The following is a 56,388-nucleotide window of genomic DNA, read 5'->3' on the forward strand; positions in this document are numbered from 1 at the left end:
ACCAGGCAGTAGGTGGGATGAGCAGGACCAGCCGGGAGAACCGGTCGGGCGCCCGTACGGCCGCGTGCAGCACGGTGCCGCACCCCATCGATGCGCCCATGGCGTCGACAGGCTCCGTAACGCCGAGATGATCGAGCAGGCCCAGCAGATCATCCGCCAGCGAGGAATAGGTGTAGTCGGTGTCCACGGGCCCCCCGGTGGAACGGCCGTGCGCCCGGGCGTCATAGCGAACCAGGCGCCGCCCCCCGTCCAGTACCGGCAACCAGTCGAACAGGCCCATGCGGTCCTCGACGGCCTGGCTGACAAGGCCGCCGTGCGCGTAGACGGCGAGAGGGCCCTCACCGGCATCGTCGTAGACCAGCTCGGCCCCGCGATGGCAGAAGCGGCCTTCCATGACCGGGTGCCTTCCCACCGTTGTCATAGCCGCGCGCCTCTCCGTGGCACCCCCTTCGCACATCCTATGACTGCGGCATCGGGGCGGTCCGGCGGCGCGAGCCGTCGCGGAGTCCGGGGGCTGCAACGCCGTGTGCGGGCTGCAACGCCGTGTGCGGACCCTTCGCCCCGATCTGGCACAGCGCGCGATACGGTCGTCCCGTGGAGCTCGACACATTCACCGATCTGCTCGACTACCCGATGTACGTCGTGACGGCCGCGGCGGCAGGCGAGCGGGCGGGGTGCCTGGTGGGATTCGCCTCCCAGTGCTCCATTCACCCACCCCGGTTGGTGGTGTGGCTGTCCACGGCGAACCACACCTACCGCGTGGCACGACACGCGTCGCATCTGGGCGTGCACCTGCTGCGCCGTGACGACAAGGCACTGGCGGAGTTGTTCGGCAGTGAGACCGGTGACGGTGTCGACAAGTTCGAGCGCGTCGCATGGCAGCCACAGCACGAGGGGACGCCGGTGCTGACCGAAGCCTGTGCCTGGTTCGTGGGCCGGGTCGTGGACCGCTTCGAAGGGGGAGACCACGTGGGTTTCCGCCTAGCGCCGGTGGCCGAGTCCCCGCACACGCCCGGCCGTCCGCGGCTGCTCACCTTCACCGACGTCCGCGACCTGACACCGGGCCATCCCGCCTGACCGGAGCGGCAGCCCGGCAAGGGAGCCACCACCTGGCCTGGCGCCCTCGGGGCCGATCGGTCAGGCGGGCTGGTCGCTGTATCCGCAGATCCAGGCCAGAACGTCGTGTACTCCGCGAATGTAATCTCGGGCGGCGGTCTGGATGGTGGGGTCCTCAAGCTGGACCACTGCGGCGTCCACTTCCGCGGTCAGCATCGACAGCCCGGGGATGTCCTGGGCGTTGTCCGTACCGGTGACCGGTGAGCGGTCGGTGCGGCACATGGCCCATTCGTAGGCGGCGGCCACCCCTGCAGAAAACTCCGGTGACCCGCCGCGGTCCGCGTGGTCTTTGAGCGCCCGGTCGATGTCGGCGTAGGTCCGGACCCCGACCAGCGGGGCTTCCTCCTGCGGAGTGTTCCGGGGGCTGGTCATGTCGGTCGCCTTTCCTCTGTCGGTCGTTGCTGACGCCCGCCGTCCGGACGCTCTTGCCGTTCCCACCCCGACTCGCTGAGCGGCCCGATGTCCATCGCACCCTCCGCCTCTCTCCGCCATGCTGCCCTTTTCGTAGTAGTTCGCACCTTCCCGCTCACACGGAGGCTACTCACATCGCCACGTCGGACCGCATCTGAATACGCCGTTAGGACCCGGCTACCCGGGGATCCACCACTGATCTGCGGAAAACGCGGCAGCGGGCCGGTCGATTTCCGCTCAAGCTCCGCCGTGCTGGAGGGAGTTCAGGAGCGCCAGTTCGTCCTCGGAGAGGCGCAGGGCGCCGGCGGCCACGTTCGCGGCCAGGTGATCCGGGTTGCCGGTACCGGGGATGGCCAGCACATGCGGCCCACGGTGCAGGGTCCATGCCAGCCGGACCTGCGCCGCGCTCGCCCCATGTGCGCGCGCGACGGCAAGCACCTCGTCGCTCTCGACGCCACTCGCCCCCGCCTCGCGCCCGGCACCGGCGACCGCGTAGAACGGCACGAACGCCACACCTTGCTCTCCGCACATACGCAGGAGCTCGTCCTGCTCGGGCCGCGCGCCGATGCCGTACGGGTTCTGTACGCATACCACTGGTGCGATCGCCCGGGCCTCGGCCAGGTGTTCCGGGCGGACGTTGGAGATGCCCAGGTGGCGGATGAGCCCGGCGTCGCGCAGTTGGGCCAGTGCGCCGAAACGCTCCGCGATCGAGTCGGTCCCCACGATGCGCAGGTTCACCACGTCGAGGTGGTCACGGCCGAGCTGGCGCAGGTTCTCCTCGACCTGGCCGCGCAGCTGTTGCGGGGTGGCGTGGGGCAGCCACTCGCCCGACGGGGCACGGCCGGGCCCGACCTTGGTGGTGATGACGAGATCGTCCGGGTAGGGGGCCAGCGCTCGGTTGATCAACTCGTTGGCGGAACGCAGCGGCGAGAAGTAGAACGAGGCGGTGTCGATGTGGTTCACGCCGAGGTCAACGGCGCGGCGCAGCACGCTAATCGCCCGGCCGCGATCGCTGGGAGTGGCGCCGGCCGCGAAGGCCTCACCGTTCTGCGTCAGGCGCATGGCGCCGAAACCGATCCGGTTGATCTCCAGGTCGCCGAGTTTCCAGGTGCCTGATGCCGCCGCGGTGATCGTCTCTGAGGTCATGTCCGGGATGTTCTCCCCAATGTAGGCTGACCGCCATTGATTAAGGCATGGCTGAATCCTCGGAGTGGTCGTCCTGGCGGAGCTGGTGTTCTCGGCGAGTGATCTGGCGCAGATGCGGTTCGCCGTCTCGCCGATGTGGGAGGTCGTGACCAGCTTCCGGCTGCAGAACTCCGCCTCCGTACATCCCGTGCACCGGCGCTGGGCCGAGCAGGTGCGGCCACGGGTGAAGGCAGCCGGCCTGGACCGGGGCTGGCTGGCCGAGCTGATCCCGCCCTCGGGCTATGTTCCCGACTTCCTCAACCCGGCGCCCACCGGTCCTGCCCCCACGCCGTCGGCCGAGCTGGCCGCGATCCTCGCGGCGCCCGCCGACCGGGTACGCCAGGACCTTGACCACCTGGAGCACCATCAGGGGCGCCGCGGCCCCCGGTTGCGGAGCCTGTACGCCGAGCCGCGGGCCCGCCTGGTCAGAGTCGCGGAAGAGATCGAGACCTACTGGGAGCTGGCGCTCGCCCCTTACTGGGCGCGGATCCGGGCCGTGCTCGATGCCGACGTCTTCTACCGGGCCCGGCAGGTCGCCGAGCATGGCGTCGGCCACCTCTTCAACGACCTGCACGCGTCCGTGAGCTGGAGCGACAACGCGCTGCGCGTGGTACGCCGACAGCGGACGCTGTCCCGCGAGACAGCGGGCACAGGGCTGCTGCTGGTTCCCTCGGCTTTCGCCGGGCCGGGCCCGCACACCCGCGTGTCGCTGCCGGAGCCGCCGCAACTGGCCTATCCGGCGCGCGGCGTCGGCTCGCTGTGGGAACCGCGCGCCATCACCGGGTCCAACGCCATCGCCGCGGTACTCGGCCGCTCGCGGACCCTGCTGCTGACGGGACTGGAATCTCCCGCCTCCACCACGGAGCTGGCGCACCGTACCGGGATGTCCGCGGCCGGGGTGTCCCAGCACCTGACCGCGCTGCGCGACGCGGGCCTGGTCAGCACTCACCGAGCCGGTCGCTCAGTGCTCTACGCCCGCACGTCCGTCGCCGAATCCGTCCTCGCCGCCTCTCCCTAGGCAGCTGTGACACCCGTCGGCCGTGGTCGCGGGCGCTCGTCCCCGCTGGTGGTCACAGGCCGCCCAGGATCCGCCGCGCCTCGAATCCTCCGTGCCCGTCGAACCGCACCTCCAGCACGGTGTCGAACCCGTCGGCGAGGGAGGGCTTGCTCAGCCGCTTGAGCGTGGCGAAGACTCCGACGTCCGGGACGCGGTCCCGTCCCTGCCGTGCGGCGTTGCGTTGCAGGGAGCCCGTGACGTCCGGGGGAAACCAGTACGCCGTCGCCGTCGCTCCGTGCGCGTGGCCCAGAGCGATCAACGGCCGCCACTCCTGCGGCGACGGGTTGGTGTTGTCGACCGCCACCGGCCTGCCGGCGGTCAGCGCCTCTTCCACCAGGCGCATCTGCCGCTGCTGTTTGTTGCGGGCGGCGCGAGGAAACAGATCCTTGCTGACCAGCGTGTAACGGCCGGAGAGGTGCTGCTCGTAGAAGGCGGACTTGCCGGACGCCTGCAGACCGACGAGCACGGCCACGTCGAGTTCCGTGTGCGCCTGCACCAGCGAACACCTCCCTTACGAAAGTACCATCCGGTTGAAACCGGACAGGCCTGAGCGACGTCTCGCCGGCGGCGGCCAGCAGCGTCCGTCAGCGTGGCGAAGCGGTGCTGCTGGGCACCTGGGCCCAGATGTGCTTGCCGTCCGTGTGCGTTTCGACGCCCCACCGTGTGGCCAGGTGGTCCAGGATGTGCAGGCCGAAGCCGCCGACGTCGGCCTCAAGGTCGGGAGTTCGCTGGGCCGGCTGTTCCGGGCTGGCATCGCGGACGGTCAGGCGTACGCCGTCCGCGGTCGGCTTCAGATGGAGCCACGCGTCCGTACCGGCGTGCCGATGAGCGTTGGTGACCAGTTCGGAGACGAGGAGCACCACGACCTCGATGCGGTCGTGCGGCCAGCTCCACGACTCCAGCGTCTGCCGCGCGAGATCACGGGCGTGGGCGAAGGCGCCGGGTCCTCTGGCGATACGCCAGCTTCGGCCGGTCACAGCGTCAGCCATCGCTCTCGCACGTCTGTCTGGAACTGATCACGTCTACGCTCTCCCCCGGCCGAACTCGAAACCATTGGGTCAAAGGATATCGGATCTCGTCCGAATATCGCTCTGGTTCTCCCCGTCACGCCCCGTGCCGCCTCCCTCGCCGCGTCCTTCGCCAAGTCCCTTGCGCGCGGCGCCCGCTCGGATCGTACGGCTGTTTAAAAAGGCAGGCCGGGGCAGACGGCAGTCATGAGTGATCTTGACGCTGCCGCATCCAGGGGTGACCGACACATATGACCGAACCCATCCGCAGGCCGGGACGCGGGAAGCGGAAAGCGGCCTTCAGCCTCCGGCAGACGATCCTGTGCTTCGGACTCGTCGCCATCATTGTGTGCGGAGTGGGCCTCACTCTGAAGCTGGCCGTACGAGCGGCCGACAACCGCCCGGCGGTCGCCGTGGCGACAGCCGCCGTGGCGCTCGCCACAGGGGTGGCCGTGCGGAGCGTACGCAGGCGGCGCGAGGAACGCGGGGTTCCCGCAGCCCTCGCGGTCGGGCAGCCGGAGGCGGAGGCCGGTGCGGTCGCCCCCGTCGAGACCTTCGCGTCCACGGATTACGCCGCCATGGAACCGGCGGACTTCGAGCAAGCCATAGCGGCACTGTGCGAGCGCGACGGCTGCCGGGAGGTGCGCGTCGTCGGCGGAGCCGGAGATCTCGGCGCCGATGTCGTGGCCACTACGGCGGATGGACGGCGCATCGTCATCCAGTGCAAGCGCTACGGTCCCACGAACAAGGTCGGGTCCCAGGACGTCCAGCGGTTCGGCGGGACGTGCTTCGCGGTGCACGAGGCCCACGTCGCGGCCGTCGTGACCACCGGCGAGTTCACCCAGCCCGCCGCCGAGTACGCCGAGCAGTGCGGGATTCTCTGCGTCGACCACACAGGACTCGTCGCCTGGACCGACGGCACCGGACCCGCGCCCTGGGAAGAGTTGGTGGCCGGGACCGGCGCCGGCCGTCCGTGAGTCGTGCCGGTCGCGCGAGCGGGGCGCCCGCTCACGGCACATCGGGAGCCTCGGGTACGTCCGGAACGGCCCGGGGGCCGGGAACGGTGCGCAGGTTTGGCCCGGACGGCGGACCGTCCGCCGGCCCGCCCGGACCATGGGTCGCGGTGTGGGCGCTCATGGCCGCCGCGGCGTCGGCGTGGGCCGGCATCAGCTGGCTGACGCCGGTGAGGTCCAGGAGCCGGGTCAGCCGGTCGGGCACCGCGGCGAGGGCGACAGACCCGCCTGTTTCCTGCGTACAGCGCAAAATGCCGATCAGCGCGTTGAGTCCCGACGAGTCGCAGAAGGCGACCGGCGCCAGGTCCAGGATCAGATGCCGGTTGCCCTGCCGGCTCAGTTCCAGGGCGCGGTCGCGCAGGTCCGGGGCGGTGCCGAAGTCGATTTCACCTGTGACGGTGAGCACGGCGACGGAACCGTCGAACCGCTGGACGGTGAAGGTGAGGCTGCGGGGCACCACGTCAGTCCTTCCGGCCGGCAGGTCCGGCCGCGTCGACAGGAACGGGCGCGCCGGCGGTGTGGGCGCTCGCGCTCACAACGGGACTGCCCGGAATCTGGGTTGTGGGTACGGACAGGGCCAGCAGGGCGACGTCGTCTGCGGCGTCCTGCGGGAGATCGTGGATCAGTGCTACGGCGTCTTCGACCAGCGCGGTCGCGTCGGCCGGGCCGGTGCGCCGGGAGAGAAAGTCCGCCACGCCGCTCTCGCCGAGCATCGTTCCGTCGGCGAGACGCGCTTCGGTGAGCCCGTCGGTGTACAGCAGCAGTCCTTCGCCGGGCCCGAGGTGGAAGGAACGCGAGGTGAACGCCGCCCGATCGAAGGCGCCGACCAGCATCCCGCCCTTGATGTTCACGGGCTCCACACGCACTCCGCCACCCTGCCGCGCGTGGAGGCGGTAGGCGGGCGGGTGCCCCCCGGACGCCACCGTGACGTTGAATCCCGCGTCCGCCGCGGGTTCGAGGAACCCGAACAGGCAGGTGCAGAAACGGCTGCCGACCGAGGCGTCCAGGAGCAGCGCCGTGTTCAGCGCGGCCAGTACCGCTTCGGGCTCCTCGTGGTGCTGGGCGGCCTCGCGCAGCGTGTAGCGCGTCAGCGAGGTGACGGCTGCCGCGGCGGCGCCCTTGCCGCACACGTCGCCGAGGAAGAAGGCCCATCGCCCTCCCCCGAGCGGGAACACGTCGTAGAAGTCGCCGCCGACGTCCTGCGGGGAGGCCGTCTGGTAGTGGCAGGCCAGTTCGAGTCCGGGGACCGTCGGCAGCGCCGGGGGCAGCAGTGTCCGCTGCAGGGTCGAAGCGAAGGCCGCGAGGGAGGCCTTGTCCCGCTCGGCCCGTTCACGGGCCGCCTGTTCGGACCTGCGCCACTCCTGCTCCGCGCGTACCGTACGCAGCGCCGAGAGCCTGAGCTCCATCTCGTCGAGGACGATCGCGGCCAGATCGGACAGGGTCGCCATGTCGGCTTCGCTGATCACGCGGGGCCGGGTGTCCAGGATGTTCACGGTGCCCAGCCGGTGCCCGTCGGGCGTGGTGATCGGGGCCGCGGCGTAGAAACGCACGCCCATGGATCCGGCGACCAGGGGGTTGGAGCACGCCACGGGGTCCGCGAGTGCGTCGGGGATGACCGTCGGATCGTCGACGAGGATCGCCGAGGCGCACAGCCCCGGGTCACGGCCGATCTCGCTGACCCCCTCCAGTCCGCTGGCCGCCTTGAACCAGATCCGGTCGCTGTCGACGATCGTCACTGTCGCGACCGGGACGTCGAAGAGCCGGGCCGCCAGCGCCGCCACCCGGTCGAACGCGCCGTCGGGGGGCGTGTCGAGGATGTCGTAGCGCCGCACCGCTTCCATGCGGGCCGCTTCCGTGCGGGCCGCTTCCGTGCGGGCCGCTTCCGTGCGGGCCGCTTCCTGCTCCGGGCCCGGTGGAAGCGCCTGGCGTACTGCCCCTCCCGGCGAAGGCGCCGGTACCGATGCTGGCATCGTCTGACTCTTCCCCTCCCGTCGGCCTCCGTACGTCCGACGACATCGGTGACCCTACGCCACGCCGGTTTGGCACGGCCCGGCGCGTGGGGCGCTGCCCGAGCGTACAGAAGCACCGCCCGTCACGAGGTTTTGGCCATCGCGCCGGAGCACAAAAGCCCACTACGGAGCGGTAACGCGCGAGAATGCTTGCCGGAAGGCAACTGTGGCAGTATGGGCCGGTCCGCGCGGGCTTGCAGAACGAGGGGCGGGAATCAGGATGACTGTGGGCCAGAGGCCGGAGAAGCGTGCCACGGTGCGTGTGCGTGACGCCGAGAAGGGCAAGGGCACCGCGGCGGGCGCCGTCGGGGAGCCGGAGCTGCGGCAGCTCCTCGCCGGGCTCACCGCCGTGCGCGACGGTGACTTCGGTACGCGGCTGCCCGCCGACAGTGACGGACTCCTCGGTGAGATCGCCACGGTCTTCAACGGCATGGTCGACCAGTTGTCGCTGTTCACCTTCGAGGTGACGCGGGTGGCCCGCGAGGTCGGCACCGACGGCAGGCTGGGCGGCCAGGCGCAGGTCCCCGGAGTGGGCGGAACCTGGCGGGATCTGACCGATTCCGTGAACTTCATGGCCGGCAACCTCACCGCACAGGTCCGGTCGATCGCCCAGGTCGCGACCGCGGTGGCGCAGGGCGACCTCACCCGCAAGATCGACGTGGACGCGCGCGGGGAGATCCTCGAACTCAAGACGACCATCAACACCATGGTCGACCAGCTCTCCTCCTTCGCCGCCGAGGTCACCAGGGTGGCCCGCGAGGTCGGCACCGAGGGACGCCTCGGTGGCCAGGCGGACGTCAAGGGCGTCTCGGGCACGTGGAAGGACCTCACGGAGTCCGTGAACGTGATGGGCGACAACCTGACCGCACAGGTGCGGTCCATCGCCCAGGTCACGACCGCTGTCGCCCAGGGTGACCTGTCCCAGAAGATCCGGGTGGACGCGCGCGGGGAGATTCTGGAGCTGAAGGAGACCATCAACACGATGGTCGACCAGCTCTCCGCGTTCGCCGACGAGGTGACGCGGGTGGCCCGCGAGGTCGGCACCGAAGGCAACCTGGGCGGCCAGGCCACCGTGCGCGGCGTCTCGGGCACCTGGAAGGACCTCACCGACAACGTCAACGTCATGGCGTCCAACCTCACGAGCCAGGTGCGGTCCATCGCCCAGGTCGCCACGGCCGTGGCCCGCGGCGACCTCTCCCAGAAGATCACTGTCGAGGCGAAGGGCGAGGTCGCCGCGCTCGCCGGGGTGATCAACACGATGGTCACCACGCTCTCCGCCTTCGCGGACGAGGTGACGCGGGTGGCCCGCGAGGTCGGTACCGAGGGCATCCTCGGCGGCCAGGCGCAGGTGCCGAACGTGGCGGGCACCTGGAAGGACCTGACCGAGAACGTCAACTCCATGGCGAACAACCTCACCGACCAGGTCCGCAACATCGCGCAGGTGACCACCGCCGTGGCCCAGGGCGACCTCACCCGCAAGATCGACGTGGACGCTCGCGGGGAGATCCTCGAACTCAAGACGACCATCAACACCATGGTCGACCAGCTCTCCTCCTTCGCCGCCGAGGTCACCAGGGTGGCCCGCGAGGTCGGCAGCGAGGGCCGCCTGGGCGGTCAGGCCGAGGTCGAAGGCGTTTCCGGTACGTGGAAGCGGCTGACGGAGAACGTCAACGAACTGGCGGGCAACCTCACCAGACAGGTGCGCGCCATCGCGGAGGTCACCGGCGCCGTGGCCGAGGGCGACCTCACCCGTTCCATCACGGTGGACGCGTCCGGTGAGGTCTCCGAACTCAAGGACAACATCAACTCCATGGTGGAGTCGCTGCGCGAAACCACCCGCGCCAACCAGGAACAGGACTGGCTCAAGACCAACCTGGCGCGCATGTCCGGGCTGATGCAGGGCCGACGCGACCTCAAGGTCGTGGCCGAGCTCATCATGGACGAACTGACCCCGCTCGTCGGCGCGCAGTACGGCGGCTTCTACCTGGCGCAGGACCACGGCGGAGTCAGTGAGCTGGAGCTCATCGGCTCGTACGGTCACCCGGACGACACCTCGGACCCTGAGCGTCCGGTGCGCTTCCGGTTCGGCCAGTCCCTGGTGGGGCAGGCGGCGCGCAGTCGCCGTACGATCGCGATCGACGAGCTGCCGGCCGGTTACATCACGATCTCCTCGGGGCTGGGGTCCACCACCCCCTCCAGTCTGATCGTGCTGCCCATCGTGGTCGAGGAGCAGGTGCTCGGCGTGATCGAACTGGCCTCGGTCACCGCTTTCACCGAGGTGCACCGCGCCTTCCTGGACCAGTTGATGGAGACGGTCGGGGTCAACGTCAACACCATCGTGGCGAACGCCCGTACCGACGAGCTGCTCGGCGAGTCGCAGCGCCTGGCCGCCGAGCTCCAGGCCCGGTCCGGGGAACTCCAGGTGCGCCAGGAGGAGTTGCAGAACTCCAACGCGGAGCTGGAGGAGAAGGCCGCCCTCCTCGCGTCGCAGAACAAGGACATCGAGACCAAGAACCTGGAGATCGAGCAGGCACGCCAGGAACTGGAGGAGCGCGCCCGGCAGTTGTCGCTGGCCTCCAAGTACAAGTCGGAGTTCCTGGCCAACATGAGCCACGAGCTGCGTACCCCCCTCAACAGCCTGCTGATCCTGGCCCAGCTCCTGTCGCAGAATCCCACCCGGAACCTCACGCCCAAGCAGGTGGAGTACGCCGGCATCATCCACTCGGCCGGTTCGGACCTTCTCCAGCTCATCAACGACATCCTCGACCTGTCGAAGGTCGAGGCGGGGAAGATGGACGTCAGTCCCGAACGCGTGCCGCTGCGCCGTCTGCTGGACTACGTGGAGGCGACCTTCCGGCCGATGACCGCGCAGAAGGGGCTCGACTTCCGTATCAGCGTCGCTCCCGGCGTCCCCACCGACCTGATCACCGACGACTCCCGGCTGCGGCAGATCCTGCGCAATCTGCTGTCCAACGCGGTCAAGTTCACCGAAGAGGGAGCCGTCGAACTGCGGATCGCTCCCGCGGCCGAGTCGGACCTGCCCGCGCGGGTACGCGAGCACGGTCCGGCGCTGTCCATCCGCGTCCTGGACACCGGCATCGGCATCGCCGAGCCGCAGCTCGAAGCGATCTTCGGGGCCTTCCAGCAGGCGGACGGCACCACCAGCCGCAAGTACGGCGGTACTGGTCTGGGGCTGTCCATCAGCCGGGAGATCGCGCACCTTCTCGGCGGAGCCATTCAGGCGAGCAGCACCCTGGGCGAGGGCAGCACGTTCACCCTTCTCCTTCCGGTGGCACGGTTCGAGGAGCGCGAGCCGGCGTCCGGGGACGTGGACGCGCGGCAGCAGCCGGCGCTGTCCGCGCCCCACCTCATTCCCGCACAGCGCCACCTGCTCGTCATAGAGGACAGACCGCGCGGCCTCCTCTCCCTGGTCGCCGAGAGCGCCGTCGCCGAACTGGCCGAGAACAGCCTCGGCGATGCCCGCGGACCGGTGCGGCTGCGCACCGCCGTGGGCCCGGAGGAGGCTGCCGCCGCCCTCGCCGCGGAGCCGTGCCACTGTGTCGTGCTGGGTCTGGACATGCCCGGCGGCGCCGCCATGCACCTGCTGGAGGCACTGAACGGTGACCCGGCCCTGCGCCAGGTGCCGGTGCTCGCCCACCACACGCGCCGCCTGGACCAGCAGCAGGAACGCCGGCTGCACGAACTCGCCCGGACGAAGCCGCTCGAACTGCTGCCCAGTCTCGACGAGCTGCGTGAGCGCATCGCGCTGCATCTGACGGCCGAGCGGCCGTCCGACGTGCTGCCGCTGGCGCGGTCGGCGGATTCCGAGGCGCATGCGGCCGCCCGATCGGGGCAGTACGAGGAACCTGGCGGCCAGCTGTCGGGGCGGGTGGTCCTGGTCGTCGACGACGACGCCCGCAATGTCTACGCCCTGACCGGGATCCTGGAGACGCACGGCATGGAGGTTCTGCACGCCGACAACGGCCGGAAGGGACTGGAAGTTCTCGCCCGGCACGATCACATCGAGCTGGTCCTCATGGACGTGATGATGCCCGAGATGGACGGTTACGCCGCGACAGCCGCGATCCGTGCCATGCCCGAGTACGCGGATCTGCCGATCATCGCCGTAACGGCCAAGGCCATGGAGGGCGACCGCGAGAAGAGCCTGGCCGCCGGGGCCAGCGACTACATCACCAAGCCGGTCGACGCGGACGTGCTCGTGGCCTGCATGATCCGCTGGCTGAATCGGTGACCGGGGGCAACCAGCGGCTCGACGCGCTCGCCGCCACCGTCGAGCAGTTGCGCAGCGATCTCGCCGTCGCGCAGGAGTCCACCGACGCCCGCGCCCTGATCGGGATCGCCACCGGCATCCTGGTCGAGCGCGGTCACGGCGGCCCGACGGAGGCCGCCCAGCACCTGGAGTCCCTGGCGGAGGCAGCCCGCGTACCGCTCCTGGAACTGGCGGCCGACGTCGTCAACGCGGCGTCCGGCGACGCCGTCACCGACATCACTCCACCGGCCACGGCGAACGGGGGCCCGCACGGCGCTCCGGGGCCGGTGCTGCGGCTGCGGGCCGCGGAAGCCGGCTCCCTGTCCAGCGATGCGCAGTCCGCGGCGGAGGCACTGCTCGACCAGGCGCTCGCCCCGCTCGGCGCCGATTCGCTGGCCCTGTGGGCGGCCGGGCAGGACGGGGCGCTGGTCCTCGCGGGCCACGCCGGGTTCCCGCGCGGGGAGGCAGAACGGTGGAGGTACGTCCCGCCCGGCGTCGGCACCCTCGCGCAGCGGGTGCTGACCGAGCGCAAGCCGCGGTGGTACGGCAGTCTGCCCGCCGGCGCGCTCGGCATCGGACAGCGCGGCGGCGGGGCCCGTGCGGTGCTGCCCGCGGAGAGCGCCGGCCGCATCCTCGGCGTGCTGGAAGTGTGCTGGCCGCATCCGCAGCCGCCGCTCACCCCCGCCACCACCCGGCAGCTCGACGCGCTGGCCGACTTGTGCGCGCACACCCTGCCGGGCGCGGACCTCGGCGGACACAACACGGACAGCCACCCCGACGACGCCATGAACGCGCTGGGCGATCTCGCCGACGGGCTTCTCGATCCCGCGCTGGTACTGCGGCCGCTGATCGACGCCCACGACGCCGTGTCGGACTTCCGCATCGCCCATACGAACGCCTACTTCACCGACCTCGCCGGCCGCCCTCGCAGCGCGGTCACCGGCATGAGTCTCCTGGAGGCGTACCCGCTGACCGCCCGCGAGGGTGGCCTGTACGAACATGTCCAGCGGGTCCACGCCACGGGAGAACCGTTCCGCTCCGAGCGGATGGCCCTCGGTGCGCTGGTGGACGACGTACCGCTCAGCACGGTCGCCTCGGTGGGCATGGCCCGGTTCGGCGACAGTGTTCTGCTGACCTGGCGGGTCGAGAGCGAAACGGTGAGGCTGGCCGAACTCCTCCAGCACGCGCAGCGGCTGGGCCGTATCGGCGGCTTCGAGGAGAGCGTCGTCAGCCGCCAGGTCATATGGAACAGCCAGCTGTTCTCCCTCTTCGGGCTGCCGCCCACCTCCTCCCCCGTCCCGCTCGAACGGCTGCACCGGCACGCCCACCCGGACGACTCGGTGGCCATCGGCCGTTTCCTGCGCACGCTGCTGCATCACCGTCACTCCGCCTCCACCGCGTTCCGGCTGCAGCGAGCGGACGGCGTGGTGCGTCACATCCGTATCGTCGCCGAACCCGTCACCGGACCCGCCGGGCAACTGGTCGCCGTCCGCGGCGCCTATCAGGACGTGTCCTCGCAGCACTGGACCGAGGTCGCCCTGGCCGCCACCCGCGACCGGCTCGCCGACTCCGAGCAGCAGTCCGCCGAACGCAACCGGCTCGCCCTGCAGCTCCAGCAGGCGATCATGCCGCCCTCTCCCCCGGCGGTCGACACGGCCGGACTGCGCGTCGCCGTGCGGTACCGGCCGGCCGAGGAGGGCCACCTGGTGGGAGGCGACTGGTACGACGCGGTCGTGCTGCCCTCGAACAAGGTGATGCTGGCGGTGGGCGATGTCGCCGGGCACGGCATCAAGGCGGCGACCGGCATGGTCGTACTGCGCAACGCCCTGCGGGGCCTCGCCGCGACCGGGGCCGGACCGGCGCAACTGCTCGGCTGGCTGAACTCCGTGGCGCATCACCTGACCGACCAGGTGACCGCGACGGCGATCTGCGGCGTCTACGACCCCGAAACGCGGCAGTTGCGCTGGGCACGCGCGGGGCACCCGCCGCCCGTTCTGGTCCGCGGCGGCGAGGCCACCGCCCTGCCGCTGCCGGGCGGCATCCTGCTCGGGGCCATGCCGGAGGCGCCGTACGAGGAACACCTCGTCACGCTGGAAGCCGACGACCGGCTGCTCATGTACACCGACGGGCTGATCGAGCGTCGCGACCTCTCGGTGCAGCAGTCACTGGAACACCTTTTGTCCATCGCCCAGGAGCCGGCCCCCGAACTCGACAAATACCTGGACCGGCTGCTGACGCACAGCCGTTCGGACACCGATGACGACACGTGCCTGATCGGCGTGCACTTGAGATAACTTCAGACCCTTTATTGTCACTTCACATGTACAAGGCAGGAAACATGTCCCCAGAGCCTGAAAACCTGAACGTCGAAGTCACGATCCACGATGCGGACACGGCGGTCGTCGCGGTGGGTGGCGAGCTGGACCTCGACACCGCGACGCTGCTGCACACGCATTTGGCCAATCAGATCCATCACGGGCGCCTTCACCTCGTACTCGACCTTTCCGGCCTGGAGTTCATGGACTCGTCGGGGCTCAACACCGTCATCAAGGCAACACGCGAGACGCGTCAGGCCAACGGAAATCTGTACCTCGCCGCCGCCACCCCCACGGTCCACCGGCTCCTGGAGATCACGGGCATGAGTGCGGCCTCGCCGATCCATTCGAGTGTCGACGACGCCCTGAAGGCCGCGAGCTCCGCTTCGGCCTCCGCGGGGGAAGCGTCGTAGGTCCGTACGCGTCGGGCGCCGGCCGCGCGCGTGGTGCGGCCGCGGACCGGAGGACGGTGTCTCCCCGGTCCGCGGCCCGTTCAGGGGCCGTCCGGTCTCAGCAGTAGAGGTTCGAACCGGTGGGGACGCCCAGGATCTGGGTGAACTGCTGGTACGTGCTGACGCGGCTCTGGACCTGCGCCGGGTTCTTTCCGTCGCACTCCAGCGAGCCGTTGATCGAGCGGATGGTGTGGCCGAAGCCGGCCTGGTTGACCATGGCGTTGTGCCCGGTCATCGTGCCGGGGCCGTTCTGGGTGTTCCAGTACCAAAGGCCCGTCTTCCAGGCCACGGCGGCCTCGTTCTGGACACGCCACGGGTTGTTGAGCAGGTCGATGCCGAGAGCGTCGCCCGCGGCCTTGTAGTTGAAGTTCCAGCTGAGCTGGATGGGACCGCGCCCGTAGTACGCCGCCTGACCGGCCGGGCAGCCGTAGGGCCGGCTCCAGTCGCAGTAGTGCGGGTAGTTGGCCTGGTTCTGCTCCACGATGTGGACCAGTCCGCCGGTCTCGTGGCTGACGTTCGCGAGGAAGGCCGCGGCCTCCTGCTTCTTCACCGTGTCGCCGCCGGTGTTCGCGAAGGCCGGGTAGGCGCTCAGGGCCGCAGTGAGGCCGCTGTAGGAGTAGAAGGAGTTCCTGTTCGGGAACATCTGGTTGAACTGCGACTCGCTGACCACGAAGCCGGACGGGGACGGGGACGGGGTGCCGCCGCAGGTGTACGGATCCCAGTACCAGGTGCTGACGGTCGGGTCGTAACCCGGATTGTCGTGCTCGGCTATGTAATAGGCGCCGTTGTATCTGACAACGTTGCCAGTCCGGTAGGAGGCACCTTGCTGCCAGTTCGGCGCGGTGTCGCAGACGGTCGCCGCGGGCGCGGCGGACGCGGACGGCGTCAGCGTCACGATGAGACCTGTGGCGACGAGGAACGCCGCCAGCAGGGCCATGAGGTGTGTTCTCAGCACTCGATCACTCCTTTGAGCGCAACAGCCCTGCCGGAGGACGCCGTTGAGCTCCGGGTGCGGCCGCGTGGGGCTTGGGCCACACTCAAGCGCGATGTCATGATCAAGTCAAGGTATAGACCAATGAATCAGGCCCGGCTCGTGGAGCACTGTGTGAGGTGTTCCGGCGAAGCGGTGAAGTAGTCGGCGTCCTTGGGGCGTTTGAGAGCGGCGCCCTGGGGGCGGCGGGCCGGTTCAAGGTGGGGTATGTGCTTGGAACAGTGGATGTAGGCCTCGACGACGGTGATGTGGACCCAGAATTCGGGCTGCCGTCCCGGAGCCGTGTCGACCGGTATGGCGGGGTGGGCTGCCCGGAGTTCCCGCTCGCCCAGCAGTTCGGCCGATCCGTTGATGTGCAGTCCGATGTGGTGCTGGGTGAAGTCCACGAACAGCAGCCCCGCATGAGGGTTCTCTGTGATGTTGCCGGCGCTGGCCATGACGCCGTTCCCCCGGTACTCGGGGTAGGCGAGGGTGCGATCGTCCAGGACCGTCACGAATCCGGGCGGGCCGGCCCGGAAGCTGGCGTCGCAGTGTCCGCGGGCGTCCGCTGTGGAAAGGAAGACCATCGACTGACGGCTGATGAACTCCCGCATGGCCTCGGTGAGATGCGGTCGGACCTGTCGGTCGTAGAAGGCGTCGGCGCGGTCCGCGGTGCCGAGAAGGTCTTGCAGGATGCGCTCCCCGCGGGAGGGCGCGGCGTCGTGGCTGTTCACAGTGATTCGCTCTCGGGCTGGTGTCGGGAAGGTGCGAGGGGTGCGGTCAGGACGGGATCGCTCAGCGGGTCGTGGTGAATGCGGGCCGCCGGCACCCCGTCGTTGCGCAGGATCCGGGCGGCCGCGGTGACCATGCCGGGCGGCCCGCACAAGAAGGCCTCATGCTGCCCCCAAGGCCCGAACTCGCGCAACACCTGCGGCAGGGTGCCCTCGCGGCCGGGGATGTGCTGATGCGAGACGGCGGCTCGTACGGAGAGCCAGTAGTGGCGCTGGGCCATCCGCAGCATGTCGTCCAGCCCATAGAGCTCCTCCGCGGTGCGAGCGCCCACGAAGAGGTCGACGTAACGCCGCATGTCGCTGAGGGCCGCCTCCTCCAGGAGGGCGCGGATCGGCGCGAGTCCGGTCCCGCCCGCGACGCAGACCAGGTCGCGGTCGCCGGCGGCGGCCAGCGTCATGCCGCCCTGTGGCGGTCCCAGCGTGACGATGTCGCCGACGGCAGCACGATGGACCAGGGCGTTGCTGACCCGGCCGCCGGGCACGGCACGGATGTGGAAGGTGAGCGTGGAGTCCGCGCGGGGGGCGTTGGCGGGTGAGTACTGGCGCCAGGCCTTGCGATGCCAGGGCGTCTGCATGCTCACGTACTGGCCTGCCTCGTACGCATAGGGAACATCCGGCTGAACCGTGATCTCGGCGATGCCGTGACCCCGGTGCTGGTGCCGGACTATTTGCGCCGCCCAGGTCGCGGGGCGCAGGCGGGTGTCGTCCGCGGCCGCCAGGATCATCACCCGCGCCGCGGTGGTGTAGGCGCGGGTCCAGGCGGCTTCGACGTCCGGGGTCCACGCGGCGCCGGCGTAGCGGGCCAGGGAGGCCAGAAGGCACTCGCCGACGGCGGGGTAATGAGCTTCGAGTGCCCCGAACTTCCGGTGGTCGCGGCCCAGAAGGGTGCAGAAACGTACGAGATTTTCCGGATCGTCCACCAGGTCGACGATGCGCAGGAGGCCGCGCAGCAGCCTGTCGCGCTGTCCGTCCATGTTGTCCGGGAAGAGTTCTCTTACCTGCGGGTAACGGGCGAAGAGAATGGTGTAGAAGTAGACGGTCAGGTCCGCTGCGTGTGGTTCGACTACCGCCAGACCGGCGCGTACGAGCGAGATTTCGCGGGCGGTCAGCGGTGCGGGCGCCATTCCGGGGGCTGAGGCGTCCGTGGAAGTGGGCGAGTCCGCTGAGGACCTCTCCGGTGGCATCGAACGTGCACGCAAGGAACTTGTCGCAATCGCAGAAGGGCCCGGCCTCTGTCGTGACCGGGGCATGGATGTAGTGGTTCGGGCCGAGCGCGTGGTATGGACAGGCCCTTTCCTGAGCGGCAGCGGTTACCGCACTGTGTGACAACTCCTTCCCCCGGGTCCGGCGAGAATACTCAGGTGCCCCGTATGCGTATGCGTAGGGTTGTGGTGGTCGTCTGGCGCCGGCTGTATGCCGCGTCATGTGCCGCATGGGCGACATATCCGAACGTTTGGGGCCTCGCTGAACCTGCTGGGTGAACCCGTAAAGGATCTGCGGCGGAGCCTCCGGTAACGTCACAAGTTATGAGCCATCCGCATCCCGAACTGAAAGCCGCTCCTCCCCTGCCCGACGGAGGGCTGAGGGTCGTCGCCCTCGGCGGCCTCGGGGAGATCGGCCGCAACATGACCGTCTTTGAGTACGCGGGCAAACTGCTCATCGTCGACTGCGGCGTATTGTTCCCCGAGGAGACCCAGCCGGGGGTGGACGTGATCCTCCCCGACTTCACGTCGATCCGGGACCGCCTGGACGATGTCGTGGGCATCGTGCTGACCCACGGCCACGAAGACCACATCGGCGGCGTTCCGTACCTGCTGCGCGAGCGGTCGGACATTCCTGTCGTCGGCTCGAAGCTGACACTGGCCTTCCTCGAAGCCAAGCTCAAGGAGCACGGCATCAGGCCGCGCACCGTACGGGTACGCGAGGGCGACCGGCGCAAGCTCGGCCCCTTCGACTGCGAGTTCGTGGCGGTCAACCACTCCATCCCGGACAGCCTCGCGATCGCGATCCGCACGGGTGCCGGCATGGTGCTGCACACCGGTGACTTCAAGATGGACCAGTTCCCGCTGGACGAGCGGATCACCGACCTGCGCGCTTTCGCCCGGCTCGGTGAGGAGGGTGTGGACCTGTTCCTCACCGACTCGACCAACGCCGAGGTCCCCGGCTTCACCACCTCCGAGCGCGATCTGAACCCCGCGATCGAGCAGGTCATGCGCACCGCGCCGCGGCGGGTCATCGTCTCCAGCTTCGCCAGCCACGTGCACCGCATCCAGCAGGTGCTGGACGCGGCTCACCAGCACGGCCGCAAGGTCGCCTTCGTGGGCCGGTCGATGGTCCGCAACATGGGCATCGCCCGCGAGCTGGGTTACCTGAAGGTCCCGTCCGGACTGATCGTGAGCCTGCGGGAACTGGAGAAGCTTCCGGACAGCAAGATCACCTTGGTGTGCACCGGTTCCCAGGGGGAGCCGATGGCCGCGCTGTCGCGGATGGCCAACCGTGATCACATGATCCGCATCGGGAAGGGCGACACCGTACTGCTCGCCAGCTCCCTGATTCCGGGCAATGAGAACGCCATCTACCGGGTGATCAACGGGCTGACCCGGTGGGGTGCCCATGTGGTCCACAAGGGCAACGCCAAGGTGCACGTCTCCGGTCACGCCAGCGCCGGTGAACTTGTCTACTGCTACAACATCGTCAAGCCCCGGCACGTCATGCCCGTGCATGGCGAGTGGCGCCACCTGCGGGCCAACGGTGACCTGGCCATCAGTACCGGGGTCGACCCCGACCGCGTGGTCATCGCCGAGGACGGCGTCGTCGTCGACCTCGTCAAGGGGCGCGCCTCCATCACGGGCAAGGTGCCGGCCGGTTATGTCTACGTGGACGGCATGACGGTCGGTGGCGCGACGGAGGCGTCCCTCAAGGACCGCCTCACCCTGGCGGAGGAAGGTGTCGTCACCGTCGTCGCGATCGTCGACGCCGACACGGGAGCACTCGCCGAGACCCCCGACTTCCTGGCCCGCGGCTTCGTCCATGACGACGCCACCTTCGAGCCGGTCATCCCGGTGATCGAAAAGGTCCTGGCCACCGCGGCCGAGGAAGGCGTCGGAGACGCCCACCAGCTCGAACAGCTCATCGCCCGCGCCGTGGCGTCCTGGGCGTTTCGGACCCACCGCCGCAAGCCGCTCATCATCCCGGTCATCATCGACGCCTGACGCGGGAGCCCCGGCGGCGTCGCGCCCTCGCCCGGCGGCGCCGGGTGCCGGGACGGCGACGCCGGGGCGCCCCGGCCCGGCACGAGGACCCGGAAAGGTGAATGGATGGGTGCGCGTTTCGAGGAGCTCGACTGGCGCCCGACACCGCTGGGCGAGATCAGCCTGCGGCGCCGGCGCGATCCGGCTTCGGGCACCGATGTGTACGAGGTGAAGCTCGGTGACGAGTTCTTGATGTCCAGCCTCTTCACGGCGGGCGAGAAGGCGCTCACCCGGCTCGGGCTGGCGGGGTTGCCGGACACCGCACTGGACGTCGCCGTGGGCGGCCTCGGTCTCGGATACACCGCCCGGGCGGCGCTCGACGACCCGCGCGTGCGCTCGCTGATCGTGATCGACGCGCTCGGGGAAGTCATCGACTGGCACGAGCGGGGACTGGTACCGCTGGGTGCCCGCCTGGCGTCGGACTCCCGTTGCCGTCTGATCCACGGCGATTTCTTCGCGATGACCGGCGATCCCCGTGGCCTGGATCCCGAGCAGCCGGATCGCCGGTTCCACGCCATCCTGCTGGACGTCGACCATTCGCCGCGCCATGTCCTGCACCCACGCCACGCGGCGCTCTACCGGCCCGCCGGGCTGCGCGCGCTCGCGGGGCGTCTGCACCCCGGAGGTGTCTTCGCCCTCTGGTCGAACGATCCGCCGGACGAACAGTTCAACGCCGTACTCGCGGAAGTCTTCGCGCGATCGGAAGCCCACGTCGTCGATTTCCCCAACCCCCTGCAAGGGGGAACCTCGTCCAACACCGTCTATGTGGCAAGGAGTCACACCGGCGGCCCGTGATCCCCATTCGGATGCGTCCGGTCGGCCCACCGGCCCTGCGCGCGGCACCGTCCGTTTTTACGCTGGTCCAATGATCACCAGGTCCACTGTTCGCGGGGTTCTTTCCGGTGCGGTGTTCACTCTCGTCACCCTGGCCCTTCCGCAGCCACCGGCCGCAGCCGCCGTACACAACGATCCGCTGCCGCCGCCGCGGCCCGCGTCCGTCAGCAAGGCCCTCCTGCACCGGCCGGGCACCCACGTGCGCCTCAAGCCCGGGGCGCCCGCCCTCCCGCGAGGGGTGTCCGCCCTGTCGTGGCTGGTGGCGGACGTCGGTACGGGCGACGTGCTCGCCGCCCACGACGCGCACCGGCGCCTGCCGCCGGCCAGCACCATCAAAACCCTCTTCGCCCTCACCGCCCTCCCCCGCCTTTCCGGCCGGGCGCTGCATACGGTCACCGACACCGAGCTCGCCGCGGTGGGCGAGGGCAGCAGCGTGGTGGGGGTGTCTCCGGGACACACGTACCGGACCGCGGATCTGTGGCGAGGGGTTTTCCTCAGCTCCGGCAACGACGCCGTGCACGTACTGGCGAAGATGAACGGGGGCTGGAAGGCCACGGCGGCGCAGATGCAGGCCAAGGCGCGTGCCCTGGGCGCACTGGACACCCATGTGGTCTCCCCGGACGGCTACGACGCTCCGGGCCAGGTTTCCTCCGCGTTCGACCTGGCTGTCTTCGGGCGGTCCGGTCTCGCGGATCCGCAGTTCGCCCGGTACGCGGCGACGGCCGATACACGCTTCCCCGGTGCCACGCGCCGCGATGGAAGCCCTACGTGGACGTTCCGGATCCGCAACACCAACCGGCTGCTGACCGGCAACGACGGGGTGAGGCGGTACCCCGGCATCATCGGCCTGAAGAACGGCTACACCTCCCGCGCGGGGCACACCCTGATCGCCGCCGCCGAGCGTGACGGCCGGCGCCTGCTGGTGACGGTGATGAACCCGCAGCGGGGCGGTGGGCACGCCGTGTACGAGGAGGCCCGCTCCCTGCTCGACTGGGGTTTCGCCGCCGTGGGACGGGTCCACCCGGTCGGGTCGCTGAAGCCGCCCGCCGTACGCCAGGACCCGCAGACCGCGCCGGTCCCGGCCGCGCAGGCCGCCGCGCTGCGCCGGGGGGAGCCCGGATCGGGCGTCGCGTATTCCTGGCTGGGCGCGCTCATCGGCGCGGCGTGCCTCACCGCGGGCGTCATCGTGTGGACGCGGGGCGGGCACAGTCGGCGGGCGTACGCGGGCCGGTTCGCGTCGGCTCTCGGGCCGGTCCGGGCTCTGGCGCGGCGGGGCCGGCCGCGTACGCCCCGGCCTCCGTCGCGACCCGGTCCACCGTGAGACGCCGTTCCCGAGGGGTGCTGATGCCCGTGAGCAGGGCGTCCTGCCGGATTAATCGGATGCGGGCGCGGGGCGTGACCCGTACGGTCGGCGCCTGTGGAAGCCCTCAGTGAGAAACACATCCGCTCGTCCTTCGTGAACTGCACCAAGGGCGAGGCGGCCCGCCTGAAACTGCCCCTCGACTTCGCCGAACTGCCCTGGGAGGACCTGGACTTCCTCGGCTGGGTCGACCCGGGCGCACCACTGCGGGCGCACCTCGTCCTGGCGCGGCCGGACGGGCCGCTCGGGATCACCCTGCGGGTGCCCGGCGCGGCCCGCACCAGCGCCGTGAAGTCCAGCCTGTGCCAGCTCTGCCTCACCGGGCACGCCTCTTCCGGCGTCTCCCTTCTCGCGGCGCCCCTGGCGGGCGCGCGGGGCCGCGCGGGCAACACCGTCGGCATCTACGTCTGCGCCGACCTCGCCTGCTCCCTGTACGTACGGGGCAAGCGGCAGCCCAAGCTGCGCAGCGGCCGCTACGAGGAGAGCCTGAGCCTGGAGGAGCGGATAGCCCGCACGCTCGGCAATCTGGACGCCTTCGTGGCGAGGGTGACGCAGGGCTAGCCGGGTCTCTACCGTGCGTCGGCCTGTTCCTGCTCGATCGTGAACGTGCTTCGGGTGTGGGACAGCCGCAGCAGTCTGGCGAGCGCGCGCGGGACGGCGCACAGCCGCAGATCGGTTCCGTGGGCCTTGGCCACGCGGGCGGCGGCCAGCAGCGCGTTCAGCCCCGAGCAGTCGCAGAAGGTCAGGCCGCCGCAGTCGACCAGGACCTGCCGGTGACGGGCCACGGCTGCCTGGACGGCTTCCCTGAGATCGGGCGCGCTCGCGACGTCGAGGTCCCCCGCCACGGTGATCCGGCAGCTGTCGGGCCCGGTGGCGTGGACGCCGACCTGGAGGGTGTCGTTCACGGCGGCCCCCTTGGGATGCGATGCGCAGGGCATACGGGGTGGACGCGCTTCATCCAGGGAACTCCTTGACCGGACATTCTGTCCAGCGGATGGAATGTCTTGACAAGCGCGGCGGGGCGTTTTATTCAGGTTTTTGAAGAGGATTCCTCCATATCCGCAGGTCAGAGCGGGGGAGGTGAGTGCAGTGGCAGGGCCCACGTCGTCCGGCGGCCGACGCGACCATTACGCGGTCCTCGGTGTGGAGCCGACCGCTTCGGCCGGGCAGATCACGTCGGCGTACCGCAGGCTCGTGCGCGCGCTGCACCCCGACGCCCATCCGGACCGGCCGGCGCAGGACAGCCGGTTCGCCGACGTCGTGGTTGCCTACGGCATCCTGCACGATCCTGTCCGCCGTGCGGCGTACGACTCCCGGCTGGGTCTGGGCGGGCCGGGGCGGCCGGAGAGGCACCATGTCCCGGCCGGCGTCACGGTCCCGCTCACGGTGCGTGTGACGCCGCGCCCGGATCCGTTCCGTCGCGACGTGCCGCTGTGGGCGGGCCCGACCCGGGTGCGTCCGGTGTACGACGGGCCCCGCCCGCCGCGACTGAACCTGGCCGCCGACCGGTACCTGCTGTGGCAGTGGAGCGCAGGGTGAGGAGAAGGCAATGGCACGTGCAGTAGGTATTGACCTTGGTACGACGAACTCCGTGGTCTGTGTGCTGGAGGGTGGCGAGCCCACGGTCATCACCAACACCGAGGGCGCCCGGACCACGCCTTCGGTCGTCGGTTTCGCGAAGAGCGGCGATGTGCTGGTCGGTGAGATCGCCAAACGGCAGGCCGTGACCAACATCGAGCGCACCGCCCGGTCGGTCAAGCGCCACATGGGCGAGGCGCAGTGGCGTTTCCCGGACAGCGGGGACATCGACGGCAAAAGGTACACCGCGCAGGAGATCTCCGCGCGCGTACTGCAGAAGCTCAAGCGCGACGCGGAGGCGTACCTGGGCGAGGACGTGACGGACGCCGTCATCACCGTTCCGGCGTACTTCAACGACTCCCAGCGCACCGCGACCAAGGAGGCCGGGGAGATCGCGGGCCTGAAGGTGCTGCGGATCATCAACGAGCCGACGGCCGCGGCGCTCGCCTACGGCCTGGACAAGGAGAACGACCAGACCATCCTCGTGTTCGACCTCGGTGGTGGCACCTTCGACGTGTCGCTGTTGGAGATCGGCGAGGGTGTGGTCGAGGTGAAGGCCACCAACGGCGACACGCACCTGGGCGGTGACGACTGGGACCAGCGGATCGTGGATCACCTGGCCAAGCAGTTCAAGAACGCGTACGGCATCGATCTCTCCAAGGACAAGATGGCCACGCAGCGGCTGAGGGAGGCCGCCGAGCGGGCCAAGATCGAGCTGTCGGCCGCGACCGAGACCAACATCAACCTGCCCTACCTGAGTGCGTCGGCCGAGGGGCCGCTGCACCTGGACGAGAAGCTCACGCGCTCGCAGTTCCAGCAGCTGACCGCCGATCTCCTGGAGCGCTGCAAGGCCCCGTTCCACAACGCGGTCAAGGACGCGAAGATCAAGCTGTCCGACATCAACCATGTGATCCTCGTTGGCGGCTCGACCCGTATGCCCGCGGTGACCGAGCTGGTCAAGGAGCTCACCGGCAAGGACCCGCACAAGGGTGTGAACCCGGACGAGGTTGTGGCCATCGGCGCCGCCCTGCAGGCCGGTGTCCTGAAGGGTGAGGTCAAGGACGTCCTGCTCCTCGACGTCACGCCGCTGTCGCTCGGTATCGAGACGAAGGGCGGCATCATGACGAAGCTGATCGAGCGCAACACGACGATCCCGACGAAGCGTTCCGAGGTCTTCACGACGGCCGAGGACAATCAGCCGTCGGTGCAGATCCAGGTCTTCCAGGGCGAGCGCGAGATCGCGGCGTACAACAAGAAGCTCGGCATGTTCGAGCTGACGGGCCTGCCGCCGGCTCCACGTGGTGTCCCGCAGATCGAGGTCGCGTTCGACATCGACGCCAACGGCATCATGCATGTGACCGCCAAGGACCTCGGCACCGGCAAGGAGCAGCGGATGACCGTCACCGGTGGTTCCGCGCTGCCGAAGGACGACATCGAGCGGATGGTCCGTGACGCCGAGCAGTACGCGGAGGAGGACCACAGGCGCCGCGAGGCCGCTGAGACGCGCAACCAGGCCGAGCAGCTCGTGTACCAGACGGAGAAGTTCCTCAAGGACAACGAGGACAAGGTTCCGGGTGACGTGCGGACCGAGGTCGAGACGGCCGTCAGCGAGCTGAAGGAAAAGCTCAAGGGCCAGGACACCGCCGAGATCCGCACGGCTACGGAGAAGGTCGCGGCCGTCTCCCAGAAGCTCGGCCAGGCCATGTACGCCGATGCGCAGGCGCAGGCCCAGGGTTCCGGTGGGCCCACGGGCGGCGCGGGCGAGAGCGGGTCGCGCGCGGCGAGCGAAGAGGAAGTCGTGGACGCGGAGATCGTCGATGACGACAAGCAGCAGGGAGGCGCGGGATGAACCGCCCGACCGACAGCGACGGCCCCCGTCGCGGGCCGTCGCTGGAGATCGTCCGGGACGGGCGACGGAGCGGTGGCTCCCCGGCCACGTTTACGGCCCGTGCCGGCCGGCGGGAGGAGCGGACCGGGCGAACCGCCGGGGCGCCGGCCGGCCGTGGCGGGGCCGACGCGCCTCAGCCGTCCCGCCAGGAGTCGCCCGCCGCGGAACTGCGGGAACGCACGGCCGACCTGCAACGGCTGAAGGCGGAGTACGACAACTATCGCAAGCGGGTACGCCGTGACCGGCTGGCGGTCCGCGAGATCGCGGTGGCCAACGTGCTCGGCAGGCTCCTGCCGGTGCTCGACGCGGTCACCGAGGCGGCCGGGCAGGGCGAGGTGACCGGCGGCTTCGAGCGCGTCGCCGAGGAGCTGCGTTCGGAGCTGGCGGCCCTGGGTCTGGAGTCGTTCGGGACAGTGGGCGACTCCTTCGACCCGTTCGTGCACGAGGCAATCTCGTACCGCTGCACCGATGCGGTCGAGCGCCCGACCTGCACCGAGATCCTGCGGCCCGGATACCGGGTCGGCGACCACCTCCTGCGGCCCGCCCAGGTGGCGGTCGCCGAACCACCGGCCGGCCTGCGTGAAGCCGGAGGGACGGACGGGTGAGGGTGTGAGCCATGGCCCGGCTGCCGTCGGTGACGTCCGCCTGGGTGGTCGAGCGCCCGGGCCCGATCGCGTCGGCGCCGTTGCGGCTGGTGGAGCGCGAGGTGCGCGCACCGGGCCCGTACGAACTGCTGGCGCGCGTGCGGGCCTGCGGGGTGTGCCGGACGGACCTGCACCTGGCGGAGGGCGACCTGGCCCCGCGCAGGGCACACTGCGCGCCGGGCCATGAGGTGGTCGGCGAGGTGGTCGCTCGCGGGGCCGCCGTCCAGGACTTCCGCGTGGGCGACCGGCTGGGGGCCGCCTGGCTGGCGGGCACCTGCGGGCAGTGCCGCTTCTGCCGTACCGGACGGGAGAACCTGTGCCACGACTCGCGCTACACCGGCTGGGACATCGACGGCGGATTCGCCGGCCACGTCGTGGTGGACGCCCGGTTCGCCTACCGGCTGCCCGAAGGGTGGAGCGATGAGGAAGCGGCGCCCCTGCTGTGTGCGGGGATCATCGGCTACCGGGCGCTCCAACGGGCGGACCTGCCGCCCGGCGGAAGGCTCGGCATCTACGGATTCGGCGCCTCGGCGCACCTGACCGCCCAACTGGCCGTCGCGCGGGGGGCCGAGGTCCACGTCGTCACCCGCTCACCGGCGGCGCAACGCCTCGCGCTCGAACTGGGCGCGGCGTCCGCCGGAAGCGACGCGCCGGCCGATCCGCTGGACTCGGCGATCCTGTTCGCACCGGCCGGCGACCTGGTACCGGTGGCGTTGGCGGCGCTGGACCGGGGCGGGACACTCGCGATCGCCGGTATTCACCTGAGCACCGTCCCGCCGCTCGTGTACGACCGGCACCTGTTCCAGGAGCGGACCGTACGCAGCGTCACCGCCAACACCCGCGAGGACGGCCGGGCGTACCTCACCGAAGTGACGCGGCTGCGCCCGGCGGTGCGGGTGACGAGCTATCCGATGCGGCTGGCGGACCGGGCGCTGGGTGACCTGGCGGCGGGGCGGATCACCGGGGTGGCCGTGCTCGTCGCACCGTGACCGACTGCGCCACCCGGTGCATCTTGCCGGGCGGCTCATGAGACGTGTGCGACGGCGGGGTACCACTGTGCGCATGGCTGGTATCGAACTCAGGAGTTCCGCGTTCAACGACGGTGCGTTCATCCCGCGCCGCTACGCCAAGGAGGGCGAGGACGTCTCCCCCGACCTGTCCTGGTCCGGGGTGCCGGAGGGCACTTCGGAGCTGCTGTTGCTGTGTGAGGACCCCGACGCGCCGACGGGCACCTTCGTGCACTGGCTCGTCACGGGCATCGACCCTTCGAGCAGCGGCGTGGAGGCGGGGCAGACGCCGCAGGGCGGTCAGGCCCGGATGAACGGATTCGGCGAGTCGGGCTGGGGAGGGCCGCTGCCTCCTCCCGGTGACGGGGCGCACCGGTACTTCTTCCGGATCTACGCGCTCCCGGAACCTGCCGATCTGGCGGACGACGCGAGTGCCGCGGACGTGCACGCGGCGGTGGACAAGCAGCAACTGGCCAGCGGCACACTGGTCGGCCTCTACCACCGCTGAGGTCACCCGTCCTGGCGACATCTTCGGCCACCTGGCGGACAGTGCTGATCACGTACGCTGAGCCGGGGCGCCGGCCGGCACGTTCGCTTTACCGGCGCCTCCTCCCGTCAGCAACGTCAGGATGGAAAGAGCCCCATGGGAATGCTGGTCGTCATCGCGGGCATCGCCTGCATAGTGGTCCTCGGCATCATCCTCGCAGCGGTCCTGATCGAGCGCAGCCGTAACAGCGGTGGCCCGGCGCCGGTCAACGGCGGTTACGCCAACCACCCGAACCAGCCCGCGCCGTACCCGATGCCGCCGGGCCAGGCCTACTCCCCGGCGCCGCCGAACCAGCCCCCGTACAACCCCAATCCGTACACTCAGCAGCCTCCCTACCAGGGACGCGGTTGACGGCAACGGCTCGTGCGGGCGTGTAGAGGGACGGGCGGGCCCGGTGGGAGAATTGGGCCGTGAGCCAGGCCCTCGTGACGCTCGCGCTGAGCGGTGACGTCATGCCAGGACGGGGTGTCGACCAGATCCTGCCGCACCCCGGTGACCCGGAGCTGCGCGAGGGGTACATCCGCGACGCCCGCGATTACGTCTCGCTGGCGGAGGCCGCCAACGGCCCCGTTCCAGGACCTGTGGACTACACCTGGCCCTGGGGTGCGACGCTGGGTGTGATGGAGGCCGTAGCGCCCGATGCCCGGATCATCAATCTGGAAACGAGCATCACGACGAGCGACGACTTCGCCCCCGGCAAGGCCGTGAACTACCGGATGCACCCGCGCAACGTGCCGTGTCTGACCGCGGCGCGGCCCGATGTGTGCGCGCTCGCGAACAACCACGTACTGGACTTCGGGCGCCGCGGCCTGGAGGAGACGCTGGACGTCCTGCGCGCCGCCGGACTCCGGCCCGCCGGCGCGGGGCGGGACGCGGCCGAGGCGCGGCGGCCGGTGGCGGCCGCCACGAGAAGCGGCGGCCGAGTGGTGGTGCTGTCGTGCGGGACGGCGTCCAGCGGGATTCCGTCGCGGTGGGCCGCGGCGGAGGACCGGCCGGGCGTCGACTTCGTACCCGATCTCTCAGTCCGCAGCGCGGACGCCCTCGTACGGCGGCTGCGGGCGGTGCGGCGGGACGGTGATCTGCTGGTCGTCTCGATCCACTGGGGGTCGAACTGGGGGTACGCGGTGCCGCCGGCCCAGACCGCCTTCGCACGGCGGCTCGTCGACGGCGGCGTGGACGTCGTGCACGGCCACTCCTCGCACCATCCGCGCCCGGTCGAGGTCTACCGGGGCCGACTCGTGCTGTACGGCTGCGGAGACCTGATCGACGACTATGAGGGCATCCGGGGGTACGAGCGGTACCGCGACGACCTGCGGCTGCTGTACTTCCCGTCGCTCGACGCGCGCACGGGCGAACTGACCGGTCTGCGGATCGCTCCCCTGCGGGCCCGGCGGATGACGCTGCACCGCGCGCCGGCGGCGGACGCCGACTGGCTGTGCGAGACCCTGACCAGGGCGGGGCATGGCTTCGGTACGGCAGTGGAGCCCGAGCCCGGCTCCGACGGCTTTCTCGCGCTCCGCTGGTCCGGGCACGCCGCACGACGGCGTACGGCCTCGTAGGCCACGCGGACGGCGGCTGCGCGGTGCCGCCCGAAGAGGCCCCTTTGCGTACGTCCCGTGCGATCCGGTCAGGACGTCGGCGCGTCCAGCTTCGGCTTCCGGTTCACCTCGGTCACCTTCACGTCCTCCGTCTCCGGGGACCCGAACGCCTCGACGGTCACCCCGCTGCCGGTGCCGGTGACCTCCAGAGCCAAGTGGCTGCCCATCATGCGCAGGTCGAGCCTTGTGCGGGGCGCGCCCGCGTGGTCCGGCATGCGGTGAATTCGCGACGCGGGGTAGTCGAGGTCGGTCAGCTTGCTCTGCACCGCCTGGTAGCTGGTCGTCTTCGTGTTCTGGAACGCCTCGCTGACGCGCTTCGCGTGCTCGTCGCCGGTGCACTTCTCGATACCGGTCAACGGCACTTCCTTGACCGGCCTGGGCCAGGTGAAGTCAGGGGCCGGCTCCGACGCCGCGGGATCATCCAGGGGAACCGGGATTTCTCCCTCGGCGTTCGGAACACCCGGCGGGGTCTCGCCCGGCCCGTACGCCGGTGTGGGCGCACCCTCCCAGCCCGGCAGATCCTCGGGCTTGGGCGCGTCACCGGTGCCGCTGCCGTTGGGGGCGTCCGGAGCGCAGACGTGCGTGATGCGGGTCAACAGCGCGAGGAACCGCATCTCCGGATCGTTGTCTCCCGGCGGAGCATCCGGCGGGGTGGTCGCCGAGACGGCGGCGCCCGCGGGGGTCTGGTCGGTGGTGGCGTTCTGCGTGCCGCAGCCGGAGAGGACCATGCAGCCGAGCGCGGCCAGCAGCACAGGCTTCGGGAGGGATATTGATCGCATGCGCGCATCATGCGGGCCGCTGATCACCGGGCGCATGAGTACGCGTACTCACCACGGGATCGACGGAGAAGAGTCTGGACTCAGGCACGAGATCCGGCCGTAATGGAACGGGTCCCCCTCCGCAGACCGTCTTGGCGGACAGGACTGAACTCCCCACACGGCCGGCGCGTACTGACCTGCGTACAGCGCCGGCTGATCAGCAACGAGGAGCGCCATGCGACCTTTCATATGGAACTACGCCCAGCACAACGAAGGGCCGGACGCCCCGGTCCCCTACGCCTACAACAGCGCCGCCCAGCTCAACTTACTGCCCGACGGGCGTCCCGCCATCAGTGACCGGGAGCTGCTGCTGGCTCTCAGCACCACCACGTCCACGGCCGGCTCCCAGACGCATTTCGACGACTGACCGGCCTGGCGACGCCGATGACCGTACTGATCCTGACAAGCCATCAGGACGTCACGACCGACATGGTGGTGGCCGAGCTGCACGAACGGGGCGTACCACTGGTGCGCCTGGATCCGGCTGATCTGCCCGGGGAAGCCGGTCTGTCGGCCGAGTACGTCAGTGGTGACTTCCACTGCTATCTGTCGGCGGACGGGCGCATGGTCAGCTCCAAGTCCCTGCGCTCCATATGGGTGCGACGGCCCGGTGAGCCCGCGGCACACGCCCCGGAGCCGTCGCGGTGGCTTTCGGCCGAGACCGGGCAGGCCCTGTACGGGGCGCTCTGCTCCACCACGGCGCGCTGGATGAACCATCCCCGCCAGGCGGACCAGGCCCGGCTCAAGCCCTGGCAGTTGCGGTTCGCCCACCGCAGCGGCTTCGCCGTGCCGCCCACCGTCATCACGACCTTCCCGCGGGTGGCCGAGCAGTTCGCGGGCCAGTACGGGAAGGTCGTGGTGAAGTCCCTCTCCGGGCCGCCGCGCGGTGAGCCCGCGATCGCCCTGCCGACCGCGCTCGTCGAGCCGGGTACGGACTTCGCCGGCGTCGCGGGCGGCCCCACGCTGCTTCAGCGGTACGTGCCCAAACGGGCCGACATCAGGCTGACGTGCGTCGGTGGCCGGATGTTCGCCGCCCGGAAGGTCTCCGCGTCCGGGCAGGTCGACGGGCGCTACGGCGACACCGGCCAGGTGTGGGAGCCCGCCGTCGTACCCGACCGCATCGCGCGGGCAGTTCACGACTACACGGGGCTGGCGGGTCTCGCGTACGCGGCTTTCGACTTCGCCGAGGACGCCGAGGCCGTGTGGTGGTTCCTGGAGTGCAACCAGGGCGGCCAGTTCGGCTTCGTGGAGCTGGAGACCGGCCAGCCCATCGCGGAGGCGGTCGCGTCCTGGCTGGCGCAGGAGCCGCGCGGGCCGGCGTGAACGGAGGGCTGTCGCATCGCGTAGTAGGGGGCGGCAGGCCGACCGTAACGTACAGAGAAGGGGCGAGCGTCTGTGAGGCGTCGAACAGGACCCGAACCGGGGGTGCCGCCGCACCGGGCTTCCGGCGGCAGCCGCCGGTTCCGCATCGATTACCCGCGTCAGGGGCGCCGCGGACTGTTACGGCTGGTCCCGTCGTGGCGGCTGCTGCTGGGTGTCGCGCTGATCTGCTGCGGTACGGCCGCCGCCCTGGTCGGCTATGTGTACTCCACCGTGCACATCGCGGACGTGAACGCCGCCGCGCGAGCCGAAGCCAATGTCTATTACTGGGCCGACGGCACACAAATGGTCAGCGTCGGGGCGGTCAACCGCCAGAACATTCCGCTGTCCGACATCCCGCCGTCCCTTCAGAACGCCGTGATCGCGGCGGAGAACGCCGACTTCTACAGTGACCCCGGATTCTCCGTCGGCGGCGTGGGCCGGGCCGTGGTGAACATGGCCCGCGGCGGGGAGGTCCAGGGCGGGTCGACCATCACCCAGCAGTATGTGAAGAACACGTACCTGACGCCGGAGCAGACCGTGGACCGCAAGCTGCGTGAGCTGTGCCTGGCGGTCAAGCTGTCCCGGTCCCTGTCCAAGCAGGACATTCTCCAGGGGTATCTCAACACCAGCTGGTTCGGCCGCAACGCCTACGGAGTGCAGGCTGCCGCGGTGGCCTATTACGGCATGGACGCCAGGGAGCTCGATCCCGGCCGCAGCGCGCTGCTTGCCGCGCTGCTCAAGGGAGCGCAGCAGTACGATCCTTCGCTGAGCGAGGCCAACCACCGCAGGGCCGAGGGGCGTTGGCGGTATGTCCTGGACCGGCAGGTGGAGCTCGGGCACATGTCGCGCCAGGAGCGGGCCAAGTACACCGTCTTCCCGGAACCGCGCCGGCAGTCCGTGTCCACCAGCCTGTCGGGGCAGACCGGTTACCTGGTGGATGTGGCGAACAAGTACATCGAGAAACGTACCGGGCTGACCGCCGGGGAACTCGGCCGCGGCGGATACCGGATTCGCACCACCTTCGACAGGGCCAAGGTGGAGCGACTGCGGCAGACCGTGGAGAGGGTCACGGCGCAGAGCCTGGACCCGGAACGCCGGATCACCGACCGGGACGTCCAGATCGGCGCCGCGTCGGTCCGCCCGGGCGACGGGGCGGTGCTGGCGCTGTACGGCGGCCCTGACGCGACCGAGCACTTCACCAACAACGCGGACACGGCGGGGGTGCCGGTGGGTTCGGCCTTCAAACCGTTCGTCCTGGCGGCGGCTCTTCAGCACGGTGTCCGTTCGGCCGGCACGGCCCCGCCACGGCTGCCGGTGACGTCCGACAGTTTCTATGACGCCAGCGGTGTCCTGACAGCCGGTACACCGTTGCTGCCGCCGGAGCGGGGCGGTACCGGCACCAGCGGTTTCGCGGACGGTGTCCTGCCCTTCGCCACCGGCCTTCCCACCCTGCGCGAGGCGCTGGTCCTGGGCGGCGAGAGTGTGTACAGCCGCCTCGGTGAGGACGTCGGACTGGCGAGGGTTCGCGATCTCGCCGTCGGTACGGGCCTGTTGCCACAGAGCATGGCGCCCCTGGAGCGGCGCTTCGCCGTCGGCACGTCCACCCCGAGCGCCATCCGGATGGCCGACGCGTACGCCACCTTCGCCGAAGACGGCCGGCGTACGGACCCGTACTCGGTCACCGCGGTCACCTACCAGGGCACCCGGCTGGAGGGGCTGGAGCCGCCGCCCGGCAGGCAGGTGCTGGACGTGGAGGTGGCCCGCGAGGTCTCCCGCGCGATGCGGGACGTGGCTGTGGACGCCCTGGCGCCGGACACCCTGCGTGCGGTGGCGCCGGTGGCCGCGGGCCGCACCGGCGACGGCGACCGCGTGCCGGCCGCCTGGTTCGTCGGCTACACCGAAGAGCTGTCGACCGCCGTGACCGTCTTCCGGAACAAACCGGGTAAGGGCGGTCTGCTCCCGCTGTCCGGGGTGGGCGGCGCCGGCGGGTCCGGGCAGGAGCGGGGCGACTTCCTGCCGGTGCGGGTGTGGTCGTCGTACATGACAGCGACCCTGCCGGGACCGGGCGGCGGAGGCTTCGAAAGGCCCGCCGACACCCGGTAAGGGGGGCTCTGCGCGGCCGGCGGCGGACCGCCGCCGGCCGCGTACGGCGCAGGGGCCGGCGTCCGGGATGGACGCCGGCCCCTGCGGGACAGGCTGTCTGCCGCGACGGCTGCGGCGCTACCGGTCGCCGGTGAGGCTTGCGAACACCACCACGTTGTCCGAGTAGTAGCGCGTCGAGCGGTCGTACTGACCGCCACAGGTGATCAGGCGCAGGCCCGCGTGGTCGATGTTCTTGTAGACCTCGACGGTGGGGAACCGGTTCTTGGGGTACTGGGCGGTGCGGTCGACGGTGAACTGCGCGGTCTTGCCGTCGGCGCGGTCGACCTCGATCCTGTCACCGGCCTTGAGCGAGGAGAGGCGGTGGAACACCGAGGGTTCGCCGTTCCAGCTGACGTGTCCCGCGATGACGGCCGGTCCCCGGGCTCCGGGCGGCGGACCTGGTACGTACCACCCCGCCTTGGCCGGATCGACGGGCGTCTCCATGGCGCCGTCCTTCTGCTGCCCCAACTCCTCCAGGGCGGATGACACGCCGAGGGACGGGATGGAGATCCGCCGGGGAGGCGACTTCGGCAGGGCCGCGGCGTCCTGCGGTCCGCTGCCCGTGCCGTTCTCCGCGTCCTGGGCGGGCTGGTCGTCCCGCGCCCGGGTGTCGCCCTGTACGGGTTGCCGGTTCGCGGGCGCCGACTGCGGCGGGGGCTCCTCGCCCGGCCCCGCGCACCCGGCGACGAGCAGGAGCGCCGCGATCGCGGTCACGGCGGACGTGACGGCGGTACGGGCGCGACGCGGCGCGGCGCCGGTCCCGTACCCGCTGTGGCTGATCATGCGCCACTTCCGTCGGCCGGCTCCGTGGTGGTGGCCGGTCGCCGCCTGCGGCCCAGGCCGAGTGCGGCCGCCACCGCCAGGAAGGCGACACCGCCCGCGGCGACCAGCGCCCCGGAGACCTCGTTGCCCGGTGCGGGGCCGCTGCCCGTCTCGACTCCGCCCACGGGGACGGAACCGACCGCCGCGCCTTCCACCAGGCCGCAGACGGCCGGGGCGGTGGCTTCCTGCGGGAGCTTGGGATCCAGGTCGCTCTTCCCTGCGCCGAAGTCGTACTGCTTGTCGCCGTTCCGGTCGATGCCGTGCTGCACGACGTGCAGGTCCTTGATGTGGTCGGCCACGTCCTGGGAGACCGTGATCGTACGCTCGTAGGAGAGCTTGCCCTGCGCGTCCGCGACCGGCATGCGGTCGACGGCGAGGCCGCTGGCGGCGGAGGTGTCGCCCTCGGTGGTGAGCGAGATGTTGATCTCACCGTAGATGGGCAGGCCTTCGCTGGTGGTGACGATCCCGTCGCCGTCCTGGTCCGCGCTCGCGTCCGGGCAGAGGAAGTCGTGGCCGTCGGTGGAACCGTGGATGTGCTGTGCGTGTGGCTGGCCGGGCACGAGTCCTTCGGACTCGATCTTCACGGTGAGCCGTGTGCCGTCCAGGCTGAGCATCGCCGTACCGCTTCCGCCGGAGTTGTTCAGCGCGTCCAGGTCGATCTGGTACGCGGTCCCTTCGGCGGCGGCCGGGGAAGAGGTGACTGCCACGAGAGCGAGGGCGGCGGGCAGAGCGACAAGTGTGACGAGTCGAGTTGTGGTGCGCTGGGCTATCACGATCGTTCGGTTCCTTTCCGGTGGCCGCCCTCCGGGGGCGGCCACGGTCTTGTCCGTGCCGTTCCGTGTCCGTGTCGTGTCCGGCTCTGGTCGTGCGCGCCTCAGGCTTTGACCGGGGGGGGGGGGGGGGGGGGGGGGGAGCCGCAGGACGTCCTGATCGACGGCGAGACCATCGCCGAGGTCGGTACGGGCCTGAGCGCGGGGGGGGGGGGGGGGCCGGCAAAGCGCGGCGTTCACCTCTGCGGGTTGCCGCCCGCCCCCACGGGTGCCTGCATCTGGTGGGCGGAGTGCGCGGAGAGGGACGCGACCGGAGCGGTCTCGCTCAGGTGCCCCACGTGCGGACGGGCCCTGTCGGCGGGGGAAGTTTCGGCGATGGCGGCGGTCGCCGGACCGGGCGGGGGCGCCGCGCTCTTGCGCTCGTCAGGCGCGTTCGCCACCGAGGACCAGGTACGGAGCCGGTGGCTGGCGGCCTCGTCGAGAGTCACGGGCGCCCCACGCTGCTCGGCCAGCCGGCTGGCCTCCCGGCCGAGCGCGGCCACGTCGTCCCAGCGCAGGGTCAGCACCACGGAGAGCTCGGCGCCGCCGCCCGGAAGCCCTTGCATCACTGAATCAATGCGATCGGTCATGTCCGCTCCTGTCGTTGGCACAGAGACGTATCGGCGCACCTGGCTCGGGCGCAGGCAGCCGGTAGTACGCAACGTGTGGGCGGCGTGTTCAGCGAGTGTGGAGATCTCCGCGGCCGCAGCAGCCGCTGTCGCCGGCGCCCTTGGTGGCTCTCGGCCGGGCATCCGCGTGGGCGGGCAGATCGCTGACCAGCGCGTCGCGGCCCGCGCGGCCGTCCGCGACGGCGGAGCCGAACGGGGGCGGGAAACAGGTTGTTCGGGTGGCAGGCCGAGCCGGGCCCCCTGGCTCGCGTGGAACGCCATGAAGGGCGTTCCCGCCCGGCCTACCGCCTCCGGTGCTGAACGGAACTCACCGGCAGGAGCGTCGTATCCTCCGCAGCCGGCCTCACCCCCGTGTGGCCAACTCCTGGGCGGAGTCGTGGTTGTGGTTACACGCCTGCCGTGCTGGGTGCGGCGGCCGGCTGTTGCGTCGCCTGCTGTCCGTCCTTGACGGCCCGGTAGTAGACGGACTTCTGCTGCTTGGTTCGTTCGCTCTGGTTCTTGGCGACCGAGGCTTCCAGCGCATTGCGCACCACTGTGACGCTCAGCGTGCGCTCCGGGTGTGCCTGGGCGAGCTCATGGGTTACTTCGGCTGCCGACCGCGGTTCGTCGTGCTTGGCGAGGACGGCGACGACGAGTTCACGCAAAGGGGGGGTGCCCTTGTTCGCCTTTGCTCCGGTGTTCGGCTGTGCGGTCTTCCTGGACGGCTTGTCGTGGTCCGAAGTCGCCTTGGCACGGCGCGGCTTGGGAACAACCGTTTTTGCGGCCGGGCCGGCCTTGGCCGTCCTGGTCGCCCGGTTCTTCTTCGCGGGCGTGGTGCCCAGGGCCGCCCGCATGCTCACCAGCAGCTCATGGTCTTTCTCCAGTGCTTCGAGCTGTGCCTGCAGGGCGGCCACCTCTGACCTGACGCGTTCTTGTTCTTTGGTGTTGTGCTCCAGATCCGCGTCGACCTGGTGGGCGTATTGCGACTGCAGCGTGGGGTTGTTGCTTTCCGGCATGACAGCTCTCTTTCCTCGCACCACTGTTGGGGGCGGATGTTACTCACATTTCTCGCACGTGCAGAACCACGTGTGTGTGGCGATTCGACAGCACCGCTCTACTCGCTGTCGAGTAAGGCGCCCAATTTCACTCGCAGTAGCGTTCGTGCCATGTGGTGTCCGCTGTCAGTGGGTGAGGGACCCCGTTCGTGCGTTCGCATGTTTGAAAACCCGCTGCGTGCCTACGTGCTTACGTGGAAACCATCGAGCGACACCTTGGAGGTACCTCATGGGCATCATCGCCTGGATCCTCATCGGACTTCTCGCCGGCCTCATCGCCAAGGCACTGCTGCCCGGCAAGGACCCGGGAGGCATCATCGTCACCATGCTCATCGGAGTCGCCGGCGGGCTGCTGGGCGGCTGGCTCGGCAAGGTGATCTTCGGCGTCGACTCCATCGACGGCTTCTTCGACCTGTCGACGTGGATCGCCGCCATCGTCGGATCGCTCATCCTGCTGGTGCTCTACCGCCTGGTGACAGGGGGCCGGAGCCGGTCGCACGCCTGATCACCGGCCCCCTCACCACGGCCGCCCGGCAGTTACCGCGTCTCGTCCCCGTCCGCCGGCTCGACGTGCATCGCGGCTTCCTCCGCCGACGCCGCACCGCCGTCGATGCCGACATCCCGTCCCAGTACGCCGATGTTGCGCCGCGGCGCCTCCTCGGGCACCGGGGCGATGCGGCCCGCACGGGTATCGGCGGCCTGCTCCTCCAGGGGTTCCCCCTCACCCCCGGGCAGGTCGCCGACCTCGTCGCCCTCCGGCGGCCGTACGTCGGGCGTTTCCTGGGCCAGGCGCTGATCGAGGGACTCCCCTTCGCGCTGCTCCTCGCCCGTAGTGCCGTACTTCGTCACTCCCAGGGCACGCTCGGGCGGGGAGTATCCCTCGTCCAGCATCTCGTCCAAGTCGCGTTCGCCGACCGCGTTCTGCAGGTCGAGGTCGTCGGTCGGCCTGTTCTGTACGTCGGAGTGTTCGGGCTGGTAGACGTCGTCGCCACGTGCCGCTTCCTCAGACATCCGCTGGTTCCTTTCCGCGTGGTGTGTCCTGCTCCGTGCTCGCGCAGGTGTGTACCCGGCCGGACACACACCACACCGCATTCACGGCATTTCTCACATTTCTCATGGCGAGCCCGGCAACGGTTGTTCCGTCCAGATCGTCTTTCCGTGGCGTGTGTACCGGCTGCCCCACCGCTCGGTGAGCTGCGCGATCAGGAAGAGGCCGCGTCCGCCTTCCTCCGTGGCGCGTGCGCGTCGCATCCTGGGCTGCGTACTGCTGGGATCGGACACCTCGCAGATGAGGGTCGCCGTACGGATGAGCTTGAGCTCGACGGGGCCGCCGCCCGCGTAGCGGATGGCGTTGGTGACCAGCTCGCTCGCCACCAGTTCCGTGGTGAAGGCAAGTTCGTCCAGGCCCCAGCGGGAGAGCTGTCCCACCACCAGCGCACGGGCGTCGGCCACCACGGCCGGGTCCGGCTCCAGGACCCATGTCACGCTGTCGTCCGGGGAAATCCCACGGGTACGGGCGAGCAGCAGCGTCACGTCGTCCGACAGCGGGCTCGGGGCCAGATCCGCCACCATCTCCCGGCCGACGTCCCGCAGCGGACGGTCGAGGGCGTTGGCGGCCGTCAGCCGGTTTCTGAGCGCCGCCATTCCTTCGTCCAGGTCGGCCCGCGGCCGCTCGACCAGGCCGTCGGTGTAGAGCGCCAGTACGCTGCCCGGTTCGACCGCCATCTCCACGGGCTCGAAGGGCAGTCCGCCGACGCCCAGGGGCGGTCCGGGGCTGACGTCGGCGTAACGGACGGTCCCGTCCGGAGCGAGCAGGGCGGGCGGGGGGTGCCCGGCGCTGGCCATGGCGCACTGCCGCGACACCGGGTCGTACGTCACGTACAGACATGTGGCACCGAACGAGTCGTAGGCGCTCTGTGGTGCGGAGCTCTGGTTGCCGTTATCGAAGGTGCTGTTCTCCACCGTGAGTTGCGAGACGAGGTCGTCGAGGTGGGTGAGCAGTTCGTCGGGTTCGAGATCGAGGTCGGCCAGCGTGCGCACGGCGGTGCGCAGTCGGCCCATCATCGCTGTGGCCTGCAGGCCGTGGCCGACCACGTCCCCGACCACGAGGGCGACGCGCGCGGAGGACAGCGGGATGACATCGAACCAGTCCCCGCTCACTCCGCCGGCCGTGTCCGCCGGGAAGTAGACGCTGGCGCTCTGCACGGCGGCCGTCTCGGTCGTCGTCGGCGGCAGCAGGCTGCGCTGCAGGCTCACGGAGGCGTGCCGTTCGCGCGCGTACCGGCGTGCGTTGTCGACGACCAGGGCCGCGCGGGAGGCGATCTCCTCCAGCAGGGCCAGGTCATCGGCGCCGAAGAGCGCGCGCTCGCGCGTGCGCCACACCGTGACCCGTCCCAGGAGCCTGCCCCTGGCTCGCAGCAGCGCGCTCATGCCCGAGCGGACGCCGGACCCGGGCGCCGGGCCGGGCACGTCCTCGTCGGGCGGCCGGTGCCCGGACGGTGGCGGCCATACGCTGCCGCGCGGGGCGTCGTCGCCGGCGTCCACCCGCATGGAGCCACCGACCGGCAGCGGCCCGGCGTCCGCGGGGCCCGCCACGGCCGCCCGGCGCAGTACGTGATGCCGTTGCTCACCGGGGCCGGGCTCCTCGTGGGCGAACACGGCTTCCGCGATGTCGACGGCGGCCAGGTCGGCGAGAAAGGGAACCAGTACGTTCGCCAGGTCCTGCGTGGTCTCCGCGACGGACAGCGAGTTGCCCAGTACGGCGGTGACGCGGTGCAGCAGGTCGAGGCGCTCGCGGGCCCGCCGCTGCTCAGTGACATCGGTGAAGAGGGCGGTGACGCCCATGACGCGTCCGTCCGCCTCCTGCAGGCGGAACGCGGACAGCGCCATGATCCGCCCCGTCCCCGGGTCGACCCGTGTGCGTACGAGGGCGTCCATCGCCACCAGGGGCGTCCCGGTCGTGAGCACTTTTCGAAGCTGCTCGTCGATCACGCGCGCGTCCTCGTCCCAGAGGAACTCCTCCAGGCGCAGGCCGCCGAGGTCGGCGGGCAGGCCGGTGTACGGAAGGAGCTGGGTGTTCGTCCGTACGAGTCGCAGGTCTCGGTCGAACACGGCGAAGCCGACACGTTGCTGGAGGAACAGCTCCTGCATGAACGCGTGATCCTGACGCCACCTCGTCATCAGGGCCCGAGGCGCCACCAGGAGGAAGAAACGCGCCGCGCGCCGGTCGGGCAGTCCGCGGTCCAGCGGGAGGACACGGAAGATGAGGTCCGATTCCCCTCCGCCGCCCTCGCGCACCACGGCGCGGCCTTCCCACACCGGGCGGTCCCGCTGCGCCATGACCTCCGGCCACCGGCCGGGGTCGGTGAGCAGGTCCCGGATGCGCCGGCCGTACAGCTCGTCGGCCCGCCATTTCAGGAGGGCCTCGGCCGCCGGGGTGCAGCCGAGCACCGTCCCGTCGGCGTCCACGAGCAGCCCGGCCGCGTTGCCTGCGTCGAGGGGATCGTCGCTGCTGCGAGCTATGCGCACACGCACCCCCGAGATCGGCTTCTCACCGGCCTCGATCCGGCCGGACGATCGGCACCCTTGATCCGTCGGTGTCCTTCGTTCTCTTGATCAGGCTATCCATCACCCCGGCTGTCCGCTGCCCGGAGGGCGGAAGACCGGCCAATGGCGGATGGCACCGGAGGCGCCGGCGTGCGGTGGTGGCGGGGCTGTGTGACCCTGGCCGCGAGAGTGGCCGCAGCGACCGAGGGAGACGGTGATGAACCAGCTCGGAGACAAGCCGGAAGAGGTCCGCAAGCAGCTGGAGGAAGAGAAGCGGCAGGCCCGGAAGCAGGAACGCGAGTCCGCCGACCGGGCTTCCTCCGAGCCCGGCGAGCAGTCCGGGGAACCGGACGACCCGACGTACGCCGACGAGCGGGACCGGGGCTGAGCGCGCTGTTCACGCCGGTCGCGGATGTGGCCACAAATGCGAGACTTGGACCTATGGACTGGGCTTCATGGACGACGCTCGGGGTACTGACAGGCCGCGGCGGGGTGCTCACCGAAGAGGTGGGTGTTCTGACGGGGGACCTCACGGTCCACACCACGTGGGCCGACGGTGAGGCGAGAATCGCTGTGCAGTACAGCGGATCGTCGGACTGGTTCACCATGTCGGGCAGCCCCGTGCCCTCCTCTTCGGAGGCTGACAGCCGGAATCTGCACGACGCCGTGGTAGCAGCGATACGTGCGGGTGGCGCCGCCACTGTCCCCTCTCCGCCACACAGTCCCTCGCCACAGTGACACCGCCGCTCCCCCGCCCGTAGAGGCCGGCCGTAAAGGCTCTGCTCCTTGCTCGGCATGCTGATCCACTCACCCGCGGACGGCCCACCACAGCAAGGAGAACGGCCATGCGCGCGAGTGATCTCGCGGAAACCTACCCCTACATCTCGGTCGACGCCGACGCGGTGGAAGCGGCCCGGCTGCTCGCCCGGCACCAGCTGCCCGCGCTGCTCGTGGTCGACTCCGATCAGCGGCCGTATGCCATCGTGCCGGGCTCCCAGCTCATCAAGCAGCTGGTGCCCGACTACCTGATGGAAGAACCGCTGCTGGTCTCCGTGATCGACGACCGGCACCTCGTTGAAGTCATGGAGAAGGTCAACGGGCTGACGGTCGCCGAGTGGCTGCCGCCGCGCACCTACGCACCGCCGGTGGTCGGCCCCGACGCCGGTCTGCTGCAAGTGGCGGCCCTCATGGCCCGTACGCGCAGTCCCCTGGTCGCCGTGATCGAGCGCTACGGCGACGAGGTGCGGCTGCTCGGCGCCATCACGGCCGCCTGCCTGATGACCCATCTCGTCGGAGGATCGTGAGCGGCTGACAGAGCTGGGCCGCGCTCGTCGTCTTCGTGGGCGCGTACGCCCTGATCATCAGCGAGAAACTGCACCGGGTGGCGGTCGCCCTCGGCGGCGCCGCGCTGATGCTGGCGATCGGGGCGACGGACGACACGTCGGCGTTCTACTCCGAGCGCAGCGGGGTGGACTGGAACGTCATCTTCCTGCTGCTCGGCATGATGATGATCGTCGGCGTGCTCAAAAAGACCGGCATGTTCGAGTACCTCGCCATCTGGTCCGTGAAGAGGGCGCGGGCCAGACCGTTCCGGATGATGACCATGCTCGTCGTCATCACGGCCGTCGCCTCCGCCCTCCTCGACAACGTCACCACCGTGCTGCTCATCGCCCCGGTCACGGTGCTGGTCTGCGAGCGGCTCGCGCTGCCGGTCGCCCCCTTTCTGATCGCCGAGGTTCTGGCGTCGAACATCGGCGGCGCGGCCACTCTGGTCGGTGATCCGCCGAACATCATCATCGCCAGCCGCGCCGGCCTGACCTTCAACGACTTCCTGGTCCACCTCGCCCCGCTGTCGGCGGTGCTGATGCTGGTCCTGATCGCTCTGTGCCGCTGGCTGTTCCGCAAGTCCTTCGTGTACGACGAGGAGCGCGCGGCGGAGGTGATGTCGCTGGAGGAAGGCGAGGCTATCCACGACCGGCGCCTCCTCGTCCAGGGGCTGGTGGTCCTCGCGCTGGTCGTCGCCGGGTTCGTACTGCACCCCGTACTGCACTACGAGCCGAGCGTCGTCGCCCTGCTCGGCGCCGGGCTGCTCATCGCCGTCTCCAGCGTGGCGGACCGGTGACGTGCTGGGTGACGTCGAGTGGCCCACGCTCGCCTTCTTCGCGGGGCTTTTCGTGATGATCGGCGGGCTGATCGAGACCGGTGTGATCGGTGAGGTCTCCCAGCGCCTCGCGGCCGTCATCGGTGACAACGAACTCGGCGGCACCATGCTGCTGCTCGGCGCCTCCGCCGCGCTCTCCGGCATCGTCGACAACATTCCGTACGCCGCCACCATGGCTCCCGACGCTGCCCGGCTGCTGGCCGAGCACCGGCTTCCCGGGTTGCTGGTGCTCGACGGACGCGGCGAGCCGAAGGCGATCCTCCCCGCGTCGCAGCTCGTCAAGACCCTGGTCCCGTCCTACGTGATCGATGATCCGGGGCTCGCCGCGGTCATCGACGAGCAGCACGCCGACCGGCTGTGCGAGCGCCTGGCCGGGCGCCGTGTCGGCGACTGCCTGCACCGCACCACGCCCCCGCCGCCGATCGCCGCCCCCGACGACACCGCGCTGGAGGTGGCCGCGCTGATGGCGCGGGTACGCAGCCCGCTGGTCGCGGTGGCGGAGAAGACGCGGGAGGGGACGCACCTGATCGGCGTGATCACTGCCTCCCACCTGTTGCAGGAACTCCTCGGTTCGATGAGCACACCCGGCGCGGGCACCGGCCCGTAGCGGCAGCTCCACGGGCGGTCACGGCGGCCCACCCAGGGGCGGCTGAGCGGCCGGTTTCCCGATCCCATGTGTGAGACGCGCCTGACGAGGAAGGCGATCGGGACGAGCCGACCAAGGAGAGCACGTGAGCGACCGCAAGAACATATTCGTACTCGGCCTGGACGAGGCCAACCTGCCGACTCTGCGAGCCGTGCCCGACGCACAGGAGTACGCGTACCACCCTCTGCTCACGATCGAAGAGCTCCAGCACGGCGAGGTGTCGGTGGCCGAGCTGTTCGACAAGGCGCGGGGGGTGCTCGACTCCTTCGAGGGCAGCATCGACGCGATCGTCGGCTACTGGGACTTCCCCGTGAGCACGCTCGTACCGATGCTGAGCGAGCGCTACGGCACGCGAAGCACGGGCCTGGAATCCGTCGTCAAGTGCGAGCACAAGTACTGGAGCCGGCTCGAACAGCAGAAGGTCATCGACGAGCATCCGCGTTTCGGCCGGGTCGATCTGGAAGCCGATGATCCGCAGCCGCCCGAGGGCGTGCGCTTTCCCATGTGGCTCAAGCCCGCCCTGTCGTACTCCTCGGAACTCGCCTTCGGCGTCAAGGACCAGCAGGAGTTCCGCGAGGCGGTGGAGGCGATCCGCAAGGGTGTCGCCCGGGTGGGCCGGCCGTTCGAGTACATCCTCGACCGGCTCGACCTGCCCGAGGAGATGGCCGGTGTCGGAGGTCAGGTCTGTCTCGCCGAGGAGGCCCTGTCGGGTATCCAGGTCGCGGTGGAGGGTTACGTCCACAACGGCGACGTCACCGTCTACGGCGTCCTGGACTCGATCAACTACCCCGGCTCCTCCAGCTTCCTGCGCCACCAGTACCCCTCGGCCCTGCCCGAGCCGGTGGTACGCCGGCTGCACGACGTCTCCGAACGGGTGATGCGGCAGATCGGCATGGACGCGGCGACCTTCAGCATCGAGTACTTCTACGATCCGCACACCGACGCCATCAATCTCCTGGAGATCAACCCCAGGCACTCGCAGTCGCACGCGGAGCTGTTCGAGTACGTCGACGGGGTGCCGAACCACCACTGCATGCTCAGCCTGGCGCTGGGCAAGGACCCGTCCCTTCCGCACCGGGCCGGCCCCTACGAGGTGGCCGCCAAGTGGTACTACCGGTGGTTCGCCGACGGTGCGGCGCGTCAGGTGCCCACGCCCGAGGACATCGAGCGGATCGAGCGGGAGATACCGGGCGTACGGGTCGACGTGGTGCCCGAGGAGGGGCAGCGCCTGTCGGAGACTCCGCACCAGGACAGCTACAGCTACGAACTGGCCCACATCTTCACAGGCGGGAACAGCGAAGAGGACCTGCGGGCGAAGTACGACCGCTGTGTGGCGGCCCTGGGTCTCGCCTTCGACGAGACCGAACCGGGCGGACGCGACCAGAAGAACGTCTGAGGACCCGAGGAAAGGAGCGGCCCCGCCGTATGCGTTTCGTGAGCAATCTGCCGCACGCGACGAAGGAAGAAGAACACGTCGTCGTCCCCCTGTCCGACGGCACGCGCCTGTCCGCCCGTATCTGGCGTCCGGTCTCCTCCGACGACGAGCCCGTGCCGGCGGTGCTGGAGTACATCCCGTACCGCAAGCGCGACCTGACCGCGGTGCGCGACTCGATCCACCACCCTTACATCGCAGGTCACGGCTATGCGTGCGTACGGGTGGACCTGCGCGGCACGGGCGACTCCGAGGGCGTGCTGGCCGACGAGTACCTGGAGCGTGAGCAGGCCGACGCCGAAGAAGTCCTCGCCTGGCTGGCCGAGCAGCCCTGGTGCGACGGGAACACCGGCATGATGGGCATCTCCTGGGGTGCCTTCGCCGCCCTCCAGACGGCGGCCCGGCGGCCGCCGAGCCTGCGCGCCGTCGTCATCGCGTCCTTCACGGACGACCGGTACGCCGACGACATGCACTACATGGGCGGCGCGATGCTCTCGGACAACCTCGCGGAGGCGGGGACGATGTTCGCGTATGCGACGTGTCCGCCGGATCCCACCGTGGTCGGTGACCGCTGGCGTGACATGTGGCACGAACGGATGGAACACACCCGCCCGTGGGTCCTGGAGTGGCTGCGCCACCAGCGCCGCGACGACTACTGGCGGCACGCCTCGGTGTGCGAGGACTACGCGGCCGTACGCTGCCCCGTCCTCGCGTCCAGCGGGTGGGCCGACGGCTACTCCAACGCCGTGACGCGGCTGCTGGGGAACCTCGACGTACCGCGCAAGGGGCTGATCGGGCCCTGGTCCCACAAGTTCCCGCATCTGGGTGAGCCCGGCCCCGCCATCGGTTACCTCCAGGAGGTCGTGCGCTGGTGGGACCACTGGCTGAAGGGTGTCGACAACGGTGTGATGGACGGCCCGATGCTCCAGACGTGGATGCAGGACAGTGTGCCGCCCTCGACGTCGTACGAGGAGCGGCCGGGCCGCTGGGTCGGGGAGCCCGACTGGCCCTCGCCGCACATCGAACCCGTCGCGCATCCGCTGCTGCGGCACCGCATTGTCACGCCGGGAGAGGCGACGTTCGGGGAGGGGGACGGAAGCGACGGCAGCGACGGCAGCGACGGCAGTAGTGACGGTGAGGCGATGACCGTCCAGTCGCCCCTGTCCGTCGGTCAGTTCGCGGGCAAGTGGGCCTCGTACAACGCCCCGCCGGACCTGCCGTACGACCAGCGTGAGGAGGACGGCGGCTCCCTGGTGTTCGACACCGGCCCGCTGGAGGAGCCGGTCGAGATCCTCGGTTCACCGACCGTCGAACTCGACCTGTCCGTCAGCGAACCGGTGGCCACCGTCGCCGCCCGGCTCTCCGACGTCGCACCCGACGGGCGTGCCACGCGCGTCACGTACGGCGTGCTCAACCTGACGCACCGCGACGGTACGGGCGAGCCCGAACCGCTGGAGCCGGGACGGCGTTATCGCGCGACGGTCCAGCTCAACGGTGTGGCCCAGGTCTTCCCGCGCGGCCACCGCATCCGGCTCTCCCTGTCCACGTCGTACTGGCCCCTCGCCTGGCCGCCGCCCCGGCCCGTCCTGCTGAGCGTTCACGAGCGGTCCAGCACGCTGACGCTGCCGGTGCGTCCGGCGGAGGAACCGGACGAGCTGCCGCAGCGCCCCTTCGGCGAGCCCGAGGGTGCACCGCCGATCACGACCACCCGGCTGTCCGCTCCCGAACAGCGCTGGGAGGTCAAGCGCGACCTGATCGGGTACGACTGGGCGCTGGAGATCGTGAAGGACCGGGGCACCGTGCGCATCGACGACATCGGGCTCGATGTCGGCTGCCGCGCGTACGAGCGCTACACCGCGACCGCCGACGACTTCACCTCCGTCGGCGGCGAATCGGCCTGGACCATGCGGTTCCGGCGCGACGACTGGGACGTACGGGTGGAGACCCGTACCGAACTACGGTGCAGCGAAACGGAGTTCTTCGTCGACGCGACCCTGGACGGTTACGAAGGGGAGCGGCGGGTCTTCTCCCGCACGTGGAACGAGACGCTGCCACGGGACTCGCTGTAAGCAGTCCCCTCGGGGTGACGAGAACCGGCCAACGGCCGGCGTGTCCCGGCCCGCGCCGTGCACCGGCGCGGGCCGGGCGACGCGTGGCCCGCGCCCCCGCGGCTGCTGGAGGGCGGGGCGTGGGAGACCGGCGTGTACGAACGGGGTGTCCACGAGACCGTCAGCCGTCATACGCGCGAGGCCGAGGCCCGCGCGCAGCTCCTGCGTCTGCTGACCTGAGGTTGCCTGTCTGCGTGCCGGACGTGAACCGGCCGATTTCCGCCAAGTCGGTCGCCGACGCGGCAGCGCTCCAGTCGTCGGCGCCGGTGGCGCACCCCGAGCCGAAGCAGCCCGACCTGACGTCCAGGACCATACGTTTTCCGGCCGCCCAGGGGTCGCCGCTGCCGGCGGCGTACGTCACGCTCACGTAGGCGCGCTTCACGGTCGCCCCGTCCGGGACGGACGACGTGTCGAAGGAGAGCAGCGCGCGGTTGTGCTGCCCGTCCGAGCCCCTGCCGACCGCCAGTCCGTACGTGTCCTCCAGCGTTCCGACGGCCGGTCCGGCGCCGGTCGCCGATGCCTTCACGTACCCGTCGTCCGCTGCCCTGCTCGGCAGGACCACCGTTTTGGGGTCGCTTCCGGGGGGTGGTGTTCCGTTGTCGCCGAGGCCCCAGAACTGTCCGATGCGGTACGCGGCGCACAGATTGACGTCGAGTATGTACGCGCCGGCGGTGCCGCACTGCTGCGCGCCGGTACCGGGGTCGGCCGGCTGGCCGTGGCCCATGCCGGTGATCGAGTACGTCTCCACGACCGGCCGTCCGGCGCTGTCGCGGTAGACGGCGTGCGGGTAGCCCGCAACGGTGTCCGTGGTGTCGGCCGGTCGTGTCGCTCGTGCCGTGCCAGACGGAGACCCTCGGCCAAGGGTCCGCGTAACCCGGATAGGCGGCGCGGACCTTGTCGCCCCAGGCAGAAGAGGAGAGGTTGGTTTCGGGGCTCATGCAGGTGAAGGCGGCCGCGAGCCGCGCTTGATGTCCGCCGGCTCGAACCAGTTGAAGCACGCGTTGGGGTTGTTGCCCGACTGCTGCTGCGGCAGCAGAAGCGCGAAGCCCCAGCGGTCGGCCATGGCCGTCCAGCCGGTCTCGGCGTCGAACGCGGCGGCGGACTGCGTGCAGCCGTGCATCGCCACCACCAGGGGGCGACCGGCCGGCAGGCCGTCCGGAACGTACCGGAACATCCGCAGATTGCCCGGATTCGTGCCGAATCCTGTGACCTCGGTGAGCGCGGCGGCCCGCGCGGCGGGCGCGAAAGCGGCCCAGTGGGTGCCAGCAGCGTGGCGAGCAGTGCCAGCAGACGGCGACGGCGGGCAGCCTCTTCCTCGCATGGGGCGGGCTCTTGTGCGTACAGGGCGGGGCGGCGCCACCGTCACCGGCCGCGCCGGGTGTGGTCCACACACGTTGTCGTTGCCGCGAACCATGGCCCGCAAGCGATGCTTTCCGGTCGAAGCGGCTTAGGTGAGGCCTGAACCAATTCGACTAAGGAGCAGGTCAGAGCGTCGTTTTGTGTTGTACCACTCCACCCTGTCCACATGATGGACACCTCCCCAGGTGACATGCACACCACCTCCGAGCTGCCCGAACGACCATTCGGTCACCCGTTCCGATCGTGTACGGCCGGAATGAGTTGATCAGTGTGCACTCACTGTCCGCGTCAGCAACACTCCTGACCGCAACACCTCCGCAACTCATCCGCAATCAGAGGAGATTCATTCATGCGTCGCATCCGGAACACGCTCGGCGCCGTCGGCGCGGCCACCGTCCTCGCGCTGACCGGCACCGCCGCCGCGAGCCCGGCGCACGCGCAGCCGACCGGGACGGCCAGCCTGTACGCCCCGTCCGCCCTCGTACTCACCGTGGGCAGCGGCGAGGAAGCCGGTCCGATGACCGTGGAGCGCGCCGTGACGCTGAGCTGCGAGCCCAGGCCCGCAGGCACCCACCCTTCCCCCGCGGCCGCCTGCGGTGAACTGCGGGCCGCGGGTGGCGAGTTCTCGGGTCTGATCGACACCTCGCCGCGGCGGATCTGTACGCGCGAGTGGGACCCGGTCGTGATCACCGCCAACGGCGTGTGGCAGGGCAAGCAGGTTTCCTGGTCGGCCACCTTCGGCAACAGGTGCCTGATGGAGGGCGGCCTGGCCGAGACCACGCTGTTCGCCTTCTGACCGTCCGCTCCCCCGGACGAGACGCCCCGGCTGGTCGGGGGAAACCAGCCGGGGCGGCAAAGACAAGAACACGGAGGGCGGCCGTCTCCCGGTGAGGGGCCGCGGTCAAGCCGCGGAGCGGCGGCCCAGCAACGCGCCTGCGGCGATCCTGGCGGGCCGGCACAAGGTCTGGCCGTGGGCGGCGAAGAGTTCGTCCCGTGAGGAGAAACGTCCGAGGTCGCGCCGTACCACTGCCGACAGGTCGAACGACGAGCAGCCGTCCGCTCCGCAGGTCGAGCCGTCCCAGTCCACGGCGGTGGAGGCCAGAGCCTCGAAGAGTGTCTGTGACCCGGTGTTCGTGAAGCCGGCCGGGTTCGCCTCGCCGAGGGCGCCGAGGGGGGCGTACAGCTCGGAGACGCCCACCCACTCCTGTCCGAGCCGGAACTCCGGCCATGCCAGGACCACGGTGTCGGGCACCAGGGGGCGCAGCCGGGGAAAACGCGGATACCAGAACGACCCGTCGACCAGAAGGCCCCGTACGCGGGTGGGGATTCCCGCCGCGCGGGCGACCGCCTCCAGGACCGCGAGGCGCTGACTGCACGACCCGCGGCGCCGGGCCAGCGTCCGGGAGGCGCACTGCGCGTCGTCGAGAGCGTAGACCGCGCGAACCCGGTCGCTGATCAGGCGGTGCGCGGCCAGCAGCAGCGGGCGTTCGCCGGTCCCGGCGGCGGCGGACCGGGCATCTGCCAGCAGCTCCTGGACGCGCTCGTGGCGCCAGTCGAGTATCGCGGTCGGGACGGCGGATCCGGGGGCCTCGCCGGCGCGGGCAGACGCGGGTCGCCGGTGTCGCCACCACGGAGTCAGCACGATGCTCGTCATGGCCGGATGGTACGACCCGCCCGTCACCGGCCCGGACACCGGCTCCGGTCCTGCGTGCCTACGACCCTTTGTCCTCGCCGCGGAAGAAGTCGCGAAAGCGGATGCGAAAGGGGTTACGCGAGGGGACAAGGCCCGCTAACTTCCTTGAAACGAACCGGACATGCATGCCTGTCCGGTGACCTTCCGGCGCGACGGCGCGCGCCTGGCTCCCTCCCGGCAGGACTCACGTCCTGGTCCGCCGGGCCCCCACCCCCCCTCTGGGAGACTTCTGTGCGCGAAAAACCGTTCAGCCCCCGTCTCATACCGGCGTTCCTGCTCACCGCGTTACTCACGGCCGGTTTCCTGACGCCCGCGGGATCCACCTCCGCCGCACTCCGGGACGCGGACCGCGCGGCAGCGAAGGCGGCCGCGGCCGAGGAGTTCCAGCAGGTCACCCTCGCCAAGGGCGTCGCGGAGACCGGCGAGCCCATGACGATGGCGGTACTCCCCGACCGCTCGGTGCTGCACACCTCGCGCGACGGCACGCTGCGGCTCACGGACGCGGCGGGCACGACAAAGGTCGCGGGCAAGCTCGACGTCTACAGCCACGACGAGGAAGGGCTCCAAGGCGTCGGTGTGGACCCCGGCTTCGCCTCCAACCGCCTCATCTACCTCTACTACGCCCCGAAGCTCAGCACCCCCGGCGGCGACGCGCCGGGCGACGGCACCGCCGCCGACTTCGCCCCCTTCGACGGCGTGAACCGGCTCTCCCGCTTCGCACTCGCCGCCGACGGGGCCCTGAACCTCGCCAGCGAGAAGAAGATCCTCGACGTACCGGCTTCGCGCGGTATCTGCTGTCACGTGGGCGGTGACATCGACTTCGACGCGCAGGGCAACCTGTACCTCACCACCGGCGACGACTCGAACCCCTTCGCCTCCGACGGTTACACGCCGATCGACGAACGCCCGTCCCGCAACCCGGCGTACGACGCCCAGCGTTCCGCGGGCAACACCAATGACCTGCGCGGCAAGGTGCTGCGCATCAAGGTGAACGCGGACGGCTCGTACTCCATCCCCTCGGGCAATCTCTTCGCGCCCGGCACGGCGAAGACCCGCCCCGAGATCTACGCCATGGGCTTTCGCAACCCGTTCCGGATGAGCGTCGACAAGGCCACCGGGACCGTCTACCTCGGCGACTACGGGCCCGACGCGGGGACGGCGAACGCGAGCCGGGGGCCCGCCGGCCAGGTCGAGTTCAACCGCGTCACCAAGGCCGGCAACTACGGCTGGCCGTACTGCGCCGGCAAGAACGACGCGTACACCGGCTACGACTTCGCCACCGGCGCCTCGGGCGCGAAGTTCGACTGCGCCGCCCCCAAGAACACCTCGCCCCGCAACACCGGCCTCACCGACCTGCCCCCGGCCCAGCCCGCCTGGATTCCGTACGACGGCGGCTCGGTACCCGAGTTCGGCAGCGGCTCCGAGTCCCCCATGGGCGGACCGGTCTACCGTTACGACGCCTCCTCCACCTCCGATGTGAAGTTCCCGCAGAGTTACGACGGGAACTTCTTCGCCGGGGAGTTCGGCCGCAAGTGGATCAAGCGGATAGCGCAGGGCACCGACGGAACCGTCCAGTCCATCAACGCCTTTCCCTGGAGCGGCACCCAGGTGATGGACATGGCCTTCGGCCCCGACGGAGCCCTGTACGTCCTGGACTACGGCACCGGTTATTTCAACGGTGACGCGAACTCCGCGCTGTACCGCATCGAGCACATCACCGGCGGCCACTCCCCCGTCGCCCGGGCCAAGGCCGACCGCACGTCCGGCAAGGCGCCACTCACGGTGGCGTTCTCCTCGGCGGGCAGTGCCGACCCGGAGGGCGACCCGCTCGGCTACGCGTGGAAGTTCGGCGACGGAGGCACGTCGACCGCCGCGAATCCGTCCCACACGTACACGGCCAACGGCCAGTACACCGCCGAGCTCACCGTCTGGGACGGCACCGGCAAGAGCGCCACCGCGTCGGTGCGGATCACCGTCGGCAACACCGCGCCGACCGTGAAGCTGGAGCTTCCGGTGGACGGGCGGATCATCGATCCGGGCGCCGCCGTGCCGTACAGGGTGACCGTTACCGACCCCGAGGACACCTCCGTCGACTGCTCCAAGGTGAAGATCACCTTCATCGTCGGGCACGACAGCCACGGGCACCCGCAGACCTCCGCGACCGGCTGCTCCGGCACCGTACAGACCATCGCGGACGGCGAGCACGACCCGAACGCGAACATCTTCGGCGTCTGGGACGCGGAGTACACCGACAAGGGTGCGAACGGCCAGCCCGCCCTGACCACCCACGCCCAGCACATCAGCCAGCCCAGCCGGCGGCAGGGCGAGCACTACGGCGACTCGTCGGGCGTCCAGGTCGTGAGCCACACACCGGCCCACGGCGGCAGGACGGTCGGCCACATCGACAACGGTGACTGGATCTCCTTCAAGCCGTACGCCCTCGACGACGCGACCCGGTTCACCGCACGGGTGGCGTCCGGCGGAGTCGGCGGCACCATCGAGGTACGGGCGGGCTCCCCCACCGGCACCGTGCTGGGCACGGCGACCGTTCCCCTGACGGGCGGCTGGGAAGCGTACCGGGACGTCAGCACCGCGCTGACGAACCAGCCCGCCGGTACGACCACGCTCTACCTCGTCTTCAAGGGCGGCTTCGGCGCGCTCTTCGACGTCGACGACTTCCGGTTCACCACCTCGGGCGCCGGTACCCCAACGGGTGAGGTGACGGGTGTGAACGGCAAGTGCCTGGACGTCGCGGGCGGGTCGTCCGCCGACGGCACACAGACCCAGCTGTGGACCTGCAACGGCGGCGCCGCGCAGCGGTGGACACTGCCCGGCGACGGGACGCTGCGGGCGATGGGCAAGTGCCTGGACATCAGCGCCGGCGGGACCGCCGACGGTACGAAGATCCAGCTGTGGACGTGCAACGGCACCGGCGCACAGCAGTGGCAACCGCAGCCCGACGGGACCGTGCGCAACCCGCAGTCGGGGAAGTGTCTCGATGCCGAGGGCGGCACCTGGAACGACGGCACGCGCACACACCTGTGGTCATGCCACACCGGCCCCAACCAGAAGTGGACCCTGCCGTAGCAGGAGAGGAGGCGTAACCGATATGCGTACTGCCCTCACCAAGGCCGGCTGTCTGCTCGGGGCAGCGTTGCTGTGCCTGGCTGCCGCGCCCGCCGTGGCCACCAGCACCCGGACACCGGACGCACCCGCTCGCACCGCGGTCCCGGCCGCGGCCGCGGCCGATCCGGCGTACAAGATCCTCGTGTTCTCCAAGACGGCGGGGTTCCGCCACGGTTCCATCGACGACGGTCTCGCCGCTCTGCGCGAGCTCGGCGGCGCGAACAACTTCACCGTGGACGCCACCGAGAACTCCGCGGCGTTCACCACCGCCAACCTCGCCCAGTACAAAGCCGTCGTCTTCCTCTCCACGACCGGGGACGTGCTCAACGGCACGCAGCAGACGGCGTTCGAGCAGTACATCAAGGCCGGCGGCGGCTACGCCGGGATTCACGCGGCCGCGGACACCGAGTACGACTGGCCGTTCTACGCCGGACTCGCCGGAGCCCTGTTCCACTCCCATCCGCACAATCAGACGGCGACGGTCGAGGTGGAGGACCGCGCCCACGACGCCACCGCCCATCTCGGCGCCACCTGGCAGCGCTTCGACGAGTGGTACAACTACCGCACCAACCCGCGTACGACGGCCCGTGTCCTGGCCTCGCTCGACGAGTCGAGCTACTCGGGCGGCAACATGTCCGGCGACCACCCGATCTCCTGGTGCAAGGGGTACGAGGGCGGCCGGGCCTTCTACACGGGTGGCGGTCACACCGACGAGTCGTTCACCGAACCGGCCTTCCGCAGGCACCTGCTCGGCGGCATCCGCTGGGCGGCCGGTATGACGGAGGCCGACTGCCGTCCCGAGACCGGGTACACGCCGTTGTTCGACGGTACGGGCACGGCCGGCTGGAAGCAGGCCGGCCCCGGCTCGTTCACGCTGGCCGACGGCACCCTCACCTCTCAGGGCGGGCTCGGGATGCTGTGGTACTCCGCCAGGGAGTTCACCGGCGACTACTCCCTCAAGCTCGACTGGCGGATGGACGGCGACGACAACTCCGGGGTCCTGGTGGGCTTCCCGGCGTCCGACGACCCCTGGTCGGCGGTCAGCAACGGGTACGAGATCCAGATCGACGCCACGGACAGCGCCGACCGGACGACCGGATCCGTGTACGGGTTCAAGTCCGCCGATGTCGCCGCACGCGACGCCGCGCTCAACCCGCCCGGTGAGTGGAACACGTACGAGATCCGCGTGACCGGCGAACGGCTGGAGGTCTTCCTGGGCGGCCGCAGGATCAACGACTTCACCAACACCGATCCCGCCCGCAGCCTGCGCCAGGGGCACATCGGAATCCAGAACCACGGCGACGGCGACCAGGTGTCTTTCCGTAACGTCCGCGTCAAAACATCCGGCGGTACGCCGCCGGGTCCGCGCACGGGGGAGGTCAAGGGCGTCAACAGCAAGTGCCTGGATGTCGCCGGCGGCGCGACCGGCGACGGCACCCGGGTCCAGTTGTGGACCTGCAACGGCGCGGCCGCACAGAAATGGTCTCTGCCGGGCGACGGCACCTTCCGCGCCCTGGGCAAGTGCCTGGACGTCAGCGGCGGCGGGACCGCCGACGGAACGAAGATCCAGCTGTGGACCTGCAACGGCACCGGCGCGCAGCAGTGGCAGCCGCAGCCGGACGGGACCGTGCGCAACCCGCGGTCGGGCGGATGTCTCGACGCCGAGGGTGCCACCTGGAACGACGGCACCCGCGTCCACTTGTGGAGCTGCCACACCGGCCCCAACCAGAAGTGGCTGCTGCCCTGAGTGACCGTCAGCGTCGCCGGAGACGGATGCCCGTCTCCGGCGACGACCGGGTCAGCCGGCCATGACGGTGGCCCGCGCGATGAGCAGCGCTACGTCGTCGTGGTCACCCGGATGCCGCAGGGCGTGCAGGAGCAGGTCGCAGGTCTCTTCCAGAGAGCCGTCAGGGGCGCTGAGGTGGGCGAGGAGAACGCCCAGTCGTTCGTCGATGGCCTGGTCACGCGTCTCGACCAGGCCATCGGTGTAGAGGACCAGCCGGTCGCCGGGGCGCAGGTCCAGCGTCGTGGTGTGGAAGGTGAGGTGACCGACGCCGAGAGGGGCGCCGGTGGGCAGGTCGAGCAGTTCGGGCGCACGGCCGGGACGTATCAAAACGGGCGCCAGGTGGCCGGCGTTGGAGATGAGGCACTGCGCCTGATGCGGATCGTAGACGGCGTAGATGCAGGTCGTGATGGTCTGCCCCATGCGGTCGGTGATGCGGTCGAGATGATGCAGTACCTGGGCCGGGTCGAGGTCGAGTTCGGCCAGGGTGCGGGTGGCGGTGCGCAGTTGGCCCATTGTGGCGGCGGCGCTGATGCCGCTGCCCATGACGTCACCGACGACCAGAGCGCTCTTGTCGCCGGTCAGCGGGATGACGTCGAACCAGTCTCCGCCCACTTCGTCGGCCGCCTGCGCGGGCTGATAGCGGCTGGCGATCTCCAGGCCCGGCTGGTGCGGCGGCTTCTCGGGCAGGAGGCTGCGCTGGAGGGTGAGTGCGGTGTTGCGCGCCTGGCGGTACCAGCGCGCGTTGTCGATGCAGACGGCTGCCCGCGCGGCGAGTTCACCGGCGAGCACTTCGTCGTCGGCGCTGAAGGGTTCCGGGTTGCTGGTGCGTTTGAGGTCGAGGGCTCCGAGTACTTTGCCGCGTGCAATCAGCGGCACGGCCAGGTAGGAGTGCAGTCGCGCGGTGGCCAGGAGCCCGGCGGCCTCGGGACTGCGGGCGATGTACCGCAGGTCGTCGCTGCTCACGCGGGGCACGCGAACGGGGCGGCCGGTGTTGACGCACCGGGTGACCAGCCGGTCGGCCTCGTACCTAGCCACCTCGCCCGGCGGGTCGGCGGCACGTACCGCCTCGCTGGGGTACGCGCTGGCCACGGCGAGGGCCCGGAACACCGCGGGCCCTGTCTGTGCGGTCACGGCCGAACGGCCGTTCAGGACACTGTCGAGGACGTCCACGGCGGCTACGTCGGCCAGTTCCGGCACCGACACATCGGCCAGCTCGCGGGCGGTCTCGTCGAGGTCGAGCGTGGTGCCGATGCGGATGGAGGCGTCGGCGACGAGCGCGAGGCGCTGGCGCGCCTGGGCGGCCTCGCTGGTGGCGCGCCGCCGCTCGGTGACGTCGACGACCGAGGTGGCCACCCCGATCACTTTCCCGTTGGACGCCTCCAGCCGGTAGAAGGACACCGACCAGGCTTTCTCGTGCTCCGGGTCGGCCGCGGTACGCCCGATGGACTCCCGGTCGACGATCGGGACACCGGTGGCCAGGACCTCACGCATCGCAGCTTCGATGGACTCGGTGTCCAGGAAGGGCAGCGCCTCGTGGATGGTGCGGCCGACATGCTCGGCGGCGGACAGACCGTTGATGCGTTCGAGTGCCGGGTTGACCGTGACGTACCGC

The 56,388-nt window shown here is 70.2% G+C and carries 53 protein-coding genes and 1 pseudogene (2 of these 54 running past the window's edge); 32 read left to right on the forward strand and 22 right to left on the reverse strand.

Annotation, left to right across the window (positions count from 1 at the left end; genetic code table 11):
- Positions 1-421, reverse strand: the 5' end (the start) of a protein-coding gene (locus G412_RS35055; protein ID WP_208857902.1) for an alpha/beta fold hydrolase. The gene continues 428 nt to the left of window position 1, outside the view; 421 of the gene's 849 nt are visible here — the first part of the coding sequence; it begins with the start codon at positions 419-421; its stop codon lies beyond the left edge, outside the window.
- A gap of 212 nt (positions 422-633) precedes the next feature.
- Here G412_RS35055 and G412_RS0118220 point away from each other — a divergent pair, with 212 nt between their 5' ends.
- Complete coding sequence (locus G412_RS0118220) at positions 634-1,077, forward strand: flavin reductase family protein (protein WP_051338465.1); 444 nt, start codon at positions 634-636, stop codon at positions 1,075-1,077.
- Between the two features lie 60 nt (positions 1,078-1,137).
- On the opposite strand, the gene G412_RS35060 is transcribed toward G412_RS0118220, so the two are convergent.
- A complete protein-coding gene (locus G412_RS35060; protein ID WP_051338449.1) occupies positions 1,138-1,488 on the reverse strand; it encodes a hypothetical protein in 351 nt (116 codons plus the stop codon).
- Between the two features lie 276 nt (positions 1,489-1,764).
- The gene (locus G412_RS0118230) at positions 1,765-2,673 is read right to left on the reverse strand and encodes an oxidoreductase (protein ID WP_028813328.1); all 909 of its coding nucleotides are present in this window, start codon (positions 2,671-2,673) and stop codon (positions 1,765-1,767) included.
- Positions 2,674-2,785: 112 nt separating this feature from the next.
- Here G412_RS0118230 and G412_RS0118235 point away from each other — a divergent pair, with 112 nt between their 5' ends.
- On the forward strand, positions 2,786-3,730 hold the full coding sequence (locus G412_RS0118235) for an ArsR/SmtB family transcription factor (protein WP_208857905.1): 945 nt from the start codon (positions 2,786-2,788) through the stop codon (positions 3,728-3,730).
- Positions 3,731-3,782: 52 nt separating this feature from the next.
- On the opposite strand, the gene G412_RS0118240 is transcribed toward G412_RS0118235, so the two are convergent.
- Together G412_RS0118240 and G412_RS0118245 are read right to left on the reverse strand one after the other, a co-directional pair.
- Positions 3,783-4,265 (reverse strand): ATP-binding protein, encoded by a 483-nt coding sequence (locus tag G412_RS0118240; protein WP_244283094.1) that lies wholly within the window; start codon positions 4,263-4,265, stop codon positions 3,783-3,785.
- 88 nt (positions 4,266-4,353) lie between these two features.
- The gene (locus G412_RS0118245) at positions 4,354-4,758 is read right to left on the reverse strand and encodes an ATP-binding protein (RefSeq protein WP_028813331.1); all 405 of its coding nucleotides are present in this window, start codon (positions 4,756-4,758) and stop codon (positions 4,354-4,356) included.
- A 269-nt stretch (positions 4,759-5,027) separates the two neighbouring features.
- Here G412_RS0118245 and G412_RS0118250 point away from each other — a divergent pair, with 269 nt between their 5' ends.
- Positions 5,028-5,753 carry a restriction endonuclease gene (locus tag G412_RS0118250; protein WP_028813332.1) on the forward strand — a complete coding sequence of 242 codons (726 nt, stop codon included), beginning with the start codon at positions 5,028-5,030 and terminating at the stop codon, positions 5,751-5,753.
- A 31-nt stretch (positions 5,754-5,784) separates the two neighbouring features.
- On the opposite strand, the gene G412_RS35065 is transcribed toward G412_RS0118250, so the two are convergent.
- Both G412_RS35065 and G412_RS35070 read right to left on the reverse strand, forming a co-directional pair.
- Positions 5,785-6,246 carry an STAS domain-containing protein gene (locus G412_RS35065; protein ID WP_078607138.1) on the reverse strand — a complete coding sequence of 154 codons (462 nt, stop codon included), beginning with the start codon at positions 6,244-6,246 and terminating at the stop codon, positions 5,785-5,787.
- Positions 6,247-6,250: 4 nt separating this feature from the next.
- Positions 6,251-7,759 carry a PP2C family protein-serine/threonine phosphatase gene (locus tag G412_RS35070; protein WP_244283102.1) on the reverse strand — a complete coding sequence of 503 codons (1,509 nt, stop codon included), beginning with the start codon at positions 7,757-7,759 and terminating at the stop codon, positions 6,251-6,253.
- A 259-nt stretch (positions 7,760-8,018) separates the two neighbouring features.
- On the opposite strand from G412_RS35070, the gene G412_RS0118265 reads away from it, so the two are divergent.
- From G412_RS0118265 to G412_RS0118275, 3 genes are read left to right on the forward strand one after another with little or no spacing between them, the layout of a single operon-like run.
- A complete protein-coding gene (locus G412_RS0118265; RefSeq protein WP_078607121.1) occupies positions 8,019-12,050 on the forward strand; it encodes a HAMP domain-containing protein in 4,032 nt (1,343 codons plus the stop codon).
- A complete protein-coding gene (locus tag G412_RS0118270) occupies positions 12,047-14,362 on the forward strand; it encodes a SpoIIE family protein phosphatase (RefSeq protein WP_028813334.1) in 2,316 nt (771 codons plus the stop codon). Before G412_RS0118265 ends, G412_RS0118270 begins: the two co-directional genes overlap by 4 nt.
- A gap of 44 nt (positions 14,363-14,406) precedes the next feature.
- A complete protein-coding gene (locus G412_RS0118275) occupies positions 14,407-14,796 on the forward strand; it encodes an STAS domain-containing protein (protein WP_028813335.1) in 390 nt (129 codons plus the stop codon).
- A 97-nt stretch (positions 14,797-14,893) separates the two neighbouring features.
- Here G412_RS0118275 and G412_RS0118280 read toward each other — a convergent pair whose 3' ends face one another.
- The 3 genes from G412_RS0118280 to G412_RS0118290 all read right to left on the reverse strand — a co-directional run bounded on the left by G412_RS0118280 (position 14,894) and on the right by G412_RS0118290 (position 17,720).
- Positions 14,894-15,772 (reverse strand): glycoside hydrolase family 19 protein, encoded by an 879-nt coding sequence (locus G412_RS0118280; RefSeq protein ID WP_037649153.1) that lies wholly within the window; start codon positions 15,770-15,772, stop codon positions 14,894-14,896.
- A 143-nt stretch (positions 15,773-15,915) separates the two neighbouring features.
- Positions 15,916-16,539 (reverse strand): pyridoxamine 5'-phosphate oxidase family protein, encoded by a 624-nt coding sequence (locus G412_RS0118285; protein ID WP_037649156.1) that lies wholly within the window; start codon positions 16,537-16,539, stop codon positions 15,916-15,918.
- Entirely contained in the window at positions 16,536-17,720 is a 1,185-nt protein-coding gene (locus G412_RS0118290; protein WP_028813338.1) for a globin domain-containing protein, read from the reverse strand. Before G412_RS0118290 ends, G412_RS0118285 begins: the two co-directional genes overlap by 4 nt.
- A gap of 402 nt (positions 17,721-18,122) precedes the next feature.
- On the opposite strand from G412_RS0118290, the gene G412_RS0118295 reads away from it, so the two are divergent.
- From G412_RS0118295 to G412_RS0118310, 4 genes are all read left to right on the forward strand, one after another.
- Complete coding sequence (locus tag G412_RS0118295) at positions 18,123-19,808, forward strand: ribonuclease J (RefSeq protein WP_028813339.1); 1,686 nt, start codon at positions 18,123-18,125, stop codon at positions 19,806-19,808.
- Between the two features lie 105 nt (positions 19,809-19,913).
- Positions 19,914-20,642, forward strand: coding sequence for a polyamine aminopropyltransferase (locus G412_RS0118300; RefSeq protein WP_028813340.1), 729 nt, complete (start codon positions 19,914-19,916; stop codon positions 20,640-20,642).
- A gap of 70 nt (positions 20,643-20,712) precedes the next feature.
- A complete protein-coding gene (locus G412_RS35075; protein WP_078607123.1) occupies positions 20,713-22,002 on the forward strand; it encodes a D-alanyl-D-alanine carboxypeptidase family protein in 1,290 nt (429 codons plus the stop codon).
- A gap of 96 nt (positions 22,003-22,098) precedes the next feature.
- Positions 22,099-22,602 (forward strand): FBP domain-containing protein, encoded by a 504-nt coding sequence (locus G412_RS0118310; RefSeq protein ID WP_028813341.1) that lies wholly within the window; start codon positions 22,099-22,101, stop codon positions 22,600-22,602.
- A gap of 8 nt (positions 22,603-22,610) precedes the next feature.
- On the opposite strand, the gene G412_RS35080 is transcribed toward G412_RS0118310, so the two are convergent.
- A complete protein-coding gene (locus G412_RS35080) occupies positions 22,611-22,946 on the reverse strand; it encodes an STAS domain-containing protein (protein ID WP_157839131.1) in 336 nt (111 codons plus the stop codon).
- A gap of 184 nt (positions 22,947-23,130) precedes the next feature.
- Between G412_RS35080 and G412_RS35085 the strand changes: the two genes are divergently transcribed.
- The 7 genes from G412_RS35085 (at position 23,131) to G412_RS0118350 (ending at position 29,264) form a co-directional block, all read left to right on the forward strand.
- Entirely contained in the window at positions 23,131-23,580 is a 450-nt protein-coding gene (locus G412_RS35085) for a J domain-containing protein (RefSeq protein ID WP_051338452.1), read from the forward strand.
- A 10-nt stretch (positions 23,581-23,590) separates the two neighbouring features.
- Positions 23,591-25,468, forward strand: a complete 1,878-nt coding sequence (gene dnaK / locus G412_RS0118325; protein WP_028813342.1) for a molecular chaperone DnaK — start codon at positions 23,591-23,593, stop codon at positions 25,466-25,468.
- Entirely contained in the window at positions 25,465-26,112 is a 648-nt protein-coding gene (grpE, locus tag G412_RS0118330; RefSeq protein ID WP_028813343.1) for a nucleotide exchange factor GrpE, read from the forward strand. Before dnaK ends, grpE begins: the two co-directional genes overlap by 4 nt.
- 11 nt (positions 26,113-26,123) lie before the next feature.
- Entirely contained in the window at positions 26,124-27,140 is a 1,017-nt protein-coding gene (locus tag G412_RS0118335; protein ID WP_028813344.1) for a zinc-dependent alcohol dehydrogenase family protein, read from the forward strand.
- Positions 27,141-27,213: 73 nt separating this feature from the next.
- Positions 27,214-27,666 carry a YbhB/YbcL family Raf kinase inhibitor-like protein gene (locus G412_RS0118340; RefSeq protein WP_028813345.1) on the forward strand — a complete coding sequence of 151 codons (453 nt, stop codon included), beginning with the start codon at positions 27,214-27,216 and terminating at the stop codon, positions 27,664-27,666.
- Positions 27,667-27,801: 135 nt separating this feature from the next.
- Positions 27,802-28,056: a hypothetical protein gene (locus tag G412_RS0118345; protein WP_028813346.1), complete on the forward strand. Its 255-nt coding sequence runs from the start codon at positions 27,802-27,804 to the stop codon at positions 28,054-28,056.
- Between the two features lie 101 nt (positions 28,057-28,157).
- Positions 28,158-29,264, forward strand: a complete 1,107-nt coding sequence (locus G412_RS0118350; RefSeq protein ID WP_051338466.1) for a CapA family protein — start codon at positions 28,158-28,160, stop codon at positions 29,262-29,264.
- Positions 29,265-29,332: 68 nt separating this feature from the next.
- Here G412_RS0118350 and G412_RS0118355 read toward each other — a convergent pair whose 3' ends face one another.
- The gene (locus tag G412_RS0118355; protein ID WP_028813348.1) at positions 29,333-30,082 is read right to left on the reverse strand and encodes a hypothetical protein; all 750 of its coding nucleotides are present in this window, start codon (positions 30,080-30,082) and stop codon (positions 29,333-29,335) included.
- Positions 30,083-30,296: 214 nt separating this feature from the next.
- On the opposite strand from G412_RS0118355, the gene tgmA reads away from it, so the two are divergent.
- The 3 genes from tgmA to G412_RS35090 all read left to right on the forward strand — a co-directional run bounded on the left by tgmA (position 30,297) and on the right by G412_RS35090 (position 33,586).
- Entirely contained in the window at positions 30,297-30,488 is a 192-nt protein-coding gene (gene tgmA / locus G412_RS0118360; RefSeq protein WP_028813349.1) for a putative ATP-grasp-modified RiPP, read from the forward strand.
- Positions 30,489-30,505: 17 nt separating this feature from the next.
- Positions 30,506-31,444 carry an ATP-grasp ribosomal peptide maturase gene (tgmB, locus tag G412_RS0118365; protein ID WP_028813350.1) on the forward strand — a complete coding sequence of 313 codons (939 nt, stop codon included), beginning with the start codon at positions 30,506-30,508 and terminating at the stop codon, positions 31,442-31,444.
- A gap of 72 nt (positions 31,445-31,516) precedes the next feature.
- Positions 31,517-33,586 carry a transglycosylase domain-containing protein gene (locus tag G412_RS35090; RefSeq protein WP_244283103.1) on the forward strand — a complete coding sequence of 690 codons (2,070 nt, stop codon included), beginning with the start codon at positions 31,517-31,519 and terminating at the stop codon, positions 33,584-33,586.
- A 117-nt stretch (positions 33,587-33,703) separates the two neighbouring features.
- On the opposite strand, the gene G412_RS0118375 is transcribed toward G412_RS35090, so the two are convergent.
- The 4 genes from G412_RS0118375 to G412_RS0118390 all read right to left on the reverse strand — a co-directional run bounded on the left by G412_RS0118375 (position 33,704) and on the right by G412_RS0118390 (position 36,880).
- Positions 33,704-34,408 carry a class F sortase gene (locus G412_RS0118375; protein WP_037649158.1) on the reverse strand — a complete coding sequence of 235 codons (705 nt, stop codon included), beginning with the start codon at positions 34,406-34,408 and terminating at the stop codon, positions 33,704-33,706.
- A complete protein-coding gene (locus G412_RS35095; protein WP_106964124.1) occupies positions 34,405-35,217 on the reverse strand; it encodes a hypothetical protein in 813 nt (270 codons plus the stop codon). The genes G412_RS0118375 and G412_RS35095 overlap by 4 nt, the downstream gene beginning before the upstream one ends.
- Before the next feature lie 236 nt (positions 35,218-35,453).
- Complete coding sequence (locus G412_RS41010; RefSeq protein WP_244283104.1) at positions 35,454-35,846, reverse strand: hypothetical protein; 393 nt, start codon at positions 35,844-35,846, stop codon at positions 35,454-35,456.
- Between the two features lie 425 nt (positions 35,847-36,271).
- A complete protein-coding gene (locus G412_RS0118390; protein WP_028813352.1) occupies positions 36,272-36,880 on the reverse strand; it encodes a hypothetical protein in 609 nt (202 codons plus the stop codon).
- A 268-nt stretch (positions 36,881-37,148) separates the two neighbouring features.
- Here G412_RS0118390 and G412_RS0118395 point away from each other — a divergent pair, with 268 nt between their 5' ends.
- The gene (locus G412_RS0118395) at positions 37,149-37,424 is read left to right on the forward strand and encodes a GlsB/YeaQ/YmgE family stress response membrane protein (protein WP_028813353.1); all 276 of its coding nucleotides are present in this window, start codon (positions 37,149-37,151) and stop codon (positions 37,422-37,424) included.
- Between the two features lie 32 nt (positions 37,425-37,456).
- Here the strand turns inward: G412_RS0118395 and G412_RS0118400 are convergent, their stop codons facing one another.
- The gene (locus tag G412_RS0118400) at positions 37,457-37,930 is read right to left on the reverse strand and encodes a DUF5709 domain-containing protein (RefSeq protein WP_028813354.1); all 474 of its coding nucleotides are present in this window, start codon (positions 37,928-37,930) and stop codon (positions 37,457-37,459) included.
- Between the two features lie 102 nt (positions 37,931-38,032).
- A complete protein-coding gene (locus G412_RS0118405; RefSeq protein WP_244283106.1) occupies positions 38,033-40,447 on the reverse strand; it encodes a SpoIIE family protein phosphatase in 2,415 nt (804 codons plus the stop codon).
- Between the two features lie 235 nt (positions 40,448-40,682).
- Here G412_RS0118405 and G412_RS39735 point away from each other — a divergent pair, with 235 nt between their 5' ends.
- The 8 genes and pseudogenes from G412_RS39735 (at position 40,683) to G412_RS0118435 (ending at position 46,773) form a co-directional block, all read left to right on the forward strand.
- Entirely contained in the window at positions 40,683-40,853 is a 171-nt protein-coding gene (locus G412_RS39735) for a hypothetical protein (RefSeq protein ID WP_157839132.1), read from the forward strand.
- Positions 40,854-40,906: 53 nt separating this feature from the next.
- Positions 40,907-41,203: a hypothetical protein gene (locus tag G412_RS41015; RefSeq protein WP_078607125.1), complete on the forward strand. Its 297-nt coding sequence runs from the start codon at positions 40,907-40,909 to the stop codon at positions 41,201-41,203.
- A gap of 107 nt (positions 41,204-41,310) precedes the next feature.
- Positions 41,311-41,769: a CBS domain-containing protein gene (locus tag G412_RS0118415; RefSeq protein ID WP_028813356.1), complete on the forward strand. Its 459-nt coding sequence runs from the start codon at positions 41,311-41,313 to the stop codon at positions 41,767-41,769.
- A 35-nt stretch (positions 41,770-41,804) separates the two neighbouring features.
- On the forward strand, positions 41,805-42,587 hold the full coding sequence (locus tag G412_RS35105; RefSeq protein WP_167546470.1) for a sodium:proton antiporter: 783 nt from the start codon (positions 41,805-41,807) through the stop codon (positions 42,585-42,587).
- Between the two features lie 55 nt (positions 42,588-42,642).
- Positions 42,643-42,768 (forward strand): annotated as a pseudogene (locus G412_RS41445) (hypothetical protein); the annotation flags it as partial.
- 30 nt (positions 42,769-42,798) lie between these two features.
- The gene (locus tag G412_RS40215; RefSeq protein ID WP_051338467.1) at positions 42,799-43,233 is read left to right on the forward strand and encodes a CBS domain-containing protein; all 435 of its coding nucleotides are present in this window, start codon (positions 42,799-42,801) and stop codon (positions 43,231-43,233) included.
- A gap of 124 nt (positions 43,234-43,357) precedes the next feature.
- Positions 43,358-44,668 (forward strand): ATP-grasp domain-containing protein, encoded by a 1,311-nt coding sequence (locus tag G412_RS0118430; RefSeq protein ID WP_028813357.1) that lies wholly within the window; start codon positions 43,358-43,360, stop codon positions 44,666-44,668.
- 29 nt (positions 44,669-44,697) lie between these two features.
- The gene (locus G412_RS0118435) at positions 44,698-46,773 is read left to right on the forward strand and encodes a CocE/NonD family hydrolase (protein WP_028813358.1); all 2,076 of its coding nucleotides are present in this window, start codon (positions 44,698-44,700) and stop codon (positions 46,771-46,773) included.
- A gap of 160 nt (positions 46,774-46,933) precedes the next feature.
- Here G412_RS0118435 and G412_RS41020 read toward each other — a convergent pair whose 3' ends face one another.
- Positions 46,934-47,560, reverse strand: coding sequence for a hypothetical protein (locus G412_RS41020; protein ID WP_051338456.1), 627 nt, complete (start codon positions 47,558-47,560; stop codon positions 46,934-46,936).
- A 186-nt stretch (positions 47,561-47,746) separates the two neighbouring features.
- The gene (locus tag G412_RS41025) at positions 47,747-48,133 is read right to left on the reverse strand and encodes a PHB depolymerase family esterase (protein WP_244283107.1); all 387 of its coding nucleotides are present in this window, start codon (positions 48,131-48,133) and stop codon (positions 47,747-47,749) included.
- A gap of 387 nt (positions 48,134-48,520) precedes the next feature.
- On the opposite strand from G412_RS41025, the gene G412_RS0118445 reads away from it, so the two are divergent.
- On the forward strand, positions 48,521-48,967 hold the full coding sequence (locus tag G412_RS0118445) for a subtilase-type protease inhibitor (RefSeq protein WP_028813359.1): 447 nt from the start codon (positions 48,521-48,523) through the stop codon (positions 48,965-48,967).
- Between the two features lie 105 nt (positions 48,968-49,072).
- On the opposite strand, the gene G412_RS0118450 is transcribed toward G412_RS0118445, so the two are convergent.
- Complete coding sequence (locus tag G412_RS0118450; RefSeq protein WP_028813360.1) at positions 49,073-49,825, reverse strand: transglutaminase domain-containing protein; 753 nt, start codon at positions 49,823-49,825, stop codon at positions 49,073-49,075.
- A gap of 270 nt (positions 49,826-50,095) precedes the next feature.
- Between G412_RS0118450 and G412_RS0118455 the strand changes: the two genes are divergently transcribed.
- Both G412_RS0118455 and G412_RS0118460 read left to right on the forward strand, forming a co-directional pair.
- Positions 50,096-52,951 (forward strand): PQQ-dependent sugar dehydrogenase, encoded by a 2,856-nt coding sequence (locus G412_RS0118455; protein WP_028813361.1) that lies wholly within the window; start codon positions 50,096-50,098, stop codon positions 52,949-52,951.
- A 22-nt stretch (positions 52,952-52,973) separates the two neighbouring features.
- Positions 52,974-54,737, forward strand: coding sequence for a ThuA domain-containing protein (locus G412_RS0118460; RefSeq protein ID WP_028813362.1), 1,764 nt, complete (start codon positions 52,974-52,976; stop codon positions 54,735-54,737).
- A 51-nt stretch (positions 54,738-54,788) separates the two neighbouring features.
- On the opposite strand, the gene G412_RS0118465 is transcribed toward G412_RS0118460, so the two are convergent.
- A protein-coding gene (locus G412_RS0118465; protein WP_028813363.1) for a SpoIIE family protein phosphatase crosses the window boundary here: on the reverse strand, positions 54,789-56,388 show its 3' portion. It continues 482 nt past the right edge of the window; only the last 1,600 of its 2,082 coding nucleotides appear in the window; its start codon lies beyond the right edge, outside the window — the gene reads right to left on this strand; it ends in the stop codon at positions 54,789-54,791.

This window comes from Streptomyces flavidovirens DSM 40150, assembly GCF_000429085.1.
Classification (GTDB): domain Bacteria; phylum Actinomycetota; class Actinomycetes; order Streptomycetales; family Streptomycetaceae; genus Streptomyces; species Streptomyces flavidovirens.

Bases quoted from the DNA above. Each gene is read 5' to 3' on its own strand.
- G412_RS0118390 (WP_028813352.1), bottom strand. From the start codon at position 36,880: ATGCCGGAAAGCAACAACCCCACGCTGCAGTCGCAATACGCCCACCAG.
- tgmB (WP_028813350.1), top strand. From the start codon at position 30,506: ATGACCGTACTGATCCTGACAAGCCATCAGGACGTCACGACCGACATG.
- G412_RS0118395 (WP_028813353.1), top strand. From the start codon at position 37,149: ATGGGCATCATCGCCTGGATCCTCATCGGACTTCTCGCCGGCCTCATC.
- G412_RS0118235 (WP_208857905.1), top strand. From the start codon at position 2,786: ATGCGGTTCGCCGTCTCGCCGATGTGGGAGGTCGTGACCAGCTTCCGG.
- G412_RS0118450 (WP_028813360.1), bottom strand. From the start codon at position 49,825: ATGACGAGCATCGTGCTGACTCCGTGGTGGCGACACCGGCGACCCGCG.
- G412_RS41025 (WP_244283107.1), bottom strand. From the start codon at position 48,133: ATGCGAGGAAGAGGCTGCCCGCCGTCGCCGTCTGCTGGCACTGCTCGC.
- G412_RS0118345 (WP_028813346.1), top strand. From the start codon at position 27,802: ATGGGAATGCTGGTCGTCATCGCGGGCATCGCCTGCATAGTGGTCCTC.
- G412_RS39735 (WP_157839132.1), top strand. From the start codon at position 40,683: ATGAACCAGCTCGGAGACAAGCCGGAAGAGGTCCGCAAGCAGCTGGAG.
- G412_RS35070 (WP_244283102.1), bottom strand. From the start codon at position 7,759: ATGCCAGCATCGGTACCGGCGCCTTCGCCGGGAGGGGCAGTACGCCAG.
- G412_RS35060 (WP_051338449.1), bottom strand. From the start codon at position 1,488: ATGACCAGCCCCCGGAACACTCCGCAGGAGGAAGCCCCGCTGGTCGGG.
- G412_RS0118335 (WP_028813344.1), top strand. From the start codon at position 26,124: ATGGCCCGGCTGCCGTCGGTGACGTCCGCCTGGGTGGTCGAGCGCCCG.
- G412_RS0118280 (WP_037649153.1), bottom strand. From the start codon at position 15,772: ATGGCCCTGCTGGCGGCGTTCCTCGTCGCCACAGGTCTCATCGTGACG.
- G412_RS0118375 (WP_037649158.1), bottom strand. From the start codon at position 34,408: ATGATCAGCCACAGCGGGTACGGGACCGGCGCCGCGCCGCGTCGCGCC.
- G412_RS41015 (WP_078607125.1), top strand. From the start codon at position 40,907: ATGGACTGGGCTTCATGGACGACGCTCGGGGTACTGACAGGCCGCGGC.
- G412_RS0118355 (WP_028813348.1), bottom strand. From the start codon at position 30,082: ATGCGATCAATATCCCTCCCGAAGCCTGTGCTGCTGGCCGCGCTCGGC.
- G412_RS0118400 (WP_028813354.1), bottom strand. From the start codon at position 37,930: ATGTCTGAGGAAGCGGCACGTGGCGACGACGTCTACCAGCCCGAACAC.
- dnaK (WP_028813342.1), top strand. From the start codon at position 23,591: ATGGCACGTGCAGTAGGTATTGACCTTGGTACGACGAACTCCGTGGTC.
- G412_RS0118290 (WP_028813338.1), bottom strand. From the start codon at position 17,720: ATGGCGCCCGCACCGCTGACCGCCCGCGAAATCTCGCTCGTACGCGCC.
- G412_RS40215 (WP_051338467.1), top strand. From the start codon at position 42,799: ATGGCTCCCGACGCTGCCCGGCTGCTGGCCGAGCACCGGCTTCCCGGG.
- G412_RS0118350 (WP_051338466.1), top strand. From the start codon at position 28,158: ATGCCAGGACGGGGTGTCGACCAGATCCTGCCGCACCCCGGTGACCCG.
- G412_RS0118295 (WP_028813339.1), top strand. From the start codon at position 18,123: ATGAGCCATCCGCATCCCGAACTGAAAGCCGCTCCTCCCCTGCCCGAC.
- G412_RS0118220 (WP_051338465.1), top strand. From the start codon at position 634: ATGTACGTCGTGACGGCCGCGGCGGCAGGCGAGCGGGCGGGGTGCCTG.
- G412_RS0118415 (WP_028813356.1), top strand. From the start codon at position 41,311: ATGCGCGCGAGTGATCTCGCGGAAACCTACCCCTACATCTCGGTCGAC.
- G412_RS0118460 (WP_028813362.1), top strand. From the start codon at position 52,974: ATGCGTACTGCCCTCACCAAGGCCGGCTGTCTGCTCGGGGCAGCGTTG.
- G412_RS41010 (WP_244283104.1), bottom strand. From the start codon at position 35,846: ATGACCGATCGCATTGATTCAGTGATGCAAGGGCTTCCGGGCGGCGGC.
- tgmA (WP_028813349.1), top strand. From the start codon at position 30,297: ATGCGACCTTTCATATGGAACTACGCCCAGCACAACGAAGGGCCGGAC.
- G412_RS0118230 (WP_028813328.1), bottom strand. From the start codon at position 2,673: ATGACCTCAGAGACGATCACCGCGGCGGCATCAGGCACCTGGAAACTC.
- G412_RS35075 (WP_078607123.1), top strand. From the start codon at position 20,713: ATGATCACCAGGTCCACTGTTCGCGGGGTTCTTTCCGGTGCGGTGTTC.
- G412_RS0118250 (WP_028813332.1), top strand. From the start codon at position 5,028: ATGACCGAACCCATCCGCAGGCCGGGACGCGGGAAGCGGAAAGCGGCC.
- G412_RS0118435 (WP_028813358.1), top strand. From the start codon at position 44,698: ATGCGTTTCGTGAGCAATCTGCCGCACGCGACGAAGGAAGAAGAACAC.
- grpE (WP_028813343.1), top strand. From the start codon at position 25,465: ATGAACCGCCCGACCGACAGCGACGGCCCCCGTCGCGGGCCGTCGCTG.
- G412_RS0118245 (WP_028813331.1), bottom strand. From the start codon at position 4,758: ATGGCTGACGCTGTGACCGGCCGAAGCTGGCGTATCGCCAGAGGACCC.
- G412_RS0118300 (WP_028813340.1), top strand. From the start codon at position 19,914: ATGGGTGCGCGTTTCGAGGAGCTCGACTGGCGCCCGACACCGCTGGGC.
- G412_RS0118265 (WP_078607121.1), top strand. From the start codon at position 8,019: ATGACTGTGGGCCAGAGGCCGGAGAAGCGTGCCACGGTGCGTGTGCGT.
- G412_RS0118340 (WP_028813345.1), top strand. From the start codon at position 27,214: ATGGCTGGTATCGAACTCAGGAGTTCCGCGTTCAACGACGGTGCGTTC.
- G412_RS0118445 (WP_028813359.1), top strand. From the start codon at position 48,521: ATGCGTCGCATCCGGAACACGCTCGGCGCCGTCGGCGCGGCCACCGTC.
- G412_RS0118275 (WP_028813335.1), top strand. From the start codon at position 14,407: ATGTCCCCAGAGCCTGAAAACCTGAACGTCGAAGTCACGATCCACGAT.